Genomic DNA, 56,929 nt, shown 5'->3' with positions numbered 1-56,929 from the left:
GTGCGGCGGTCGGCCATCGTCACGCTGTACTCGCCGGTGCTGGTGTCAAAGCCGGGATTGCAGTTGTATTCCACGTGGCACTGGGCGCACATCAGGTTGGAGTCGGACTTGCTCAGGATGCCGATGGAGCGGAAGCCGTCGCGGAAGCTCACTTTTTTCATGGTGATTTTTTCGCTCTTGGCCTTGTTGTTGGGGTAGGTCCCCATGCCGCGGTCAACCACCGCCTCGATCAGTGCGTCACGCACCACGCGGGGTGCCGTGGAGTGCGGGTCATGGCAGCTGTAGCAGTTCATCGGGTGCTTCAGGTCACGCACAAAGTCAACCACCTTGGAGGTGCGTGACCATTGTGCTTTGGGGTCGGGGTCGCCCATGTATTTCCATTTCAGGATGTGGTCCTGCGTTTTGCAGTTCAGGCAGACCGGGTTGGAGGCCGCGGCGGTTTGCGGCAGGAAGATCTTCTGGTCGCTGGTGCCGGGCTCGGCGTCTTTCAGCAGCACACTCCACAATTGTGTTTCAGCGCCTTTGCCGTCGCTCAGGAAGGTCCAGTCCTTGAGCTGGAAGCGGCCGCCATAACCCCGGTCGACGATCAACTGGTCCATCAGCATGAAAATGTGGCTGCGTGGCTCGGCATGCTCCTTGGTGAAGCCATGGGGCGCCATGAGCTTGTCAAACAGCGGGGAGCGGCCCTTAAAGGTGCCTTTTTCGACGCGGGCCTTGGACTCGTAATTGATCGCCAGGAACGAGTCGTATTGCGCCTGGTGACAACTGCCACAGGCCGCGTGGTCGGTGCGTGTGCCAATGGCGGCTTTGCCGTCCTTGGCCAGATGCTCTTCGGGTTTGGTGTGGCACTGGGCGCAGTTGACGCTGGCGTGTTTGCTGTTGGCGTGAAACTCCTTGATGTCCTTGTGGCAGGCATAACAGGTGGCCGCATCGGTCGGGGGTGACTTGCCCGCCGTCGGGGTCGGTATGGCCGCCTTGATTTGGTCAATCGTGGCTTGCGCGCGCTGCTCCTGCTGCTTGACCACGGCGGGGTCGGGCTGTTTGGCAAACACGGCAGACGCCATCAGCAGCGAGGTGGCTGCCAGGGTCACCCAGGCCCGGATGCCCATTTTTGTCAATTCTTTTTTCATGGATCACCTGTATGTCAGTTGTGTTGTCTGCAGACTTTGTGCGAATGCGTTCGCGCTTGAGGTCAAGACAGACGCTGCATTTTTTAAAGAAAGGACCTTTTAAGCAAATATAGTCTTGCAACTTTTTGCGTTAAGTCAATGAAAACGCAACCTGACGTTGGAAATTGTCCGAAGTTATTCCAAGACGTCGACGCAGTCACAATATTGTTGTATGAACCATCCCGCGTCCAACCCTTCCCCTCTGGCCGAGCGCCTGCGCCCCAAAACCCTCAGCGAAGTTGTGGGCCAGCAACATTTGCTGGGCGAGGGCATGGCCTTGCGCCTGGCGTTCGAGTCCGGCCAGCCGCACAGCTGCATTTTCTGGGGGCCACCGGGCACCGGCAAAACCACCATCGCGCGTCTCATGGCGAGTGCGTTTGACGCACAGTTCATCACCATCAGCGCGGTGCTCGGCGGCGTCAAGGACATTCGGGAAGCGGTCGAAAAAGCGCAACTGGCACAGCAACAGGGACGGCGCACGCTGGTGTTTGTTGACGAGGTGCACCGCTTCAACAAGGGGCAACAGGATGCTTTTTTGCCGCATGTGGAAAGCGGCCTGTTCACCTTCATCGGGGCTACCACCGAGAACCCGTCGTTTGAGGTGAACTCGGCCCTGTTGTCACGTGCGGCGGTCTACGTGTTGCAGCCTTTGACGGCTGAGGACCTGAAGCAAATTGTGGCTTCGGCCCAGGCGCTGCAGGTGGTGCCGGAAATCGAACCCAAGGCGATCGACCGCCTGGTGGCCTATGCCGATGGGGATGCGCGCCGGCTGCTCAACACGCTCGAAACGCTGGCGGTGTCAGCCACGCAGGAAAAGCGTGCCGAGATCACCGACGTGTGGCTGCTCAAGGTGCTGGGTGAGCGTATGCGTCGTTATGACAAGGGTGGCGAGCAGTTTTACGACACCATCTCGGCCTTGCACAAAAGCGTGCGCGGCTCCGACCCCGATGCCGCACTGTATTGGCTGGTGCGCATGCTCGACGGCGGCGCCGACCCGCGCTACCTGGCGCGCCGCCTGATCCGCATGGCCAGCGAGGACATTGGTCTGGCCGACCCGCGTGCGTTGCGTCTGGCGCTCGATGCGGCCGAGGTCTACGAGCGCCTGGGCACGCCCGAGGGCGAACTGGCTCTCGCAGAGTGCGTGATCTACCTGGCGGTGGCCCCCAAATCCAATGCTGTCTACAAGGCGTTCAATGAAGCCAAGGCTTTTGTCAAGCAGGATGGCACGCGTCCAGTGCCCATGCACCTGCGCAATGCACCCACCAAGTTGATGAAAGAACTGGACTATGGCAAAGGCTACCGCTACGCGCACGATGAAGCCGATGCCTTTGCGGCGGGCGAGCGTTATTTGCCTGAGGGCATGGCCGCGCCTGGTTTTTACAAGCCGGTACAGCGCGGGCTTGAGATCAAGATTGCCGACAAACTGCGTGCCCTTGAAGAGCGCAATCGGCAAGCGCGCTAAGCTGGCATTGGTCTTGCATGCAAGCCGATAGTGCAAGGGTTTACCCGGATTGAATTGCACCTTTATGGGGAGGTCTCATGGCTACAATCCTGCCACTCAAACACGTCGTTGGAAGCTTGCTGCCAACACACCGGCAAGGCTCATAAGGCTGCATAACGCGTCAGCAACCCTGTTGACACCTCAACCGGCCAAAAATCGGAGAAAAAACAAGTATGGAAACCTTGATCCAGCAGATCATCAATGGTCTGGTGTTGGGCAGCATGTATGCGTTGGTGGCCTTGGGCTACACCATGGTGTACGGCATCATTGGCCTGATCAACTTCGCCCACGGCGAGGTCCTCATGGTGGGAGCGCTGACCAGCTGGACCATCATCGGTTTGATGCAGGAGGCCATGCCCGGCGCACCGGGCTGGATCATCCTGCTGATTGCGATGGTCATTGCCTGCATCGTGGCGGCCACGCTCAACTTCACGATCGAAAAAGTGGCTTACCGACCACTGCGCAACAGCCCGCGCCTGGCGCCGCTGATCACTGCCATCGGCATGTCGATCTTTCTGCAAACGATGGCCATGATCATCTGGAAGCCCAATTACAAACCGTATCCGAACTTGATCGGCGGCACGCCCTATGAGATTGGTGGCGCGGTGATTTCGGTCACGCAGGTACTGATTCTGGGGGTCACTGCCTGTGCCCTTGCCACCCTGATGTGGCTCGTCAATTACACCAAATTGGGGCGCGCCATGCGGGCTACCGCTGAAAACCCCCGCGTGGCGGCGCTCATGGGGGTCAAGCCCGACCTGGTGATTTCGGCCACTTTTGTGATCGGTGCCGTGCTGGCGGCCATTGCCGGCATCATGTGGGCGGCCAATTACGGCACGGTGCAGCACACCATGGGTTTCCTGCCAGGACTCAAGGCTTTTACCGCAGCCGTTTTTGGTGGCATTGGCAACCTGGCCGGCGCCGTGGTGGGCGGCATTTTGCTGGGCCTGATCGAATCGCTGGGGGCAGGCTACATCGGCATGCTCACAGGGGGTGTGCTGGGCAGCCACTACTCGGATATTTTTGCGTTTGTGGTACTGATCATCGTGCTCACACTAAGACCCTCAGGCTTGCTGGGTGAGCGGGTGGCTGACAGGGCGTAAGGAGACAGAGCATGAAACAACAAAAACAGATCATCGTATTTTTGCTGGCGGCCCTTGGTTTGCTGGTGCTGCCGCTGTTGCTGCAAGGGTTTGGCAATGCCTGGGTGCGCATTGCCGACATGGCCCTGCTGTATGTGCTGCTGGCACTGGGGCTGAACATTGTGGTGGGTTACGCCGGCTTGCTCGACCTGGGTTACGTGGCCTTTTTTGCCATTGGCGCTTATATGTATGCGTTGCTGGCCTCGCCGCACCTGATTGATACCTTTCCTGCCATTGCCGCCATGTTCCCCGATGGCCTGCATTTGCCGATCTGGCTGGTGATCCCCGCGGCGGCCGGCCTGGCTGGCCTGCTGGGTGTGTTGCTGGGCGCACCCACCTTGCGCTTACGCGGTGATTACCTGGCCATTGTGACGCTGGGCTTTGGTGAAATCATTCGCGTCTTCATGAACAACCTGGACCATCCTGTCAACATCACCAACGGCCCCAAGGGCCTGGGCCAGATTGACGCCTTGAGCTTTTTTGGTCTCAGCATGGGCAAAAAGGTGGAGGTGTTTGGGTTTCAGCTGGCATCTGTCTCGCTCTACTACTACCTGTTTTTGGCGTTGGTGGTGGTGAGTGTCATCATTTCGCACCGCCTGCAACTTTCGCGCGTGGGACGTGCCTGGATGGCCATTCGCGAGGACGAGATTGCGGCCAAGGCCATGGGCATCAACACGCGCAACCTGAAATTGCTGGCGTTTGGCATGGGTGCCACGTTTGGCGGTGTCTCCGGCGCCATGTTTGCCTCGTTCCAGGGCTTTATTTCGCCTGAGTCATTTGCCTTGATGGAGTCCATCATGATTGTGGCGATGGTGGTGCTGGGTGGCATTGGTCACCTGCCTGGTGTGATTCTGGGGGCGGTGGCGCTGTCCGCCTTGCCCGAGGTGCTGCGCTATGTGGCCGGGCCGTTGCAAAACATGACCGGCGGCCGTCTTGACGCGTCCATCCTGCGTCAGTTGCTGATTGCGCTGGCCATGATCATTGTGATGTTGTTGCGTCCGCGTGGTTTGTGGCCGTCACCCGAGCACGGCAAATCCCTGCAAACCACCAAGTCCTGACGCGACCCTACCCAAGAAGAAATGACATGACAGACACCGTACTCAACGTTGCCGGCGTATCCAAACGCTTCGGCGGCCTGCAGGCCTTGAGCGATGTGGGCATCCAGATCAGGCGTGGCCAGGTCTATGGCCTGATTGGTCCCAATGGCGCTGGCAAAACCACGTTTTTCAATGTGCTCACCGGTTTGTACACCCCGGACACTGGCACTTTCGAGCTGGCCGGCAAGCCCTACCAGCCCACCGCCGTGCACGAAGTGGCCAAGGCCGGTATTGCCCGCACCTTCCAGAATATTCGCCTGTTTGCCGAAATGACGGCGCTTGAGAATGTCATGGTGGGACGCCATGTGCGCACCCGTTCCGGTTTGCTCGGCGCGGTGTTTCGCACACCCGGTTTCAAGTCTGAAGAAGCGGCCATAGCCAAGCGCGCCCAGGAGTTGCTGGACTACGTGGGCATTGGCAGCCTGGCCGACTACAAGGCCCGAACCCTGAGTTATGGCGACCAGCGGCGTCTGGAAATTGCCCGTGCCCTGGCCACTGACCCGCAACTGATTGCCCTGGACGAACCCGCCGCCGGCATGAACAGCACCGAAAAAGTGATGCTGCGCGAGCTGATCGACAAAATCCGCAACGACAACCGCACCATTTTGCTGATCGAGCACGACGTCAAACTGGTCATGGGCCTGTGTGATCGCGTCACGGTGCTCGACTACGGCAAGCAGATAGCCGAGGGCACGCCGGCCGATGTGCAGCGCAACGAAAAAGTGATTGAAGCTTATCTGGGCACCGGAGGACACTGACATGGCCGAAGTATTATTAAAAGTCAAAGGCCTCAAAGTGGCTTACGGCGGCATTCAGGCCGTCAAGGGTGTTGATTTTGAGGTCTGCGAAGGCGAACTGGTGTCGCTCATCGGCTCCAACGGGGCGGGCAAAACCACCTCCATGAAAGCCATCACCGGTTCACTGCCCATCAACGATGGCGACATCGAGTACCTGGGCAAAAGCATTCGCGGTCAGGGCCCCTGGGATCTGGTCAAGCAGGGGCTGGCCATGGTGCCCGAAGGTCGCGGCGTCTTTACCCGCATGACGATCATCGAAAACCTGCAGATGGGGGCTTACATTCGCAACGACCAGGCCGAAATTCTGCAGGACATTGACAGGGTGTTCACCACCTTCCCGCGCCTCAAGGAGCGCCGTGACCAGTTGGCCGGCACCATGAGCGGCGGTGAGCAGCAAATGCTGGCCATGGGCCGGGCGCTGATGAGCCGCCCCAAGGTGTTGCTGCTCGACGAACCCTCCATGGGCCTGTCACCGATCATGGTCGACAAGATCTTTGACGTGGTGCGCGAGGTCTATGCACAGGGCGTCACGATCCTGCTGGTGGAGCAAAACGCAAGCCGTGCCCTGGCCATTGCCGACCGTGGTTATGTCATGGATTCGGGCCTGATCACCATGACCGGTGACGCCAAAACCATGTTGCATGATCCCAAGGTGCGGGCGGCTTATCTGGGTGAATAAGTTTTTTCATATTCATTGATATTGCTCAAGATTTAGACCGGGCAGGCGCTGCAAAGTAGCGCTTATGTTTACCGTCAACACCATCGATCCCAGTGCCCAGACCCAAAATGTTGCCCGCGGACAGCTTCTGCTGCAACGCGGTGTCAAGCCAGTCTGGGTCAGTTACATCGAATCCGGACGTGTCGCACTGGGCGTGTTGGCGGATGGTTTGATGGAGCATCAGATCGGCGTGCTGGAAGGTCCCTGCTGGCTCGATGCCAGCTCGGCCGTGCTCAATATGTCGCACCTGGTGGATGCGTTGGCCGATACCCCGGTCGAATTGCGCCAGGTCAGCATGGACGATTTCAGCAAAGGCATTGCCGACCTGCCCGAAGCCGCCCAGGCCGTGCTGACCGACGTGGCCATGGCACACCGTCACCAAACCGAGTTTGCCGTGAGTCGCCTGGCCAAGGATGCCGAGGCGCGCTGTGCCGAGTGGCTGCTCAGTCATGCCCAGTCCGGCGCCCAGGGCCAGATGGCGGTTGAACTGCATCAGCGCAAGCGCAGCATTGCCGTGCAACTGGGCATTGCCCCCGAAACTTTCTCGCGCGTGCTGCGCCACCTGCGCGAGCAAAGCCTGATCAGCGGCTCCGGCCGTGTGCTCAAACTGGTCAACCCCAACGCCCTGCGCTCGCTGGCCGGCGTCTGAGACTTTGCGGGTCAGACCACTCGCACAGCGACGTGCTCTGACCCCAACTAACCTGAGCTTTTGCGGGTCAGACCACTCGCGAAGCGATGTGCTCTGACCCCAACTAATTAGATTGCAGCGCCCACAACACCCGTTCTGCCGTCGCCGGTGCATTCAATTGCACCGCCTGCCCGTCGCCGCGCGCCTGGGCCACCGCCTCGCGCAGCGCCTCAAACACGCTGATGGCCAGCATCAACGGCGGTTCGCCCACGGCTTTGGAGCCAAACACGTTGTCCTCGGGGTTGGGCTCGGGCCATAAATCGATTCTGAAATGGCTGGGCACATCGCCGGCGGTGGGGATTTTGTAAGTGCTGGGCGCGTGCGTGCTCAGCAGGCCCTGCTCGTTCCACACCAGTTCCTCGGAGGTGAGCCAGCCCATGCCTTGCACAAAGCCGCCTTCAATCTGCCCGATGTCGATGGCCGGGTTGATGGATCGGCCCACGTCGTGCAGGATGTCCACTTGCAACACGCGGCTCTCGCCGGTGAGGGTGTCGATGGCCACCTCGGTGCACGCCGCGCCATAGGCAAAGTAGTAAAACGGCCGCCCGGTCAGGGTGGTTTTGTCATAGTGGATTTTGGGGGTGCGGTAAAAACCGTCGCTCCAGAGCTGGATGCGGTTGGCGTAAGCCTGCGCCACCACGTCGGTAAAGCTGCGCGTGGCTTGGGGCGTGATCACCTGGCCGGCGGCAAACTGTACCGCACCGGCGCCGACACCGTCGAGGCCGCAGACAAAGGCTGCCAGGTTGTCGCGAATATGGCGCGCGGCAAATTGGGCGGCGCGGCCATTGAGGTCGGTGCCGGCCGAGGCGGCAGTAGCCGAGGCGTTGGGGATTTTGCCGGTGTCGCTGGCGCTCACCCGCACGCGAGTCAGCGGCACACCCAACTCGTCGGCCACGATCTGTGCCACCTTGGTGTGCAGGCCTTGCCCCATTTCGGTGCCGCCGTGGTTGACCGAGACGCTGCCGTCCAGATAGACATGCACCAAAGCGCCCGCCTGGTTGAACAGCGTGGCGGTAAAGCTGATGCCAAATTTGACCGGCGTCAGGGCGATGCCGCGCTTGATGACCGTATGACCGACATTCCATGAGGCGATGGCAGCCCGGCGCTGCTGGTAGTTGGCAGAACGTTCCAGCGTTGACAACAAGGGCTGCAGGATGTTGCCCTCGACCTGCATGCCGTAATGCGTGGTGTTGCGTTCTGCCTCATCGCTGTACAGGTTGCGCCGTCGCACAGCGAGCGGGTCCAGCCCCAGATGGCGCGCGATGTTGCCCAGGATGGCCTCGGTGACGATCATGCCTTGCGGCCCGCCAAAGCCACGAAACGCGGTGTGGCTCTGGGTGTTGATCTTGCAGCGGTACGAGATGATCTCGACGTCTTGCAAAAAGTAGGCGTTGTCGACATGAAAAATGGCCCGGTCCGCAACCGGGCCCGACAAATCAGCGCTGAAGCCGCAATGCGCCAGCATTTGCAACTGCAGGCCGCAGAGCCTGCCACTGTCGTCAAAACCCACACGGTAGTCGTAGCTGAAGGGATGACGCTTGCCGGTGATCATGAAGTCATCATCGCGATCCAGCCGCAGCTTCACCGGTCGCCGCAACTTGTGTGCCGCCAGTGCCGCCCACACCGCGACATGGCCTGCCTGCGTTTCCTTGCCGCCAAAACCGCCACCCATGCGCCGGCACTGCACCGTGACCGCATGGTTGTCCAGGCCAAGCGCATGAGCCACCCAGTGCTGCACCTCGCCGGGATGCTGCGTGCTGCTGTGGATGAGCCACTGGTTTTGTTCTTGTGGCAGCGCGTAAGCCACCTGGCCTTCCAGATAAAAGTGCTCCTGGCCGCCGACTTCGAGCGTGCCTTGCAGGGTGTGCGGTGCGCGCGCCAGGGCCTGGGCCGCTTCGCCCCGGCGCACCGTGACGGGCGGCAGCACAAAACTTTGCGCTGCCAGGGCCGCGCGCACGTCCAGGATGGCGGGCAGGGGCTCAATTTGGGGCATCACCAGGCGCGTTGCGCGGCGCGCCAGCATCACGCTGTCGGCCACCACCAGGCCAATGACCTGGCCCACATGCTGAACAGTGTCTAGCGCCAACACGGGCTCATCGCCGGCAAAGGCGGCCAGCACCTTGCTGCCCGGCACATCGGCGGCTAGCAGCACGGCGTGCACACCGGGCAGCGCCAGCGCGGCCTGCGTGTCCACGCCCAGCAGCTTGCCGTGCGCTACCCTGGACAGCACCGGGGCGGCGTACAACGTGCCGCGCAGCTCCGGGATGTCGTCGATGTAGGTCGCGGCTCCGGCAATATGTGCGGCGGCGCTTTCGTGTGGATGGGGCTGGCCGCTGGCCAAAAAGGGTTCAGCGCCTGCGGGAAAGGGAGCGTTCATGCCTGTTCTCCTTCCAGGCTCAAGCTTGCCAGGCTGATGTCAGGCACGCCTTGGCTTTCGAGCCAGAAACGTTCCATCAGCCCATCGAGCAACTGCACGCGGTAGGCGGCACTGGCGCGCATGTCCGAGATCGGTTGAAACTCGCTGCGCAAACTGGCTTTGGCCAGCGTGATTGTGTCTTGTGTCCAGGCCTGCCCGGTAAGCACCGCCTCGGTTTGCACGGCGCGCACCGGCGTGGCCGCGACGCCGCCGACGCCGATCGAGGCCTGTGTGACGCGTCCGTCGTTCAGCTGTACGCTGATCGCCAGACACACCGCAGAAATGTCGTCCTCCATGCGTTTGGAGACCTTGAAAACGTGCAGCAATTCACCAGGCTGGGGTCTTGGCACGCGGATCCAGGCCAGCACTTCGTCTGCCGCCATGACATTCTTGCGATAGCCGATGTACAGCGCTTCCAGCGGCAGTTCGCGCTGGCCGCGCACGCGCATCAGCACCACGCTGGCGTTCAGGGCGATCAGCAGCGGCATGCTGTCGCCAATCGGCGAGCCGTTGGCGATATTGCCGCCCAGGGTGCCGGCATGGCGCACCGGCAAGCCGGCAAAGCGGTTGAAAAAATTGTGCAGTTGCGGCCGATCCAACTCCAGCGCGGCAAAGGCGTCGTTCAGGTTGACCGCCGCACCGATGACGGTGTGGCCGTCCTGAACTTCGATGGTCTTGAGCTCGGCCACGCGCGTGAGATCGAGCACCTGCGCAAAATTCATGTGCAGCTTGTTGATCCACAAGCCGACATCGGTGCAACCGGCCACCAACTGGGCCTGCGGCCGGGCGGCACGGGCGGCCAGCAGCGCGCCCAGGCGGGTCGGCGCGTCGTAGGAAAGCCCTGCGGCCTGCTCCCTATTGGCGGGCGCGATGGCGGCTAATTGCTGGCGCAGGCGCGCCTCGTCCATAGGCACCCGGGGCAGGGTGGTCATCGCTTGTGCTGCGTCCAGAATGGGCCGGTAGCCGGTGCAGCGGCACAGGTTGCCCGACAGCGCCTCCTGCGCTTGGGCGCGGCTGACCGGCTGGTCTTTCAGCACCGTGTTCTGGTACAGGCCAAACAGGCTCATTGCAAAGCCGGGCGTGCAAAAACCGCACTGGCTGGCGTGGCACTGGTGCAGTGCTTGCTGCACGGGGTGCGCTGTGCCATCGGCCGCGGCCAGGTCGGCGGCGGTCCATAGCGCCATGCCATGGATGGCATGCGCCAGTTTGATGCAACTGTTGACGGCGTTGTAATGCAACTGCCCGCCTTGTAACTCAGCCTGCACCACGGTGCAGGCGCCACAGTCGCCTTCGTTACAGCCTTCCTTGGTGGCGCTGTGGCCGAGGTCTTCGCGCAGCAGTTGCAGCAGTGTGCGGGTGGGCGGGACATGCTGCAGCGTGACAATCTCGCCGCGCCAGACAAATTGCAGGAGGGGTGGGTTCATGAAGGCGCTCACAATGAAGAGTTTTGATGGTGATCCGTGGCACCACGGTCATAAGCATAGAGCAAATGTCGTACCCGATCATCACGAATCCAGATTTCAGGGCATTTTGCTGGTAAAAACAGTACCTAACTCAATTGACAAGTTTGCTCATGATCACGCCCCGTCTTCAACTGTCCGGCATCACCAAACGCTACCCCGGCGTGGTCGCCAACAGTGACGTGAGCCTGACGGTGATGCCCGGCGAGACCCACGCGGTGCTGGGCGAAAACGGCGCCGGCAAGTCGACCCTGATGAAAATCATTTACGGCGCCGTCAAGCCCGATGCCGGTGAGGTCCGGATCAACGGCCAGGTCATGCAGATTCGCAACCCCAAGGACGCGCGGGCCAACGGCATCAGCATGGTGTTTCAGCATTTCAATTTGTTCGACACCCTGACCGTGGCAGAAAACGTCTGGCTCGGCCTGGCGCGCAGTTCCCTGGATCAGGTCACCGCCAGCATCGTGGCCAAGGCGAATGAGTACGGACTCGACGTTGACCCGGCGCGCCCGGTGCATACCCTGAGCGTGGGCGAGATGCAGCGGGTGGAAATCATCCGTGCCCTGCTGACGCGCCCGGAGTTGCTGATTCTGGATGAGCCGACCTCGGTGCTGACCCCGCAGGCGGTAGACAAGCTTTTTGTGGTGTTGAAAAAACTGGCCAGCGAGGGCTGCAGCATCTTGTACATCAGCCACAAACTGCATGAAATACGCGAGCTGTGCAATGCCTGCACCGTGCTGCGCGGTGGCAAGGTCACCGGTGTCTGCAACCCGGCCGAGGAGTCCAATGCTTCCCTGTCGCGCATGATGATCGGCGCCGAGCCGCCGCAGCTGCAGCACCGTGCACAGCAGTCAGGTGCCGTGGTGCTTGACGTGAACGGGCTCACGCTGGCGCGTGAGGACCAGTTTGGCATGGACCTTGAGAATATTGGCCTGCAGGTGCGAGCCGGTGAGGTGGTGGGCATTGCCGGGGTTTCCGGCAACGGCCAAAAAGAGCTCATGTATGCCTTGTCGGGCGAAGACTGCCGTGCGCCCAAAGCCAGCATTCGCATGGGTGACACCGATGTCTCGGCCATGCATCCCGGGGGACGGCGCAAGTTGGGCCTGCACTTTGTACCTGAAGAGCGGCTCGGGCGCGGTGCTGTGCCGAACCTGAGCCTGGCGCACAACCTGCTGCTGACACGCACCGAATCCATTTCCATGCCCAAATTTGCTGGCGGCTGGATCAAGCCGCGGGCGCTGGAGCAACACGCGGCAAAGCTCATCCAGGCGTTCAATGTCAAGGCCGCTGGTCCGCGCGCGCTGGCGCGTTCGCTCTCGGGCGGCAATCTGCAAAAATTCATTGTCGGCCGGGAGATTGACGCCCAGCCCAGGCTGTTCATCGTTTCGCAACCGACCTGGGGTGTCGACGTGGGCGCGGCGGCCCAAATCCGGAGCGAAATCCTGGCGCTGCGCGACGCCGGTTGCGCGGTGCTGATGGTCAGTGAGGAACTCGAGGAGCTGTTCGAGGTGAGTGACCGTCTGCATGTGATTGCCAAAGGTCGGTTGTCGCCCTCGGTGCCCATCGCAGAGGCCAGTATTGAGCGCATCGGGATCTGGATGAGCGGGCTTTGGGACGAAGAGCCGACGGTGCCTGCTTTCGCCGGCCAGTCAGGAGGATCCCATGCTCAAGCTTGAAGCGCGCCCCGAGCCTTCCCGGGCCTGGACCTATGGCTCGCCCCTGCTGGCGTTGCTGGTCACCGTGTTGATTGGCGCGCTGATGTTCTCGGCGCTGGGCAAAGACCCGCTCAAAGGGCTGGAGATGTTTTTCTGGCTGCCCGTTCACAACGCCTATGCCCTGGGCGAACTGCTGGTCAAGGCCACGCCGCTGTTGATCATTGCGCTGGGCCTGGCGGTGTGTTTCAGGTCGAATGTGTGGAACATTGGCGCCGAAGGCCAGTACATCATCGGGGCGATTTTTGCCGGCGGTATCGCACTGCTGGCCGATGCCGGCACCGGGCGCTGGATTGTGCTGCCCATTTTGCTGGCCGGGGTGCTTGGTGGCATGGTGTGGGCGAGCCTCACCGCGTTGTTGCGCGACCGCTTTCATGCCAACGAGATCCTTGTGAGCCTGATGCTGGTCTATGTGGCGGTGCAGTTGCTGAGTTATCTGGTGGGCGGGCCGTGGAAAGACCCGATGGGCTTCAACTTTCCGCAAAGCAAGACGTTTGAGGCGGTAACCCGTATCCCGCGTTTGTTCGAGGGTTCGCGCGTCAGCATTGGCGCGCTGCTGGCACTGCTCAGCGTGGCCGGGCTGTGGGTGTTCTTGTTTCGCACCCGTGCCGGGCTTGCCTTGCAGGTGGGTGGGCTGGCGCCGGCGGCGGCGCGCTACGCCGGCTTTTCTTCGCGCAAGGCGCTCTGGACGGCGCTGCTGATGTCGGGTGGCGCGGCGGGCTTGGCCGGTGCGCTGGAAGTGGCCGGGCCGATCGGCCAGCTCACGCCCTATGTGCCGGCGGGTTACGGTTTCGCCGCCATCATTGTGGCCTTTGTCGGCCGTCTGCACCCGGTCGGCATGGTGTTTTCTGCCATTTTGATGAGCATGTTCTATATCGGCGGTGAGCTGGCGCAGTCGCGCCTGGGGCTTACCAAGTCGCTCACCGGCGTGTTTCAAGGGCTGCTGTTGTTCAGCCTGCTGGCCTGTGACACCTTGGTCAATTACCGTCTGAAGTGGAGCAAGTGATGGAATCCTACGCCTTGCTGCTGGCCGCCACGCTCAATGCGGGCACGGTGCTGGCCATTGCCTCGCTGGGTCTGTTGATCAATGAAAAAGTGGGCATCGTCAATCTGGGCGCCGAAGGCATGATGCTGTGCGCGGCCATCGCCGGCTTTGCCACCGTGGTCACTACCGGAAGCGACGTTCTTGGCTTTGCGGCGGGCATGACGGTGGGCGCTGTGCTGGCGGCAATTTTTGGCGTGCTGGTGATCTGGCTCAACACCAACCAGTACGCCACCGGGCTGGCGCTCACCCTGTTTGGCACCGGCTTCTCGGCCTTTGTCGGAACGGGTTTTGTGCAGGCCCGAATTCCGGAGCGCGCCAGCTTCGCCATTCCTGGTCTGGCAGACATTCCCTGGATTGGACCGGCCCTGTTTCGCCACCACCCGCTGGTCTACCTGACGGTGCTGCTGGCCCTGCTGCTGATCTGGTTCATGTACCGCACCCGCAATGGCCTGGTAATGCGCAGCGTTGGCGAAAGCCCAGAGTCGGCCCATGCGCTGGGTTACCCGGTGCGCCTGATCCGGCTGCTGGCCGTGGTGGTGGGCGGTGCGCTGTGCGGCCTGGCCGGGGCTTATCTGGCCATCATTTACACGCCGCTGTGGGTGGAAGGCATGGTGGCCGGCAAGGGCTGGATTGCCCTGGCCTTGACGACCTTTGCCACCTGGCGCCCGGCCCGCGTGCTGCTGGGGGCCTATCTGTTTGGCGGTGTCACCATGCTGCAGTTTCACCTGCAGGGCGTTGGTGTCGATGTGCCGCCGCAGTTTTTGAGCATGCTGCCCTATCTGGCCACCATTCTTGTGCTGGCGCTGATCTCGCGCAAGCCGCAGTGGATTCGCATCAACATGCCCACCAGCCTGGGCAAGCCGTTTTACCCCGGGGCCTGAACTTTCAGGTTCATAATCCCATTTTTTCTCGCTGTCCAACCCGTCACTTGATAAGGAAAACACATGACTGATCTGCAAAAACGCTCGCTGCTCAAAGCGGCCGCACTCACCGCCGTGGCCGCTGCCGCGCTGGTGGGCTGCGGCAAGAAGGAAGAGCCCGCGCCTGCGCCCGCACCCGCGCCGGTGGCTGCGGAACCGGCCAAACCCGAGCCACTGAAAATTGCTTTTGCCTATGTCGGCCCGGTGGGTGACGGCGGCTGGACCTTTGCCCACGACAACGGTCGCAAGGCACTAGAAGCTGAGTTTGGCGACAAGATCAGCACGTCATTTGTCGAAAACGTGCCCGAATCGGCTGATGCCGAGCGCGTGTTGCGTGACATGGCGGGCCAGGGCAACAAGCTGATTTTTGGCACCACCTTCGGCTACATGGAACCCATGCTCAAGGTGGCCACTGACAACGCTGGCGTCAAGTTCGAGCATGCCACCGGCTACAAGCAGGCCGATAACATGCGCACCTACGACAGCCGCACCTATGAAGGCGCGTACATGGCGGGTGTGATCGCCGGCAAGATGACCAAATCCAACACGCTGGGCGTGGTCGGCTCCATCCCGATCCCCGAAGTCATCCGCAACATCAACGCCTTCACGCTCGGTGCACAGTCGAGCAACCCCAAGGTCAAAACCAAGGTGGTGTGGGTCAACGGCTGGTTCGACCCGCCAAAAGAAACCGAAGCCGCCACCAGCCTGATCAATGGCGGTGCTGACGTGCTGTTCCAGAACACCGACTCGCCCGCCGTGCTCAAGACCGCCGAAGCCAAGGGCAAACGTGCCTTCGGCTGGGACTCCGACATGACCGCCTACGGTCCCAAGGCCCATCTGGCCTCGGCCGTCATCAACTGGGGTCCGTACTACATCAAGGCCACCAAGGAAGCCCTGGACGGCAGCTGGAAAGCTGGCGCAGGCGCGCACTCCTGGTGGGGCGTGAAGGAAGGTGCGATCGACATCGTCTCGATGGCTGAAGACGTGCCCGCCGAGACCAAGGCCAAAGTCGAAGAGGTCAAGAAAGGCCTGGCAGACGGCAGCTTCGCCATCTGGAAAGGCCCGATTGTGGACAACACCGGCAAGGTGCAAATCGCCAAAGACACGGTGGCCGACGACAAGTTCCTCGGTGGCCTGAACTTCTACGTCAAGGGTGTTGAAGGCAAGGTGCCAGGCGCCAAGTAAGCCGGGTTTAAACCTCGATGCAAGCCGCCTTCGGGCGGCTTTTTTTCGGACTGCGTTCGGGGTGGATCGGCGGGGATGGGGTTGCTCACTAATCTGGGGGCACTGGAACAGTGGTGCCAACTACTGTTTCAGACCCGAGCGGCTGTAGCGATTTCTGATTCACCCCCCTCTAAACTAGCCATTGGCAGTTCGATCCGGCAAAGGTGGCAATCAAGCCTACTGCCGCTGAATTGGTCAACAAACTATCAAAAGTGACTGCACTATCATCCGGCTGAACCAACATCGACAGTTAACAGGAAATCTGAAATTGAAAATATCAAGCCCGCCCCGATTGTTCGCAGCCATCAGTTTCTTGATGATCATTGCGATGGTGGTCGGGACCGGACTCATTCAGGCGCCCTTTTTTCGGCAATCGATCATCGACCGCGAAGCGGCCATCGTGCAGGACCTGGTCTATGCACTGACGGTCGATCAGGATGTATCGGCATCGGACATGCACAACTACACGGACGGGCAAGCCCGACTGCGCTTCGAGCGAGCCTTCAAGACCCTGGTAAATTTGCCGGATACCGCCCGCATCAAGGTGTTCAACCGGGACGGCACCATCATCTGGTCAGATGACCCCAGTCTGGTGGGTACACGGCTCACGGGTCATCCGGAACGTCTGGCGCGCGCAATGCAGGGGAAGGTGCAAGCCGTCTTCAATGCGGCGATGAACAAGTTTGACACCAGCGAGCAAAGCCAGAATTCCGACGGGACCATTGAATGCTATGTGCCTATTTTTTCTCACACCACCACACAATCGGAGACCCAAGTCATTGGCGTCCTGTCCTTGTATCTCAACCCCCATGAATTGAACCAGACCATCAAGAACGGCCTGTATTTGCTGTGGACAGTGATTGGAGGCGGCGGGCTGATCCTGTTTCTGGCTCTGTACAAGGTGTTCAGCGTGGTGTACAGGCGCCAGCAAGTCGCCGAATCCGAGTTGAGCAAGCTGACGAGCGAGCACGAGCGCGTCGTGCAAATCGAGAAGATGTCGGCCATGGGTGAACTGGTGGGCGAAATTGCACACCAACTGAACAATCCGCTGGTTGGCGTGATCAACCTGAGCCAGCTGGCCGAACGTGAGATCAATGACCCGCAACGCGTGGCAGAACTGTTGGCCGAGGTGCGCAAAGCGGGCACCGAGTGCCGCGATATTGTTCAGCGAATCCTGCGCATCAACCAGATTTCGCGTTCCACCATGCTGCCCACCAACATCAAGGATCTGGTTCAGGACACCATCACCTTCTGCCACCAAAGTATTGATTTGCAACATGCGGTGGACTTCATAGCACCTGAACAGCCCGTCATGCTCAATGTTGACGCGGTACTCATGCGCCAGGCACTTTTCAACCTCATCCACAATGCCATCCTGTCCGCACCCGCTTTCCCCGTGCAAGTGGCGCTGACGCTGACCGAACGCGCGCACGTCGCTGGCGTTCTACTCAGCGTCACCGACAAAGGGCCAGGTTTCAGCCTTGAGACAGCCGCCAAGCTTTTCAAGCCTTTTTTTACCACTCGCTCGAACGGTACCGGACTGGGACTGTCCGTGGCGCAACACATCGCCATGAAACATGGTGGCGTGGTTCTTGCTGAGAATCTGCCAGAAGGTGGCGCCCGGTTCAGTATCTGGCTGCCCTTGGAGCCCACACCATGAAGTCCAAAATACTCCTTGTCGATGACGATCCGTTTACTCGCAAGCTCTTTGAAAACCTGTTCCGGCCTGGGGGTCCGATCGAGCTGGTGACCGCCGCCAGCGTGGCGCAAGCGCGCCAGGCGTTTGATCTGGGCGACTTTAATCTGGCGATCCTGGACCAGCGTCTGCCCGACGGTAACGGACTGGACTTGTTTGCCGAAATGCGCAAATTGCGGCCCCGCCAGACGGCCTTGATGATCACCGGCCATGCTGAAGTGCGCGATGCGATGCGGGCGGTTCGCGAAGGTCTGTTTGACTACCTGACCAAGCCGTTTGAAAATCTCGAAGAGCTTGAAGCCATCGTCGCCAAGGCACTGGAGATGGACCGGGCCTACCGCGAGATTGCCGACCTGAAGGAGATCCTCACCGCGCAATCGGGCGACCCCATCATCATCAGCCACTCCGTGGCGATGGAAAGATTGTTGGTGCAGATGCGCCAGGCCGCACCATTAGACACCACGGTTCTGGTGGAGGGTGAAAGCGGAACGGGCAAGGAGGTGATTGCCAAATTGCTGCACTCACTGAGTCCGCGCGCGCGTGGCCCCATGAAAGCCCTGAACTGCGGCGCGTTGTCGGAGTCGCTGATTGAAGCCGCCTTGTTTGGTTACGAAAAGGGCGCATTTACCGGTGCCGTGAAGACCACAGCGGGCTATTTTGAAGAAGCCGACAACGGCACGATTTTGCTGGACGAAATTGCTGACATGAGCCCCAAGCTGCAGGTCAGTTTGCTGCGCGTGTTGCAGGAGGGCACGTTTGTGCGCCTGGGCAGCACCGTGCAGCGGCCGTCCAATTTTCGTTTGATTTGTGCGACCAATAAACCCCTGGAGCAAGAAGTCGCTGCAGGACGGTTCCGCTCCGATCTGTACTACCGCATTAACGTGGTGCCTCTGCGGGTGCCGCCTTTGCGCGAACGCCGTGATGACATCTTGCCGCTGTGCCTGTTTTTTCTGAACCATTTCAACCGCAAGTTCAACAAGAACGCCGGTCCCTTGCAGGGCGATGCCATTGCCACGCTGGAAAACGCACACTGGGCCGGCAATGTGCGCGAACTCAAGCACACGATAGAGCGCGCGGTGGTGGTCAATGCGGGAGCGCCCATCGTGAGCGCCGACCTGGGTGTTTCCAGCCCTGCCGGGAGTGCCGTTGCCGCAACCATTCAAACCCAACTGCTGCCCTACCGCGAGGCGCGCCTGCTGTTTGAACGCGCCTATTTTGCCAATTTGATGCAGGCCGCCGATGGCAACGTGTCCGAGGCGTCGCGCATTTCTGGCGTTGCACGGCAAAACATTTACGGCCATCTGGAACGTACCGAGCTTGTCACAAAATCATGACACGTGTCATGATTTTGTGATGACAGGGGGACTTCTTCTTGCACCAGCCATGGGTGAAAACCGACAGTTTTAGCCATCAAATCCCTATTTTTTCTCTGTATTTCACCTGTTTTCGCTATGGCACGCAGTTTGCAAAGAGTTGATGAGCACCAAGGAATCCTGTGATTGCTTGGTTCTGATTTTTAACTCAACAAGGAAACCATCATGAAGAAGACTTCGCTGTTCACCGTTAGCGCCGTGACCCTTGCGGCGCTGGCCCTGTATGGCTGCCAATCGGTGCAGGACAAGGTATCGCCCGATTCCCTGGTCGCCACATTTACCAGCACAGCCCCCAATATGGCGGCCGGCGCAGCCGATCCGGTGTGGGCCAAGGCCAGACCGTTGTCGGCAACGCTGTCCGGCGGTGTCAACTTTGGCGCCAAGCCAGGTGCAAAAGGTGAAAGCAGCGTCACCCTGAAAGCCGCCTATACCAATGACATGCTGTACATGTTGGTCCAGTACAAGGACCCGACCAATTCGGTCCGCCGCGGCCCCTTCCAGAAGCAGGCGGACGGATCATGGCGCAAGCTCAGCGATCCGGCCAACAAGGGTGGCGACGACAACATGTACTACGAGGACAAGTGGGCCATGCTCTGGCCAACCAACGCGGCGACCGCCAATCAATTTGACAAGGAAGGCTGCGCCATGGCTTGCCACGAGGGGCAGACCAAGCCCTACGGCAACAAGTACACCAACCAGCCAGGCCAGTTGCTGGACATGTGGCACATGAAAGGCCAGCGCACAGGACCTTTGGGGTTTGTGGATGACCAGTACACCGACGACACACGTTATGACGCCAAAACCGCACCCAACGCCGGTCGCAAGGGCGACCCGGGGCCAGTTGGCGGCGAATACACCAATGTCGCGCTGGTGAACGGCAAGCCGGCATTCATGGGCCGCGAGGCCAAGGCCGCCAATGCTGGGGGTACTTACTTCATCAAGCGCGGTGACGAAGTGGCGTTTGACGACAGCAAATTCAAGGCTGGCGATGAAGTGGCTTCGATCATCATCAACCCGCTGACGGGTACCGACCGCGGTGACGTGCGCACGGTGAACACGTATGCCAATGGCATGCACACCTCGGTAGTCAGCCGCAAACTGGTGACCGGAAGCAAGTTTGACGTGCAGTTCGCCAACCTAGGTGCACGCTACGGATTTGGTTTTGCCGCGTTCGACAACGCACAGGTTCGCCACGCGACGTCGGATGATCCGATGTACCTGATGTTCGGCAAGAAATAAGTCTGCAGGTCAGCCCGGGGCACGCGTCCCGGGCTCTTGAACACAGGGCTGCCCCGGTTCGGGCGGCCCGCATGGGTTTCAGTATGGACATTCTGATCATCAGCGTCAGTGCGCTCGTCGCTTCCTGCTTGACCTTTTTTTCAGGTTTCGGGTTGGGTACCATCCTGACCCCTGTTTTTGCCTTGTTCTTCCCGGTGTCGGTTGCCATCGCCATGACGGCCGTGGTGCACCTCGCCAACAACCTTTTCAAGATCGGGTTGGTGGGGCGTGATGCACATTGGCCTACCGTTATTCGTTTTGCCTTGCCAGCAGGGTTAGCTGCCATCATTGGGGCGAGTCTGTTGGCCAGGATATCGGCACTTTTGCCGTGGGCAAGTTATGAATGGCTGGGCCGGACCCACGACATCACGCCAGTCAAAGTGTTGATAGGTGGCGTCATCACGATTTTTGCGCTGCTTGAACTCTCCCCCTCTTTTGCCCGGCTGGCCTTCCCCGCACGCTGGCTTGTGGCAGGCGGCTTGTTGTCTGGTTTTTTTGGCGGACTATCGGGTAACCAGGGTGCCCTGCGCTCCGCATTTCTCATCAAGCTGGGGCTTTCCAAAGAATCCTATGTTGGAACCGGCGCAGTTTGCACTGTTGTCGTGGACGTGGTTCGCATTGCCGTCTACGGCCTCACGCTACCAGCTGCTTTGGAGAGCGTGCGAAGCAGTCAATCGGGCGAACTGATGCTGGTGGCTATAGTGTCGGCCTTCCTGGGTTCCTATTTTGGCAAACGATTACTCAAACAAGTTACCTTGCGCACCGTCGAATTGATGGTCGCGGCCATGATGATTGCCATTGGTATCGGATTGGGATTTGGGTTGTTGTGAATTAAGCTGGTGAGCGTCACGGTATCAACGTCGCGTGTTTTACGCACAGAAACTCCGCGTGGTTATCTCAATGTCATTCACGTGTGTTTACAGATGCGCAAGGATTCGCAATGCCAAAGGCTGCCAATTTAACTTCAGCCGGGCTGCCTATAAGCGGGTACTCGTCGCTGACTCCTTACGCTGCAGCCCCGTCCTTCTCCCGAATTAAACTTGCTGTGTGAATCGATGCTGTCGGTAGCAGAGCTTGGGGTATGGGTTTCCGCCGATTTCTGGGCCTTTGACAGTATGAGGCGGGGGCCCATACCCCAAGCCCTGCCATCACGATCGTCACCCTGAAATCAAAGACCAGAAATACAAGTTCTGGCCAATAGCGCAGTCAAACCCAGTGATGAAATCACCATGAGACAAATCAAACCCGTTGTTTCGGAGCGCTTGCCCGAGCTGCTCCGGCGCATGCCCAAGGCCGAGCTGCACATGCACATCGAAGGCTCACTCGAGCCCGAACTGATGTTTGCGCTGGCGGCGCGCAATGGCTTGACCGTGCCCTATCCGGACGTGGCAGCGCTGCGCCGGGCCTATGTGTTCAACAACCTGCAGGAGTTTCTGGATGTCTACCACGCGGGCACGCTGGTGTTGCGCACCGAGCAGGACTTTTATGACATGTGCTGGGCCTACCTGGTGCGCGCGGCGGCAGACCATGTGCTGCACACCGAGATTTTTTTCGACACGCAAACCCACACCAGCCACGGCCTGAGTGCCGATGTCGTGATCAACGGCCTGCACCGGGCTTGTGCCGATGCCCAGGAACAACTGGGGATCAGTGCTTCGTTGATCCTGTGTTTCTTGCGCCATTTGTCCGAGCATGAGGCCTTCGAGGCACTGGAGCAGGCGCTGCCTTACCGCGACAAACTGGTCGGCATCGGTCTGGCATCCAGCGAGTTGGGCCATCCCCCGGAAAAATTCGCCAAAGTATTTGCCAGGGCGCGTGCCCTGGACTTCCGGCTGGTGGCGCACGCGGGCGAAGAAGGCCCGCCGGCCTACATCTGGAGCGCCCTGGACGTGCTCAAGGTGGAGCGCATCGACCACGGCGTGCAGGCCCTGCGCGACCCGGCGTTGGTGACGCGGCTGGCGTTTGAGCGCATTCCGCTCACGGTGTGCCCGCTGTCCAATCTGAAATTAAAGGTGTTCCCGACGCTGGCCCAACACAACCTGGGCCGCATGCTGCAAGCCGGGCTGGTGGCCACCGTCAACTCGGACGATCCAGCCTATTTTGGCGGCTACATCAATGAGAATTACACGCAGACTTTTGCCGCGCTGGGGTTGACGGCGCAACACGCCTACCAGTTGGCGCACAACAGTTTTGCCGCCAGTTTCATCGACGCATCAGCCAAGCAGGCGTTTCAGGACCGATTGGTGGAGGTGTTTGAGACCTTCGAGTGAATCCATGCTGTTCTGGCATTTCAAAGTTGGGTAAGCTCTACTGCCTATGAAAGCCTACCGCGCAGCCATTCTCCGCTTTGTCACTGACCTTGAACCACGCCATGCCGCTCTCTATGAAGAAGACGGCTTGCTGGTGGTGGGGCCCAATGCGCAGGGCCGGCAGGTGGTGCAGGCGGTCGGGCACTACCACGATCTGCGCACGCGTTTTCCTGACCTGGTGGTAACCCATTGGCCGGGTCGCATCATTGCACCTGGCTTTGTCGATTTGCACAGCCACTATCCGCAAACCAACGTCATCGGCTCGCCTGCCGAAGGCTTGCTGCCCTGGCTGGAAAAGTACACATTTCCCGAAGAAATGCGCTTCTCGTCGTCTAGCTACAGTACCCAGGCCGTGCAATTTTTCATTGAAGAGTTGCTGCGCCAGGGCGTGACCACCGCGCTCACCTTCGCCACCTCGCATCCGGTATCGGTGCAGGCGTTTTTTACCGAGGCGCAAAAACATCACATGCGCCTGATCACCGGTCTATGTTTGATGGATCGCCACGCGCCGCCTGATGTGCTGAACCAGCCGGCCGCGCAAGGCAGGCTTGACGCCACCGAGCAGAGTCTGCTGGACTCCGAGGCGCTGATCCGGCAATGGCATGGCGTTGACCGGCTCGGCTACGCCATCACGCCGCGCTTTGCGCCGAGCTGCACCGAGGCCCAGTTGCGCGGCGCGGGAGAGTTGGCCGCCAAATACCCTGACGTTTGGATCCAGTCGCATGTGGCCGAGAACAAGGCCGAGATTGCCTGGGCGCGGGCCTTGTTTCCGGCCTCGCGCAGCTACCTGGCCACCTATGCCGACTTCGGCCTGATGCGAGACCGCGCTATCTACGCCCACTGCATCCATTTTGACGACGATGACCGTGCCCTGATGCGGGACACTGGTGCGGCTGCCGCGGTTTGCCCGACCAGCAACCTGTTTCTGGGCAGTGGTTTTTTTGACTATGCTGGCGCTGACCGGGTCGGCTTGGAGTACGGGCTGGCCAGCGATGTCGGCGGCGGCACCAGTTTCAGCCCGTTTCACACCATGCTGGCCGCTTATTACGTGGGGCGGGAAGGGCAGACCAAACCGGGCTTGAGTTTGAGCCCGCAGCATGTGTGGTGGCAGTACACGGCTGGTGCCGCGCAGGCGCTCGGCCTGGATGGCGTGGTGGGCAATTTGCAGCCGGGTTGTGAGGCAGATTTTGTGGTGTTGAACCCGCAGGCCACCCCGCTGCTGGCGCGCAAAACGGCGCTGGCCAGCAATCTGGATGAATTGCTGTTTTCGATGATCGTGCTGGGCGATGACCGTCTGGTGGAACGAACGGTGATTTCGCAAGCCATTTAGGCGCGGCCGGCTCACATTGAGCCCATGCGCTTCATTTTTGTCGCCCAGGTGAAAACTTACTTTCCCAAAAGCCGACATAACGCAATCCCGGGCCGCTGTGTTTTGGTGAAAATTCAAGGTGTGCTGCATGGCGTAAGCGAATTTACACCCGGCGCAAAACATGATGGACATCTCAACTGCTGACCCTCAACTGGTTTTCATGGCCCGTGGTTTGACCAAGATTTATGGTGAGGGCGACACCGCCGTGCACGCCCTGCGCGGCGTGGACCTGGACATCGTGCGCGGCGAATTTGTGGTGCTGCTCGGCGCCTCGGGCAGCGGCAAGTCGACGCTGCTCAACATTCTGGGCGGCCTGGATTCGGCCACCAGCGGCTCGGCGCGCTGGACCCATGCCGGCGACACGCATGAACTCATTGGCGCCGACGATGCCGAGCTGACCAGTTACCGGCGCGAGCATGTGGGTTTTGTGTTTCAGTTCTACAACCTGATCCCCAGCCTGACCGCACGCGAAAACGTGGCGCTGGTGACCGATCTGGCCGACAACCCGATGCAACCCGAAGACGCGCTGGCTCTGGTGGGCCTGGGCGAGCGCAAGAACCACTTTGTGTCGCAGCTCTCGGGCGGCGAGCAGCAGCGTGTGGCCATTGCGCGTGCCATTGCCAAGCAGCCCGAGGTCTTGCTGTGCGACGAACCCACTGGGGCGCTCGATTGCGCCACCGGCGTCATGGTGTTGCAGGCCATCGAGCAGGTGAACCGCGAGCTCGGCACCACCACCATCGTCATTACCCACAACGCCCCCATTGCCGACATGGCCGACCGCGTGCTGCGGCTGGCCGACGGCCGCATTGTCGAGACCCGCGTCAATAGCCACAAGGTGGCGGCGTCCAGTCTGAACTGGTGAGCCTGCCATGAAAGCCATCCACATCAAGCTCTGGCGCGACCTGACGCGCCTGCGCGCGCAGGCGGCGACGATTGCGGTGGTGGTGGCGATTGGCGTGGCCGGTTTTGTCGGCATGTTCTCGGTGCATGAGTCGCTCAAGGGTTCGCGTGACGCGTTTTACCGTGACAACCGGCTGGCCGACGTGTTTGCCAATGTCAAGCGCGCGCCGGTGCAGCTGCACGAGCGGCTGGCCGCGCTCGACGGCGTGGCCGAGGTCAAGCTTGACGTGGTCTTTGACGCGCAGGTCGACTTGCCCGGCGTGGTGGTGCCGGTCACTGGGCGCTTCATCGGGCTTGATCTGGCGCGTGTGCATGCCAACCGGCAGGGCCTCAATGCACTCACGCTCAAGCGCGGACGATGGCCCGAGCACGACGGGACGCTGGAGGCGCTGGTCAGCGACCGCTTTGCCGCAGCGCGCAGCCTGAACCCCGGTGACACCGTGCACGCCATCCTCAACGGCAAACGTGAACGTGTGTTGCTGGTCGGCACGGTGGCCTCGCCCGAGTATGTGTTTGCTTCGCAAGGCGGTGCGCCGGATGACCAGCAGTTTGGCATCTGGTGGATCGACGCTGCTCGCATGACCGAAGCCTTTGACATGCAGGGCGCCTTCAATCAGGCGTCGCTGCGGCTGGATGCCGGTGTGGCGGTGGCGCCGGTGCTGGAACGCGTGGACCGGCTGCTCGAACCCTATGGCGCGATTGGCGCGGTGGGGCGCGACAGGCAGTTGTCATCCAAGATCGTGACCGACGAGCTGGCATCGCTCAAGGTGATGGGCACCGTGCTGCCGTCGATCTTTCTGGCGGTGGCGATGTTCATCCTCAACGTGGTGCTGAGCCGCCAGGTGGCCACGCAGCGCAGCCAGATTGCCGCCCTCAAGGCGCTGGGCTACAGCGACGGCGCCATCGCCTGGCACTACATCCAGCTGGCGTTTGCCATCGCCGGCCTGGGTGTGGCCGCCGGTCTGGCCTTGAGTGCGCTGATCGGGCAGGGCATGCTGGGCTTGTACGACGAGGTGTTCCGCTTTAACCAACTGGCCTATGTGACCAGTCCCTGGCTGATCGTGGCGTCGGCGCTGATCGCTGCCGTGGCCGCCGCCCTCGGCACCTGGACGGCGATCCGCGCCGTGGTGCGCCTGAGCCCGGCGCAGGCCATGCAACCCCCGTCGCCCCCAGCCTTCAAGCCGACGCTGATCGAGCGTCTGGGCTTCGCCCGCTACGTGAGCACCGGCGCGATGATGGTGATCCGCAATTTCGAGCGCCGCCCCTTGCGCGCCGCTTTCACCGTCACCGGCATTGCGCTGGCGGTGGCGCTGCAGATTTCGGGCGCCTTCTGGCTCGACGCCATTGCCCATATCGTCGATGTGCAATTCCGCCAGGTGCAGCAGGGCGATGTGCTGGTCAACTTTCACCGGCCGGTGCCGCTGGACGTGGTGCAAGACCTGCGGCGCCTGCCCGGCGTGATCGGCGCCGAGCCCTACCGAACCGAGCCGGTGCGCGTGCGTTTTGGCGGCCGCAGTGAAGACACTGCGCTCATGGGTTTTCGCGCCGGTGCGCGACTGATGCGCGTGGTCGACGAGCAACGCGGTGCGGTGGACATGCCGGCGCACGGCGTGGTGCTCTCGGCCATGCTGGCACGCGAACTCGGCGTGCGCGTGGGCGACCGCATCGCGCTTGAGTTCCGCCTGTGGAACCAGAGGCACACCGAGGTCGAGGTGGTCGATGTCGTGCAGACCATGTTTGGCAAGCTGCTCTACATGAACCTGGACGCGATGAACCGGCTGGCGCGCGATGGCGACGGCGTGGTCGATGCCGCGCTGCAGGTGGACTCGCAGGCCATGGGTGCTTTCTGGGCGGCGGTCAAGGGCGCACCGACCATCAGCGCGGTGTTCGACAAGGCCGGCTCGCTGGCCAATTTCAACAAGACCACCTCGCGCAACATGGGCGTGTTCAGCGGCATTCTGACGCTGTTTGCGGTGGCGATGGCGGTGGGCATTATCTACAACGCGGCGCGCATTTCGCTCTCGGAGCGCGCCTGGGAACTGGCAAGCCTGCGCGTGCTCGGCATGACGCGTGCCGAGGTCTCGGTGCTGCTGCTGGCCGAGCTTGGTGCCGAATTGCTGCTGGCTCTGCCTATCGGTTTGCTGGCGGGCTGGGGGCTGGCTTCGCTGATGATGCAGCTGATGTCATCCGACAGCATCGACTTCCCGGTCATCATCGAGCCGTCCACCTATGCCTCGGCGGCGCTGATTGTGCTGGCCGCAGGCATTGCCAGCGCGCTGCTGGTGCGCCGCAAGATTGACCAACTGGACCTGGTTGCTGTTTTAAAGGTACGAGAATGAACAATCAAACTCCCTGGAAAAAATACCAACGCTGGATTGGCGGGGCGCTGCTGCTGATGGCGGCGGCCGCGCTGGTCTATGCCGTTTACCGGCCGCGTCCGCTGCTGGTCGAAGTGGCTACCGTGACCACCGGCAGCTTTGAGCAGAGCATTGAAGAGGACGGCCGCTTGCGCCTGAAAAACCGCTATGTGATCACAGCCCCCACGCACGCCGAACTGATGCGCCCGACATTGAAAGTGGGCGACCGCGTGCGCGCCGGTGACGTGGTGGCGGCCCTGGTGCCGGTCGCGCCGCAAATGATCGATGCGCGCACGCGTACCGTATTGCAGCAGCGCGTGGGCAGCGCCGACGCTGCGCGCCGTGCCGCCGCAGCGCAGGTGCAGCAGGCGCAGACCGCACTGGCGCAGGCCATGCTGGAAGCCGAGCGGGCGGCCAAGCTGGCGCAGGACAACTTCATTTCCGCGTCGGCGCGCGACCAGGCGGTACTGGCCCGCCAGGCCGCGCAGCAGGCGCTCACGGCCGCGCGCGCCGAGCAGGGCATGGCCGACTTTGCTGTGGCCGAAGCGCGCGCCGCCCTGAGTCGCGCCGAGCCCGCAGCCGGCGGCAGCACCACGGGCCGTTGGGAACTCAAAAGCCCGGTCGACGGGCAGGTGCTCAAGCTGCACCTGGACAGCGCCGCCCCGGTCACCGCCGGCCAGCCGCTGCTCGACATCGGCAACACCGCCGCCATGGAGGCGGTCATCGACGTGCTGTCCGGCGAGGTGCGTCAAATCCAGCCGGGCGCGCCGGTGCAACTCTCGCTGGGCAGCGGCGCAGCGCCCATTCCCGGCCAGGTCACACGCATCGAACCCGTGGCCTTCACCAAGGTGTCGGCCCTGGGCATCGAGGAGCAGCGCGTCAATGTCATTGTGAGCCTGGAGGCCGCTGCCCCCGAGGCGCAGCGCCTCGGCGATGGTTTTCGCATCGATGCCCGCATCACGTTGTTCAAGCAGGCCAAGGCCTTGCTGGTGCCCACCGCGGCGCTGGTGCGTGACGGCGAGCAATGGCGGGTCTTTGTGGTGGAAGCCGGGCGCGCCCGCGCCAGGGCGGTGCAGATCAAGGACCGAAATTCTGACGTGGCCTGGCTCAATGAGGGCCTGCGCGAGGGCGACACCGTGCTGCTTTACCCGGGCAGCATGATTGCCGATGGCCAAGCGGTGCGGGTGCGCCAACCTTGATTCATTTTGAACGTTCGCAGCGCCAGCCACGTCGGGCCATGCCGGGGACCTCATACTGTCACACGCCCAGAAATCGGTCCCCGGCATGGCCCGACATGGCCGGTGAGGGTGGTGATGCACCAGCACTTACTGGCATGGCAGCCAAGCCACTGCGAGAAAAAGAAACGCGCCGTCATTGCGAGGAGCATAGCGACGTGGCAGTCCATGCATCCGGAAGTCATGGATTGCCTCGCTGCGCTCAATGACGGCGTTCTTTCGCATTAAATCAGCAGAAGTCGGAAACCTTTGGGTATTCACTTGCCAGCAAATCACTTCTCTGTGTCTCAGCAGGTCATGGCTTGGGGTGGTAGCCGATTGCTGGGCGTGTGACAGTATGAGGCTGCCGCCCCAAGCCATGACCTGCCGCACGCCGCCGCCGTTCGAAAATCAAGAGCCTGTCTTTCCGGGTTTTCGCACGCCCCTGAATCAGCGAACGCGTTGCTTACAATCAGATCAACCCCAGGAGTTGACCCCAATGACGATCAAAAGCGATAAATGGATCCGCCGCATGGCCGAGCAACACGGCATGATCGAGCCCTTCGAACCCGGCCAGATCCGCCAGGATGCGGCTGGCAACAAGATTGTCAGCTACGGCACCAGCAGTTATGGCTACGACATCCGCTGCGCGCCTGAATTCAAGGTCTTCACCAACATCCACAGCACGGTGGTCGACCCCAAGAACTTTGACGAAAAAAGCTTTGTCGACTTCAACAGCGACGTCTGCATCATCCCGCCCAACAGCTTTGCCCTGGCCCGCACGGTCGAGTATTTCCGCATTCCGCGCAACGTGCTCACCATCTGTCTGGGCAAGAGCACCTACGCGCGCTGCGGCATCATCGTCAACGTGACCCCATTCGAACCCGAATGGGAAGGCTACGTCACGCTCGAATTCTCCAACACCACGCCGCTGCCCGCCAAAATCTATGCTGGCGAAGGCTGCGCCCAGGTGCTGTTTTTCGAGAGCGACGAAGAGTGCGAGACCAGCTACAAGGACCGCGGCGGCAAGTACCAGGGCCAGCGCGGCGTGACCCTGCCCAAGGCCTGATCCCCATGGGAGCAGCACCATGAAATGGGGCGGCAACCGTCAATCTGACAATGTCGAAGATCGCCGGGGCAGTGGCGGCTCGTCAGGTGGCGGTGGCTTTGGCGGACGCCGACTTGGACTGGGTTCGGTGGTCATCGCGCTCGTGGTGTCCTATTTCCTCGGGATCAACCCGATGACGGTTCTGAATCTGCTCAGCGGCGGCAGCCCGGCACCGCAGAGCTCATCGGCACCAGCGCAGAAACCCCCGGCAGATGACCAGATGGCAGCCTTTGTTTCCACGGTGCTGGCCGATACGGAGGACGTTTGGAAAGCCGTGTTCACCCAGGGTGGGGCAACTTACAAGGAGCCCAAACTGGTGCTGTTTCGCGGCGCGACGTCCACCGCCTGCGGGCAGGGTCAGGCGGCGATGGGGCCGTTTTACTGCCCGGCTGACCAGAACGTTTACATCGACCTTGACTTTTACGAGACCCTGAAAAACCAGTTGGGCGCGCCCGGCGATTTTGCCCAGGCCTATGTGATCGCCCATGAGGTGGGCCACCATGTGCAAAACCTGATGGGAATTACCAGCAAAATGGAGCAGATGCGTGGCCGTGTCAGCCAGACCGACTACAACGCCCTGAGCGTGCGTCTGGAATTGCAGGCCGATTGTTTTTCGGGGGTCTGGGCCAACCACGCGCAGGCGGCACGCCAGTTGCTGGAGCAGGGCGATGTGGAAGAAGCCATGAACGCCGCCGCCCGCATTGGCGACGACGCGCTGCAGCGCTCCCGTGACGGCCAGGTGGTGCCCGACAGCTTCACCCATGGCACCAGTGCGCAGCGCCAGCGCTGGTTCGACCAGGGCCTTAAAAACGGCAGCGTCAAGGGTTGCGATACCTTCGCTGCGCGCGAACTGTGAGCGTTGTAGGATAATACGGTTTCTTCTTAAGAAAATTGCCCCGATTCCCGGGCATCACCAGCTATCGGATTGATAGCAATTGAACCTGAGCTTCAATGACCGAACTGACTCCTGCGAACGCAAACGAATTAACTTCCGACACCCCCATCATGGCCTTTGCCCAGCTGCAACTGGCCGACCCTTTGGCCCGCGCTGTGGCCGAAATGGGTTACGAGACCATGACCCCGATCCAGGCCCAGGCCATCCCCGTGGTGCTACAGGGCCGTGACGTGATGGGTGCGGCCCAGACCGGCACCGGTAAAACAGCCGCCTTTGCCCTGCCACTGATGCAGCGCATGCTCAAGCACGAAAACGCTTCCACGTCGCCTGCGCGCCACCCGGTGCGCGCCCTGGTGCTGCTGCCCACGCGTGAGCTGGCCGTGCAGGTGGCCGAGCAGGTTGAGCTCTATGGAAAATACACCAATTTGCGCAGTGCTGTGGTGTTTGGCGGCATGGACATGAAGCCGCAAACCATCGAACTCAAAAAAGGGGTCGAAGTGCTGGTGGCCACGCCGGGTCGCCTGCTGGACCACATTGAAGCCAAGAACTGCGTGCTCAACCAGGTCGAATACGTGGTGCTCGACGAGGCCGACCGGATGCTCGACATCGGCTTTCTGCCCGACCTGCAACGCATCCTTAGCTACCTGCCCAAACAGCGCACCACACTGCTGTTTTCGGCCACCTTCTCGCCGGAAATCAAGCGTCTGGCCAGCAGCTACCTGCAAGACCCGGTCACCATCGAGGTGGCGCGCTCCAACGCCGCCGCTTCTACCGTCGAGCAACATTTTTACAGCGTCGAGGGTGAGGACAAGCGCCACGCCCTGCACCAGATCCTGCGCCAGCGCGGCATCAAGCAGGCCTTCGTTTTTGTCAACAGCAAGCTCGGTTGTGCGCGACTGGCGCGCTCCCTGGAGCACGAAGGCCTCAAAACCACCGCGTTGCATGGCGACAAGAGCCAGGAAGAACGCCTGAAGGCACTTGAGTCCTTCAAGAGCGGTGGCGTCGACCTGCTGGTCTGTACCGACGTGGCCGCGCGCGGGCTCGACATCAAGGACGTGCCCGCCGTGTTCAACTTCGACATCCCGTTCCACGCCGAAGACTACGTGCACCGCATTGGCCGCACTGGCCGCGCGGGAGCAGAAGGGCTGGCCGTCACGTTTGTTTCCAAGAGCGACCAGCGCCTGGTGACCGACATCGAGAAGCTGCTCAAGACCAAGATCGAGCTCGAAGGCATCGAGTTCGAAGAAAACCTGCCCGACATCCGCAAGCAGGGCCATATCAATGATGGCCGCCGGCTCTATCGCGAAGACGGCAGCGACCAGCGCCGCCCCGAAGACTTTGCCCGGGGTTCGCGCGCTGAGCCCCGGCGCAGCCGCCCCGTGCCACAAGACCCGTTCTTTGAAAAACCGTACGAACCCTCGTTGCCGCCAGAAGCCGCACCCGCTTGGGAAGCCGCTGCTGCGCGCCCGGGTGTGCGCACCATTTCCAGCAACATCAAGCCCAAGCGCAAGGTCGCCGCGCTATTCCAGCCCGCCTGATTTTTGCCAATCGGTTATATTCTGACCATTATGGTCAGAATATTGGAGGACGGCATGCAAAGTTGGCAACTGCAAACGGCAAAAGCGCGCTTTTCTGATGTGCTTAAAAGCGCAAAGCAAGACGGTCCGCAAGACATCACGGTGCATGGAAAATCGGTGGCGGTGGTGGTCTCACGCGAATTGTTTGATCGGCTCAGCGGCAACTCGCAGTCCTTGGTCGAATTCATGCAGCGTTCACCCTTGTATGGCCTGGATGACCTGACTTTCGAGCGCGTCCAAAGTCTGACGCGTGAGATCAACCTATGAGCTATCTGCTCGACACCAACGCCATTTCTGAACTACGTCGCAAGCAGCCGGACGCCAAGGTGGTGACCTGGTTTTCAGCACGTACTGCGCAATCGCTTTTTCTGAGTGTGCTCACTTTGGGTGAAATTCGCAAAGGCATAGAAACGCTAAGCACTGGCAGCGTCGATGCCAGAAGGCGACAGGCTTTGAATGACTGGCTTGAGGTCGACCTGCCCACCTTTTTTCTTGGTCGGATACTGAGCGTCGATTTGCCAGTGGTTGACCGATGGGGCTATTTGCAAGCCCAAGCCCGTCGCCCGCTGCCGGCCATCGACAGTTTGCTGGCGGCCACGGCCTTGCATCACAATCTGACGCTGGTCACCCGCAATGTGCGTGACTTTGAAGGCTTTGGCTTGAATGTCATCAATCCGTGGCAAGCCTGAAAAAATAAGCGATCAATCCCCCGGTTTTTGCGCCTGCTCGCACTTCACCTGGATCAACTCATGCGCTGGCGTGCCGGTGTCCAGTTTCAGGGCGCTCAGGTGCCCGCCCCAGACACAACCGGAATCCAGCGCGAACAGATCGTCGCGGCCCAGCCAGCCCAGGGTTGACCAGTGGCCAAACACCACCGTGACATCGCGGGTCTTGCGCCCCGGTACCTCGTACCAGGGCAGGTAACCGGCAGGGGCCGCGTGGGCGCCGTCACTGGTCTCGAATTCCATCACCCCCTCGGCGGTGCAAAAGCGCAGCCGCGTCAAGGCATTCACAATCATTCGCAAGCGGTCGATACCCTGCAATGCATCGTCCCACTGGTTCGGGCTGTCGCCATACATCTGATGCAAAAAGTCGCCCAAGTCGGGGCCACGCAACACCGCTTCAAACTCCCCCGCCAGCGCCAGGGCCTGGCTGGCGGTCCAGCCTGGCAGCACGCCGGCGTGCACCATCAGGACCGACTGGTGTTGCTGCTCCAGCAAAAAAGCCATGTGCTGCTGGCGCAGCCAGGCCAGCATGGCCTCGCGGTCGGGTGCGTCCAGCACGTTGCCCAGCGTGTCCTTGCGGCTCGGTCGGCGCGCGCCCACGCTGGCCGCCAGCAAATGCAGGTCGTGGTTGCCGAGCAGGCATTGCGCCGAGGCGCCAAAACCCATCAGTCTGCGTAGCACACCCGCCGAATCGGGGCCACGGTTGACCAGATCACCCAAAAAGTAGAGTGTGTCGCGGCTGGGCGAGAAAGAAATTTTGTTTAATAGACGTTGTAAGGCGCTGTTGCAGCCCTGCACGTCGCCAATCATGTAAAGTGCCATGGTGTTCATTGTCGTTTGTGATGCATGGAAATTTTGCTGATTATTTTTTTGACGCTGCTCAATGGTGTCTTTGCCATGTCCGAGCTGGCGCTGGCCGCCAGTCGCAAGTCGCGGCTCAACGCCATGACCGAAGCAGGCGACAAGGGCGCTCAGGCGGCGCTGACGCTGCTGGACAACCCCAACCAGTTTTTATCGACCGTGCAGGTGGGCATTACCTCGATTGGTGTGCTCAACGGCATCGTTGGCGAGGCTGCCTTCAGTGCCGGGCTAGCCGCCTGGCTGCAAGGCTGGGGCATGGCCGACAAGGCTGCGGCCATTGCCGCCACGGCACTGGTGGTGACCATCATCACCTATATCACCATCATTTTTGGCGAACTGGTGCCCAAACGCATCGGTCAGTTGCACCCCGAGGCGGTGTCGCGCTGGGTGTCGCGGCCCATGTTGTGGCTGGCGCGCGCCGCCGGGCCGTTTGTCAAATTGCTCTCGGGCTCGACCGCCGCCATGTTGAAGCTGCTGCGTATCGACACCAACGCGGTGCGTGCCATGACCGAGGAAGAAATTTCTGCCAGTCTGGAGGAAGGTGTGGACGCCGGTGTGATTGAAGAACACGAGCACCAGATGGTGCAAAACGTGTTTGGCCTCGATGACCGGCAATTGACCTCGCTGATGGTGCCGCGCGCCGAAGTCGACTGGCTTGATGCCGGTATCAGTGTGGCGCAAGGTCTGCAAAAAGTGGGGACCGATGGTGCCCAACGCGCCCATTCCTGGTACCCGGTGTGCCGCGGCTCGATGGACGATGTGGTGGGCAAGATCAGCGTGGCCCACATGCTGGCGCTGGGGGGTGATGCGCCGGGCACGCTCGAAGACTACGTGACCACGGCCGTGTTTGTGCCCGAAACCCTCAGCGGCATGGCCTTGCTGGAGCAGTTCCGTGCCAAGGTCGGCCGCCTGGTGCTGGTGGTGGACGAATACGGCGTGGTGCAGGGCCTGCTCACCCCCCATGACCTGCTGGAAGCCATCACCGGCGAGCTGCAGCCGAGCGCCAAAACCGAGGCCTGGGCGGTGCAGCGCGATGACGGCAGCTGGCTGCTCGACGGCATGATGCCGGTCAGCGAACTCAAGGCCAGGCTCGACATGGATGAGCTGCCGCTGGAAGAACGTGGCCGCTACAACACGCTGGCCGGATTGTTGATGGCGGTGAGCGGCCACATGCCGGTGACCGGCGAGAAAATTAGCTGCGAAGACTGGTTGTTCGAGGTGGTGGACCTGGACGGCAAGCGGGTCGACAAGGTGCTGGCCACCCGTGTGCCCGACTCCGGCCAGGAGGTGTGACCAGTTTGGCTCAGGCTTTGCCGCTCATGCGGCAGGCCAGCAGTTTGGCGGCAATGAACATGGCTGGACCGTCTTATAAAAGAAACGGAATAAAGCGGCGGGTACGCGCCATGTAGTGCACATAGGACGGATGCAACGCCGTCATCCAGCGTTCTTCCAGCCGCGCCTTGAACAGCAGCACCAGCGACAAAACGCCCCAGAGCAGCCAGGCCAGCACGGAACCCAGCGCCAGGGCACAGGCCAGGCCCAGCAAACTCACGGCCGTGTACATGGGGTGTCGGATCCAGCGGTAGGGGCCATGCGCGACCAGCTTGCCGTCGGTGCGCGGGGCCGGGTGGATGTTGAAGTTGCCGGGCCGGTTGGCCAGCAACGCCGACAAGCCGACCACCCCGCTCAAGCCAATGGTCAGCCATGTCCAAGGCTGAAAGGGTTGCTGCATGAGCTTTGGGGCTGCCAACAGGACGAGTGCCCCCAGCGCGCCAAACTGAAGCGCCACAAGCAGGCTGCCAAGGGTGTGAGGTTTCATGTGTGTGCGCCAGGTTGAGTGGATGCTTCGGTTGAAATGCGAATGCTGCTACTGTAATGTCCCTGCATGATCAGAATTGAACCATGAACACCGGCAAACCCCCTGTCGTCCGAACCCAGCGACTTTTTTTGCGCTCTGGCCTGATGATGCCACCCGCGGGCAACTGGCCGCGCATGCCAACCAATGGATCTGGCCGTCGGGCTGTGCCCGATACGCAGCGGCGGACTGGCATGCCACCCTGCATTTCATCGGCGATGTGGCCACTGACAAAGCAGAAGCGATTGCCGCCTGCGCTGTGGTGCCGTTCCGGCCCTTCGAACTGGTATTGGACCAGCCAAGGCTCTGGCCCCACGGCCTGGCGGTGCTGTGCGCGGCGGAAGTGCCCGTGGCCCTGCGCGCTTTGCATGAGCGGCTGGGGCAGGCGCTGCGCGGGCTTGATCTGGCGCTCGATCCCCGGCCCTATGTGCCCCATGTCACGCTGGCGCGCCATGCCGCTGCGGCGATTGCGCCCGCAGTATTGGCACCCGTGCGGTGGTCGGTGCGGGACTTTACGCTGGTGCTCTCGACCGGGCTCAAGGCGCCGCGCTACCGGGTGATTCGGCAGTACCAATGACGACTTGATGCCTCAGGTGTACATGTAGGCGCGTGACCAGGGCGTCGGGTTCAGCTCTGCGCAGGTGCCGGCCTTGCACGCCAGCACCTGGTAGAGCGACACCCAGTTTTGTGAAAACGCATGGGCGCAGCCCGCCAGGTAAATGCGCCAGACCCGGTAGGTGGTCTCGCTCACCAGCGCGTGAATGGCTTCCTGCTGGCGCTCATAGTTGTCCGACCAGCACGCCAGCGTGCGCGCGTAATGGCGGCGCAGGCACTCCACGTCGAGCGCCTCCAGTCCAGCGCTCTGCATGTCCTTGAGCGCCAGGCTGATGTGTGGCAGCTCGCCGTTCGGAAAGACATATTTCTCGATGAAATTAGCGGCCCCCAGCGGGGCGGCACCGCTGCCCGGGTCGGTGGAGGTGATGCCGTGGTTCAGCACCAGGCCGCCGTCTTTCAGCAGGGCGTTGATCTTGCCGAAATAGGCCTCCAGGTGGTTCAGGCCCACATGCTCGAACATGCCGATCGAGGTGATCTTGTCAAATTGGCCGTCGCCCGGCTCGATGTCACGGTAGTCCTGCAGCCGGATCTCGACCTGGTCTGCCAGACCCGCCTGCGCGACACGCACACACGCCAGGGTGTACTGGTTTTTCGACAGGGTGACACCGAGCACCCGGGCGCCGTATTTTTGCGCGGCACGTATCGCCAGCGCGCCCCAGCCGCAGCCGATGTCGAGCAGGCGCTCGCCCGGCTTGAGCATGAGCTTGCGCAGGATGTGGTCGAGCTTGGCGGTTTGTGCCGCTTCCAGCGACTCGGTCCGGGTCGGAAAGTAGGCGCAGGAATAAACCATGTCATCGCCCAGCCACAAGCGGTAGAAGTCGTTGGAGATATCGTAATGGTGCTCGATGGCGTGCGTGTCCGTGCCCCGGTCATGGTGCAGGGCGCTGAACAGGCGGCCAAACCGGCCGCGCATGGGCACCCCATGTTGTGCCAGGCTGGTGGCGGCTTCCACAATGTCGGCGGCCTGCCCCAGCACGTCGAAGTGGCCGTTGACGTAGCCCTCGGCCAGGTTGTCCAGGCTGGGCGGCACAAAATACCGCAGCGCGCCCGGACTCAGCACCTTGACCGTCACCGTGGGCTGCGGCCCCAGATCATGTTGCATGCCGTTCCAGAGCGTCAGGCGCAAGGGAATCTCTGACACAGGCGTCAGCCTTCCCAGGTCATGAGTGAGCCGGTGGTGCTCGGTGCCCAAGGGATCGGCGTGGGCGTCCATCAAACCCGCTTCAAGGTCGCAGCGATCAGCGCCAGAATAAGTTCATGCTGTTTCATGGTGGCTCCTGCTCGGCGGCATGGTGTTGTACCAATGCCTTGGCCCTGGATGCTAGAGCGCTCAGATTCACCCTGCTTGAGAATTGTCATTCGAGTCTCAACCTTGCTGCCGGCGGGTTCGCAGGCAGTTGCCAGTGCGGGGCGGTTTCGGGGCCGGTCTCGTTCATGGGCGTCTGGGAAACCGCCAATACCGTGCCCGAATCCAACAATGTGCGCCTGGGAGGAAGGCGCGTCCACACCAAGCCGACCAGTACGCTGATATCAGGCGGCCCAGTGATCCATCCAAGGACACAAAAACCATGCTGCCGTATGGGCTGTTGCTACTGCGTTTGACTGAGCCAGAAATTGGGCGTAGCGTCCTCCCACCGTGTCGCCTAACGGACCAGGCGACCCCACAGCGGGCCGGCTCGAATCGCAATCATCGATGCTCCACCCCAAAAGCTTGCAGCGTACGCGATGCTGCGTATAGCGCTACGTGTCCAAGCAGCTTAGATTGAGCACGTTATCCGTAGAGAGGCAAACGAGGCACCCAAGCGGGAGCCTTTTTGATCAACGAATTGGAGGCTACATCATGAACAGCGTAAAAGCAATCGGACTGACGGGAGACCACATCACATTGGATGGCGCCTCCCTGGAAAAGTTGAAATCATCTTTACGGGGTGCGCTACTCTTTCCCGGCGACGAGGGCTACGACAAGTCGCGCACGGTCTGGAACGCCATGATTGACCGCAAACCAGCATTGGTGGTGCGGTGTGCCGGCGTGGCCGACATCCGTCAGGCGGTCACGTTTGCGCATACCCATCGCCTTCTGACGGCTGTCAAGGGTGGCGGACACAATATTGCCGGCAATGCCGTGTGCGAGGGCGGCTTGCTCATTGATCTATCGAATATGCGCACGGTAGCGATCGACCCGATTGCGGCGGTGGCCCATGTAGAGCCGGGCGCGACACTCGGCGATTTTGACCATGAATGCCAGGCGTTTGGATTGGCCACTCCCGTTGGCATCAACTCGACCACGGGCATTGCAGGACTCACGCTTGGCGGTGGATTCGGATGGCTTTCCCGAAAGTACGGGATGACCGTAGACAATCTGCTTGCCGCCGATGTGATCACCGCCGATGGGCTCCTGATACGGGCCAACGAGAAAGAGCACGCCGATCTCTTTTGGGCGATTCGCGGCGGTAGCGGCAACTTTGGTGTCGTCAGCAGATTTGAGTTCAAGCTTCACCCGGTTGGACCCGAAGTTCTGTGCGGGATGATCGTCTATCCGCTCAAGGATGCAGCGCAGGCGTTGAAACAATTCCGCGACTATGTGAAGAAACTTGGAGAGGACACCAACGTCTGGACCGTGCTACGCAAGGCACCGCCCTTGCCGTTCCTGCCACCAGAGGTGCACGGGACCGAGATCATCGCCTTTTGTTTGTTCCATGCCGGCGATCCAGACGAAGGACGAAAAGCGATAGAACCTTTGCGCAAACTTGGCACGGTGCTCGGCGAATTTACCGCCATGATGCCCTACACGGCCTGGCAACAAACGTTTGACCCACTGCTGACACCTGGTGCCCGCAATTATTGGAAATCGCACAATTTCGTCGAGCTGAGCGACGGTGCCATCGACGTGGCTGTGAAATATGTCCAAAGCCTGCCTTCACCTCACTGTGAGATTTTCTTCGGCCTGATCGGTGGTGCCACGACCCGCCCAAGACCCGATGCGACTGCCTATTCGCATCGCGATGCAATCTATGTATGCAACGTTCATGGCCGCTGGGAGACAGCGGCCGAAGACCAGAAATGTACTGACTGGGCACGCGGATTCTTCAAGGAGGCTGCGCCCCATGCAACAGGTGGCGTGTACGTCAATTTTCTGACCGACGACGAACCCGAGCGCGTCAAGAGCGCCTACGGCCCAGGATATGACCGTCTGGTCGCAGTGAAGAATAGATATGACCCGGGCAATCTGTTCCGCGTGAATCAGAACATCCGTCCAAGCCAATAACACTAAAAACGGCAGTTAGCCGGCCAATCAGCGACTCCACAACCCGTGCAGAAGCCGCCGCCATGACAACGTTGAACGAAACGCAAGGAGTGAAATCATGAGCATGAAAAGTCAATCAACCCAACACAAGCTCTATCGGCTGGTTGCGTTACTGGCAGCTGCGCTGGCCACCGGATCAGCCCTCGGCCAGGCACACAGTTACGAGGGCAAGCCCGTCTCCATGGGTAACGGGTCAGCACATGTGCTGGTTCGCACCGACGCCAACGAGAAGCTGACGGCCATAGGCATCGTCTTGACTCCTGGCGCTCTGAACGATCTGCCAAAGTCGGCCCGGGGCGCCAGAACGGATACTGCTTATCATTTGCAGATGCCTGGCAAAGGTCCAAAAACGGCGATTGATCACGTCATGATCAACTGGGAGCCAGTCGGTCACCCACCACCCCATGTGTACGACGTGCCACATTTCGACTTCCACTTTTATCTGGTCAGCCGCGCCGCCCAGGAAAAAGTCCGCTTCCGCAATGACGCTGAATCTGGCCAACCGCAACAACAGGCACCCGCTGAATTGCTGCCGCAAGGCTACGTTATCCCACCCGGAACCGCAGTACCCAGGATGGGTGTCCACGCCATCAACGTGTCGTCCGGCGAACATCACGGACAGCCATTCACGGCAACCTTCATCTATGGTTACTACAACCGGCAACAAACTTTTCTTGAGCCTATGGTGACGCTTGACTACCTGTTGTCAAAGCCTTCATTCTCGACGGCCATTGCCCGACCGGGCCGCTACTCCAAGCCTGGTGTCTATCCGGGTGCTTACAGCGTGAAATATGTTGCCAGCAGCGACGTTTACGAAGTGTTGCTGGAGGACTTTAAGTGAGTCAAGGCTGAAAGTGGTTTATCGCTATGCGCAACGGTCCTCACATTATTGGACGGCCTATTCTTAAAAAGCAACCAAGATATGATCGGTCAGCTCGTGCCAATAAAGCTATTGACTACCCAAAAAATAGGGAGCAGAATTTCACCGTGACCGAGTCTTTATCCTCGGTGAAGGAGCCTCATACATGACCATGGACCACACTTACGCTCACATCTGAATGACGGTTTACCGTCAAGACGCTTCCCATACTTGAGGAAGCACCTGGAAGGGGTGGGGTTCGTTATGAGCCCCACCCCTTCTTATTGTGGCTATCTTCCCGCTAGCCTGACCTGCCGTTGCGCGGCCCAAGGAAGTACCACAACAGCAGACCCAGAACGGGCAGCAACACGACGGCGATGATCCAGATCAATTTTTTTTCGTTGGATACCGAGCTTTGGAAAATGTTGAGAATGGCCCAAATGTCCCCAGCGAGCACCAGCACGCCAATGAGTCCGTTGTATCCAAAGTTCATCATTTCAGGTTCCTTTTGCTTGCGGTCGAAGTCGTCAATGCGTGAGCATCATGCAATATAGCTTGAATAACTGACCCGGGCAACAGTGCGTGCATTGAGCAGATAGGGCCCCGCCATATTCACAGATGCGTCATGAGGCGGATTTATGGAAATGTACCTTGACGTTGTGAGGTAAAAAGTGGTTGATCAGCTCTGGTTACTGGCGTATTTTTAGCCCATCTTCATCGATGCCGACTCGGAAACCACTTCGCCACCTCGATACTTTAATCTCCTTGGGGAAAGATCAAATCCCAAGTGAAGGTTGAGCAAATGTGGCCGCGCTATAGTGCACCAAGCAACGACAGGTAACGAAAGACCACCATGGCATACCCACCAGAATTCCTCAAGCTTGTAGACAAGTTCATCGATCTCGCCAACCAGTTGGCCGAGGGTGGTCAGGATGGTGAAGTCAGCGCCGCCATACTGTTTGCCGCTGGCCGTTACAACGCCTTCAATTTTCTGTCCAACAATGGTGCTGAGGACGATCAGGAAAGGGCCGTTGACTTTTACGTTTCGGAGTACCGCAAGGCAGTTATTTCAAACCTGCAGGGGGTTGTCGGTCCTGTGGTGAAGCCGCAGGGGTAAGCGCCATGAATCCGGCCAAAGTTGAACGTGACCAAGTGCATCGGCTGTCTTGACTGTTAAACAGCGTGCAAAACTTTCCAGATTTCCGGAGTAAACAGCGTCCAAAAGTTTCCACCCTGGGTTGTGTAACCATCCGGCGCTTTTGCCGGAGAATCTGGAGTGTTATCAATGCAAGTCATAGCCGAGATCCGGCGCCGTCACCTAGTCAGCCGCACAAATTTGGCGCATCAACCGCGGCTGGCGCCGCCGCAAGGACAAGGAACAACTCGACTTTTACATCAACCCTATTACTGGTCAGTGGAGCAAGAAAGACTAGCCTGGTGCCACCGACGATGGCAGCAGCGATGATGGCTTGCTGGACAAGGTGCCCAACCAGCAAATCGTGCCTTTTGTGGAAGACCACCGCAACATCCTCATCCTGGCCCCCGCGGCACCGCTCGATCTGGAAGCCATGGCAACGCTTCAAGCCGCCCTCAAGCGTGGCATTGAAATGACTTTCCAAATCGAAGAATCGGAGCTCGTGGCTGAGCCCTTGCCCAAGCAAGATGAGCGCCAAGCCCTGATGTTTTACGAGGCAGCCGAAGGCGGCGCCGGAGTGCTGACCCGCTTGGCCACCGAACCACAGGCCATGGCCCAAGTCGCGGCTGCTGCACTGCGCGTGATGCATTACAAAGGCCCCGTTGGCCCATGGTCGGTGGCTGGTTTGCCCGCGCTGGAGCAAAAACCCCCTGACGGGCACAGCATTTGTGAAGCCGGTTGTTACCAGTGCCTGTTGTCGTATTTCAATCAACCAGACCACGACCACATCAACCGCCGCAACACGCAAGCCATCGAAATGCTGGTCTCTTTAGCCAACGCGCAGGTTACTGCGCCCGGTGTTGTGACCGAGCAAGCCAGCTCTTCGACCCTCGCAACTGCTGCTACAGGCCAGGGTGACGAACTGTTTGCAAGGTGGCAGCAAGCCCTGCTGACCGGAGGCTTTCATCTGCCAGACCAGTACCAAGCGCCAGCACTGGGCGGGGCACTCATCGTGGCAGGTTGGTACAAGTCCACGCGTGCTGCGGTGGTTCTCGCCACACCAAGCCCGGCTCAGGCGGCTGCACTGCTGGACAAAGGCTACACCGTGGTTGACATGTCCGACCCAGCACATTGGGTTGCCCAGTTCGGCCAATACCCGCTTATATTCGGTGGCGTGACAGGAAACTCGCCTTCGAGTAATACAATAAACGTTAACAAATACGTTAAGGAGTGAAGCATGACTTTGCGCGCCAGTGACATCATTCCCATCAGCGAGGCACGAGCTCGTCTCACCGAATTGGCCGAAGACGTGGTGGGCAGCGGGGCCGAGAAGGTGCTCACCAAAAACGGCTCCAGCTATGTTGCCTTGGTGGATGCGAAAAAGCTCGATTACTACCACGCACTGGAGCGCGAACATGCGGGCCTGGTTCTGCTGACCGAGGCCGAAACCGCCTTGGGCCAGGTGATCGCCGGCAAACGCATGTCATCGGCTGAGCTCGATCTGTTGTTCGCAGACTGATGCCACAGTCCATTAAAAGGCGAGTCAGCGCGCAGGTCGGCGCCGCCCCTCACTTTGCCGCCAGTCTGCAAGCTGTGTATGCCTTTATGGTGGAGCAAGACGCTGCCAGTGCGCCAGCACGGCTTGCCCAACTCAAGCGTGATTTGCGCGAGATGAAAACGCTGCTGGCCTGGTCCCCCGCAAGTGGTCGCCCCGCGCGTTTTCTGCGTCCCAATACGGCGCAGGGCAACCTGCGCTTGGCAGCGGTGCAGCAGTTGGCGCAATCGGCGGGCTTGCCCCACTTGCGCGAATACGTGATTGGATCGTACGTCGTCCTCTACGCCCATTCAGACACTGAAGTCGTTCTGCTCTCGCTCAAGCATCACCGACAACTCACCTATATCACGCTTCAATGAACACCGCCACCCATGATTTCAATCCCGGCAACCTGGTGCGTGCTCGCAACCGCGAGTGGGTGGTGCAAGCCTCAGACAATTGGCAAAACGACGGCAGCAGGCTGCTGCGATTACGCCCCCTGGGTGGCGCGGAAGAAGACATCATCACGCTGATTCCTGAGCTGGAGTTTGCCCCTGTCGAACCTGCCACATTTGCCTGGCCCAACCCAGATCAAGCCGGCAACCATGCCGCCGCATTACTCCTGCGGGATGCTTTGCGGCTAAAGTTGCGAGCGGGTGGCGGGGCCCCTTCCGTTCGTTTGGCAACATCGCCGTGGAGCCGCGCGCCTACCAGTTGGTGCCCTTGCTGATGGCCTTGCGCCTGAGTACCGTGCGCTTGTTGATCGCTGACGACGTTGGCATCGGCAAAACCGTAGAGGCCGGCCTGATCGTGCGCGAGTTGATGGACCGTGGGGAAGTTAGCCGGCTGGCCGTGCTGTGCCCGCCCCATCTGGTGGAACAGTGGCAGGGGGAGTTGCTCAACCGCTTCAACATGCAGGCCATTGCACTCACCTCAGCAAGTGCCAGCCGTGTGGAGCGCGATTTACCCCATGGCGTGGGCCTGTTTGATCACTACCCCATCGTGGTGGTCAGCCTGGACTACATCAAAAGCGAGCGCCACCGTGAGCATTTTTAAGCATCGCCCCCGAATGCATCATCGTTGACGAAGCCCACACTTGTGCCAGCAGCGGCGCGGGCAAGCAGCTGCGCTTTGAGTTGCTGCAACGCCTGGCCAAAGACCCAGAGCGCCATCTGCTGCTGCTCACCGCCACGCCCCATTCTGGCGACGAGGACACTGAATCTCTGCTGGAATGCCAGCCCACCGGTAACCTGCCCCGTGAGGCCATCCACCGCGAAGTGGCGCAGGCTTTGGACTTTCTGCAAGCCCACCCCCAGCGCCTGGAAGCCTTGGCGCAGAGCCGAGCCCAGGCGCTGCTGGCCGACCACCGCCGTGTGCGCGAAGCCGCTCGCGATGTGGGCCAGTACAGCGTGGCCCCTTGTCTTCCGGTCGATGTGATTGGCGTGTATGTCCTCCTGCCGGACACTCTGTAATTGCTCGCCATGAAAACCGTCCGCAAACACACTGCCACGCTCAACCTGCCCACTTTGAGGCTGGAAGGCGGCTTGTTCCTGCCCGATATGCTGGAAAAAGCCGCCCTGGGCCAAGCCCGCCTGCAAGCCGAGGCCGATTACGGCATTCCCAAGGGTCTCAAGCTCAAAGACGAATACAGCCGCGCCTTCCAGATCGCCTGCGCCCAATGGCGCAGCTTTGCCCCGCTGCTGGAGCGCACCGACTTCGACGCCCAACGCGCCACCGCCACTTTCGTCACCGAACTGCTGCGCGATGCCTTTGGTTACGTCTCCGTGGGTGCCGCTACTGGCATTGATTTGGGAGAGCGCAGCTAACGGACTTCACCGCTTGCTGCAGCTTCATGCCGGGGTTGTAAACGACAGTGTCGCTATCTGCCAAGAACTTGAGGCATTCCGGGGCGCGAATCGAGACGGTGTTTCGGGACGGTAACGTGCTGAATGAATGGGAAGCAGTTCCAACTCGGTGTCGCTCGCGGGATAGCCAACGACGTCAGAATTGGTACGTGAGAGAAATTCGCGGCTCTGAGCCGGTACCCTTCCAAGGGGCAAAAGCGTAGCTGCAACTTGCGTTGCGGTGGTCCGCCTATTGACGATGCGCAAGATGAACTCCTGGTAATGATCAGGCAGGGCGTGCCTTGGATCTTGCCCACTCGAGGGTGAGCAGGTAGCCCTCCAAGTTCGCAGCAATGCGTTGACGAGTTTCGTGTGATGAGTCCTCCTCGGCGGCGGCCAACTCAATGCACACGACTTGGCCCCGGCCGGGTTCCTCGCGCACTGCCAGCGCTGCGATGGGTTCACCCCGGAGTACCTCCGAAAAGTGCCGTTGTGCGCAATCCTGCCGCAACGCAGGCTTGTAAACTTTCCCCACGGCGGTCATGGGCAGTTGCTCCAGGATGAAGAGCCGCCGCGGAAGCGCGGGTGGTTCATGGATGGTTGCCTTGGCGAAAGCCAGCAGTTCGTCCTCCGTCACGCAAAAGCCTTGCCGCAGCGTGACATAGGCGACCGGCAATTCACCCGCGTAGGCGTCTGGCATGCCCACGGCGCCTGCATCGGCCACGGCAGGGTGCCGCATCAGGCATTTCTCGATAACGGCCGGGTCGATGTTGTGGCCGCTGCGGATGATCAGGTCCTTGACCCGCCCGGTGATGAACACACGACCTGTCGCGTCGAGGACACCCACGTCTCCGGTGATGAGCCAGCCGTCCGCGGTGAAGAGAGTGGCGGATTGGGCGGCGTCCTTATAGCCGGGCGTCACGTTGGGCCCGCGCGCCACCAGCACGCCCGGCTCACCCGGCATGCAGGCTCGGGCCGGGACGCCCGTTCCATCCAGCGCGCGCACCTCGACTTCGCAGAACGGTATGGGGCAACCCGCGGACCCGATGACCCGCGGCCGCGACACCGGGTCGACGCAGATCACGCCACCGCACTCGGTCATGCCATAGACCTCGCGCACCGGCTTGCCCGTCAGTTGCTCCATCTGCTCGGCGACGCTGCGAGGAAACAGGGACGCACCGCAGAAGTTGACCCGCACGCGACTCAGGTCCGCGCCTTTCGGATCGACTTTCGCGACGGCCGACAACGCCGTGGGGACGCCGCCAACGATGGTTGTGCCGGTGCGCTCTACGATGCGCCAGAAGTCGCGCACGATTCGCGGGTTGCGAAACCCGTCCGGCGACAGGATTACGACTTCCGCGCCGGCAACGAACATGGCCAGACTGCAGAAGATCGCGGAGGCGACGTGGAACATCGGCAAGCCGTTGACGATCACGTCATCGGCGCTGGCACCTGATGCCCACGCGCCGCCATAGGCAGCCGCCAGTTGGTTGCGATGGGTGTGGATGACGAGCTTCGGCGCGCCCGTCGTTCCGCCTGTGTGGAAATAGGCGGCCACATCGTTCGGCCCGGGCAAATCCGAAAAGGCCAGCGCCGCCGGACTGGACCGCAGGAGGTCCGCGAGCAATTGAACGTCGGGACGGCGATCATCTTGCTCGCCGCCCACCTGAATCAGCACGCCGATCGCCGGCACCAGCGCTTTCACCCGCTTGGCCTTGTCCCATATCTCGGTGCCCGGCAAAGGTCCCAGCGCCACCAGCGCTTTGGCGCCGGCGGCCCGACACAGGCTGGCGATCTCCTCCGCATTGAGCAGCGGGTTGAGCGGTAGTGCCGAAGCGGCAGTGGCCGCACCCCACAGCACGAACTGGGTCTCGACTAGCGACGGCAGCATGTAGGCCACCACGTCGCCGCGCCGCAGTCCAAGCGACCGAAGGGCATTCGCCGTTCGCGCGATCCCGTCCAGCAGTTCGGCATAGCTGAACCTGCGCGGCGGGGCTTCGGGGTCAGTGTCGATGAAGGTGATGGCGGTCTTGCCGGCGCAGCGATTCTGCGTGCGCTCGATGGCATCGAACACGTTCGTTGCGACCATCCACTCTTCGAAGCGCATTCTGGGGCCCGGTGTGTCGATGGTGCTCATGGCTTTGCGCTCAATACCCGCGCAGCGCGTCGGCGATGGCGGCCAACGCCCGCCTGTCGAGGTTGTGCGTGACGCTCGTATCCCTAGCGGGGGAGCCAGCCCATGACCTCGGTTCGACGGTCTTGTACTTGAATCCGGCGCCGTGCTCGCCTTCCGTCTCGATGGCGTCGGCTGAATTGCCCCCCAACGATGCATCGGAGCAAGCAGCGATACTGAGCATGTCCACGCTGACCACTCAGTTCCCGCGCGCTGCGTCAACAGGCAATTTGCGACCGGGTGCAATCGAGCACCAAACGACCCACGCCAGGATGGCGATTTGCACCGGGGCACGGATCCAGAGATACACCGGACCCCATGCGTGACCACCAAACGGCACACGCTCGAGCGCTGCGTAGATGTTGGCCGGGAAGAACGCCACCAGCACCACGGCTGCCGCCCAGCCGGCGTACTTCCGGTAGGCAGGAAGCCAGAAGGCCACGGCAATTGCGATCTCGAGCAAACCCGTCGCATAGACCAGCGAGACGCGTCCCGGAACCCAGGTCGGAAGCATCAGCGCCATCGACTCTGTCTGGATGAAGTGCCCGCTCGCAGTGAAAGCGAACAGCAACCCAAGACCGATCGACCCGGCCGCTCGGGTGTCTCGCAGATTTCCGGTCGTGGCTGAAAAAATCCGCGCCAACATCGCGGGGGTCATCATCAAGGCCAGCATGAATATGGGGGTGATCATGGTTCATCTCCAAGTGTCAAAGGACCGGGGCCGCGTGGCGGGGCTTGCGGATCGGTGCCGAGGAAGGTGATGACGGTCTTGCCGCCACAGCGCTTTTGCGCGCGCTCGATGGCATCGAACACGTTCGCTGCGTCCATCCAGTCTTCGAAGCGCATTCCGGGGCCGGGTGAGTCGATGGTGCTCATAGCTTTACGCTCAATGCCCGCGCAGCGCGCCGGCGATGGCAGCGAATGCCCGCCGGTCGAGGTTGTGCGTCACGCTCGTATCCCCCGCGGGGTGGGAAGAGAGTTTGATGATGACCAGCTCGGCCGCCGGATTGATGTGCATGTGCTGCCCGTTCAATCCCTTCATCTCGAAGCTGCCGTCACGGTCATGCGGAACCCACCACTGGTTGTGATACGAGTAGCCCGAGCGCATGGCCTGGCCGTTGGCCTTGAACTTCTCGATGTCGGCGCCTCTGCGGATTTCAGCGATGACGCTTTCGGCAATGATCTGCCGTCCACTCGAACGACCCGAGGTGCGAAGCGTCTCGCCCACGCGACCCAGGTCTCGCAGCGTGGCGCTGAAGCCCACGCTGGTGATTTGCGTGCCGATCGGGTCGACCCAGATATAGGCGTCATCCTGCGCGCCTATGCGCGACCAGAGGCGTTCAGACAAGAGCGCGGAGTAGCTCTTGCCCGTGACGCGTTGCATCAGCCAACCCATGACCTCGGTGTCTACGGTCTTGTATTTGAAACCCGCGCCGTGTTCACCCTCTTTCTTGAGCGTCACCAGTAGGTCGGGGACAGTCCTGGGACCGGTGTAAGTGGGCGGCGCGGGCAACAGTCCTGAGGCATGCAGGTACTGGAAGATGCCAGAGTTGGGGTCACGGAAGTTTTCCTTGTACGCAACACCGGTGGTCATGTCGAGCGTTTGTTGCACGGTGGCATCTGCCCACGCGCTGTCTTTGAGCTCGGGGAGGTACTTCACGACCAAGGCGTTGGGATCGATCACTCCTTCCTTGATCAGCATCGTCGCGAGCAAGCCGGTGAACGATTTGCTCATAGACCAGAGCGCGTGCGGCTGGTGGGCAGCCATGCCGGAGTAATGCTTTTGGAAGACGACCGCGCCCTTGTGCAGTACGAGCAGGCCGTCAGTGAACGTCGTGCGCTGCCAGTCGGCCAGGGTGGTCTTGCCGCCCTTGTCGTCCTCAAAACTGAGCGCGTCCATCTCTTGCGGCATTTCGCGCAAAGCGGACGGCTTGTCGTCACCGCGCCAAACCTGCACCGTCGGCCCGAGCTCGCGCATGTGATGGAACGCCCACCGGCCGTTGGGGAATTTCAGAACAGTGGACAGCCTGACGATTTTTTCGGGCGCTGGTGGAAATCCTTTCATAAGTTCCAGCTTCACGGGATCGGTGGCCTCCGGCTGTAGAGTCTGTGCCAAGGAGGCCGAGGCACTGAGAAAGAGAGCAACCGCGACGGCAACGGCGCGATGGGGCTTCGATGGATTCTTCATGATGTTCCTTGTTGGCTGGGGTTCAGGGGGTTTTTCTTCCCGCTTTGCGGGCGGGGGCGGGGCTGATGAGCTCAAGGGCGCTTGTGCCGCGGCTGCCAGCCATCACCTGGTGGGCGCCGCGCACCAAGGCCGACATGGTTCTTTCGTGGAGTTGCCTCAGTTCGGTGTCGTCGGCAACAATGCCCGAGAGCCGCAGCATCACGAGGCCATGCGCGGCGGCCCACAGCATCTGCCCCAGGGCATGCGTTTCGCCGCGCAGTATGCCCTTGTCGATCATTGGCGCAACGTACGCCACCATGCTGCGGCGAGCCCGTACCAAAGCTTCTGCCAGCTCCGCATTGCCGGTCACTGCGGCCTGGCTGACATCGAACATCATCCGGTAGGCGTCCGGGTTTTCCAGGGCAAAGTCCAGGTAGGCCTGGCCGACGTTGCGCGCGCTAGTGCGCGGCTCCGGGCTCGAGCCCGTCGCTTCTTCGATGACTTCGCAGAATCGGTTAAACGCGGCGGCTCGCACAGCCGCCAGAATTTCTTCCTTGTTCTTGAAATAGCGGTAGGCGGTGGTCGGACTGCAGTCAAGTTCCACGGCAATCTGCCGCATCGTGACGCCCTCAACGCCATGACGTGCGAATAACACACCGGCAACGCGGCAGACGTCGGCACGGAACTCCGCCACCTCTTCATTGGTCAGTACAGGTCTCATTGAATTCACATTGTTAAATAAACAATGTGAATAATACTGCAATTTCAATCGGTGTCAACGTTTTTAAAAGAATGCCCCTAGATGGCTGCTCCGCCACCTTAGACACCCAACGATTGATTTGCACCAGCTGATGGCGATGAGCGTCGACTGAGAAGCATCCATCGAGGCGACCCCTTGCGTCCGCGGGCTGACCGCTTGGACGACGACAAAAACAGACATCGTGCCGACCTTTTAAGACACAATGACCATCTATGCGCAGAATCGTACTCACCGGTGTCCCGCCCTTTGAGGTGCAGGACCTTGCAGGTCCGCTGGAGGTGTTCGCCCAGTGCGACTACGAGATTGAGTTGGTATCGCCGGAGCGTGATGGCTCAACCGCTATCAATCGGGGGCTGCGTGTCACCGGCGGCACCGACTTCCGCAAGTTTGATCGTCCCATCGACACGCTCTGGGTGGTGGGCGGACCCGAGGCCCCCTCGGGCCGCTACGACCCGGCCTATCTGCGCTGGCTGAAAGAGATGTCGTCGCAGGCGCGTCGCGTCGGCTCGAGCTGCCTCGGCACGTTCGTCCTCGCCGCGTCGGGCGCGCTGGAGGGCCGGCGCGCGGTCACGCACTGGCAGTGGTGCGACCACCTGGCCGAGCGCTACCCGCGCGTCGAGCTCGTGCGCAACTCGATCTTCGTGAAGGACGGCCACATTTACACATCCGCCGGCATCACCACCGGCATCGACCTGGAGAACTGGATCTTCGAGCATCTCGCCGAGGACATTAGCGTCGAGCGCATGGCCGACAACGTGCACATGAGCGCGCGCCAGTTCACGCGCGTCTTTCGCAGCGAGAAGGGCACGACGCCGGCGCGCTTCGTCGAGCGTGTGCGCGTCGAGGTGGCACGCAGCCTGCTCGAGGCGTCGGGGGTGGGCGTGAAGTCGGTTGCCGCCAAATGCGGTTTCGGCAGCGCCGACTCAATGCGGCGTTCGTTTCTGCGTGTGGTGGACACCACGCCCAGTGGGATCGCAGGAACGCACCGCACACCAGGCTCTTTGCGCAGACCGTAAGGACAACGTCCCGGCAGGCGGTTTGGCGTAAAGCATCGGGCAATCGTCGTTCCCGACACGCCGAAATTGGGGAAGATGGGCGGGACGGTTGGGGCATTGGCCCGGCCGCAGTCTATGTGAGGCCCACGCCATGAGATTCACCGCCCAGACCGAGCACCGAGCGTTGCATTCCCCCCAGCAACAGCTCGGTTGGCATGCCGCGACTCCGCCGGGGAACTGGAGCGATTGGCGTTCTGGGCCGTCCTGTCCGATTGGCAGCGCACGACCTTCGCCGACTGCCTTCTGGTACTGCACAAAGGCTTGGTCGCCCAACATCGCACTAGGTGTGATCGATGCGCTATAGAGCAGATCATAGGACTAGCTGTGCGGCGTTGAACGAAAAGGCTGCTAGGTTAGCCGCTGCGTTCAAGCCTAAGTGGCGCGAATCACGAAGAATTGTGTGTATCGAAACCAACCCGGAACATACCATGACCAACTTCGCCATTCGCATCAAACCCAACGTACAAGCAGAGCTCGACGCAGCAGCGTCTGCGGAAGCGCAGGGGCAGTCATACACCGCCTTCCAGCATCTGGAGCGTGCGCACGTCCTGGGCCAGCCCGCCACGGGAGAACACGTCCGCATCCATTGGCGGATGTTCCGGTTTGCGGTCCGCAATGGCCTGGCTGGCGAAGTCTTCGGTCAATCTTGGCGTCTGGTGGCTGCCAGTCTCTTCACGCCTCTCGGTCTTGTGCCGAGAGGAAATACTGGGGGGTCTGATGTCAGCGGCTACAGGCGGATGCCGGTGCCCAAGGACCTGCAGGAGGTCATCCAGTCTGCACGAGCCGCGCAGAGCCAAGTGAACGTCTTCGGGCGAGTCTTTGCCACGTTCGCCTTCGCCGGACTCGCTGCCCTGGCCACGTTGGGTATGGGTGGCTGCAGCAGCCCACCCAAGGACCTGGACGTCGCGCTTGAGAAGCAGTCTGCCGCCGGCGTCTACCGGGTAGCCCTCGTGCCACCGGCGCAACCACCTGCCATCAACCAGATGCATAGCTGGAAGGTCAAGCTCGCGAAGCCGGACGGCACGCCCGTTCACGGTGCGAAGTTCGGCGTGGATGGCGGCATGCCCCAGCACGGACATGGCCTGCCGACGCAGCCGCGGGTTACCCGTGAGCTCGCAGATGGCACGTACCAGCTGGATGGCATGAAGTTCAGCATGACCGGCTGGTGGGAGGTAAAGCTGGACATCCAAGGCCCACAGGGTCCGGACAAAGTTACATTTAACACAGTCGTAGAGACGCCGAAGGGTCAACAGTGAGCCACGTCACAATCAGACTTAGGACGCTTTGGCAGCTCAAAGTCGTGACGGCGCTGGCGACGATGCTCTTGACCGCGCTTGCTGCACAGGCGATGGACAAAGCGCCGTTACGCGACAAGTGGACAGTCCAGGACGTCGCCACCCTTGCCTCCATGCGGCTGAAAGAAGCAGGCCGGCGCCCCTTCGACCCCTCAAACGCCTACGAGCAGCGAACGGAAGCTGCGACGCTAGGTCGGGCTCTCTTCAACGACACCCGACTGAGTAAGAACGGCCAGGTCGCGTGCGCCAGTTGTCATTCCGCTGACACGCAGTTTCAGGACGGGAAGCAGTTTGGGCAGGGAATCGGAACGGGTAAGCGCCGCACTATGCCTGTCATGGGCGCCGTGCACTCACCCTTCCTGTTCTGGGATGGGCGCAAGGACAGTCTCTGGTCGCAGGCGCTCGGGCCTATGGAGGATGCCGCGGAGCACGGTGGCAACCGCGTGCGCTTCGTGAAGTTGGTCCATACCTACTACAAGGAGCAGTATCAGGCCGTGTTCGGACCAATGCCTGCGTTGGGCAAGCTGCCGGAGAACGCGTCCCCTAGCGGTTCTGAAGCCGAGCGCGCTGCCTGGTCCGCCATGCATGAAAGCAGCCGAGAGGCGGTGAACCGCGTGTTTGCGAACATGGGCAAGGCCATCGCGGCCTTCGAGCGGAACATCTCGTATGGTGAGTCGCGCCTCGACCAGTACGCGCAGGCAACGGTCGCCGGCGAAGGCCGCGGACAGGAAGTCCTCACGCAGCAGGAAGTCCGCGGCTTGCGTCTGTTCCTCACGAAGGGCCAGTGCATCACTTGCCACAACGGGCCGCTTCTGACAGACCACGCATTCCACAACACCGGCGTGCCGCCAATCGACCAGGCCAAACCGGACCGCGGGCGTGCGGAGGGCCTGAAGAAGCTGCTCCACGACGAGTTCAACTGCCTCGGACGCTACAGCGATGCGAAGCCCGAGCAGTGCGGCGAGCTTCAGTTCTTGGCCACCAACGACCCCAGTCAGCTTGCAGCCTTCCGCACGCCCAGCCTGCGCAACGTGGCGGAAAGAGCGCCTTACATGCACGCTGGCCAGCTCTCGACGCTGGAGCAGGTGCTGCAGCACTATGCAGACTCCCCCAAAGCGGTGCTTGGTCACAGCGAGCTGGCGCGGCCAGGTGAAAAGCACGCCGAGCGACAGACGATCCGTTTGTCGGCCTCTGAAATCCAAGATGTCGCTGTATTCCTAGGAACCCTCACAGGGCCAGTAGTTCAGACTAAGTGATGCTGCTGTGCTTTTGCGCGGACGCTGAGCGGGCCGTTCATCTGCAAAACAGACGGCGGCAGGCCGAACATCGTCCGGGCGGTTCTCGTCAGGTGCGCGGAGTCTGCGAAGCCCGCTGCATGCGCCGCCCCCGAAAGCGTCTCGCCGTTCATGAGGAGTGTCCACACGTGCAAAAGCCGACGCCACAGAACGTAGGTCCGCAGGGGCATCCCGGTCTCCTCAACAAAGAGGTGGCGGAATCTCTCGGGCGACAGGCTCGCTACCTTGGCAACCTCCGGGAGAGATACCGGCAGGTCGACTCTCTGGCGGAGGTACTCGATGGCCGCGAGCACCCGTGGGTCGGAGGGCTCCCGAGTCGCCGTTTGGGAAATCTGCTGCAGGAACTGCATGCACACCGCTTTCACTGCGTCGTAGCTCCTCTCAACCCGCCAAGCTCGGTCCAGATTCGTGACTGCAAATGCGACGGTATCTGCGTCGAGCAACTCGAGCTGGCCCTGGAGCCGGGCAGACAGTGCCTTGCCCGTAGGTGTTTCTGGTTCGATGAAGAGAACGACGCTCATAGCACAGCCGGTCACGTCAATGGTGTGAGTCGCTCTGGAGGGGAACATCGCTGCGTTACACGACTTCCATTCACCGTGGTGGCCAAACTGAACGCGCAGCCCGGCGGGAGCGCCGATGGTTAGCTGTATCGCGTAGTGCGAATGCGGAAAAATAGGGGCGCCGCTGCTCCCCTCGCCGATAAAGCCGCACACGCCCGCCCAAGCGACGAAGTCACCTCGATAGCGGCTAGCGGCGGGCTTATCCATGAGCAAGGCTTGTAAATCCAGCTTTCAGTTTAAGCCCGGTAGTAGCAAGCTGACAACAGTCGTACCAATAGTTGCGACTGACGTGAGGTTGTTGTCGTCGATCAATGGGATGGACGCCCCCACATGGGCGGCATCGCAATGTGCCAAAGTGGAGGTGTTTACCATCTTGCGTCATCAGTATGGAGGCATGTGGCAGTGCACATCACTGGGCGCGCAAATTGCAGGCAATGGGCCACACTGTGCGCTGAATGGCTCCGCAGTTTGTCAAACCTTGGCGCAAAGCGTCGGGCAATCGTCGTTTTCGACCGGCCGAAATTGGGGAAGATGGGCGGGACGGTTGGCACATTGGTCCGGCCGAAGTCTATGTGAGGCCCACGCTATGAGATCTACCGCCCAGACCAAGCACCGAGCGTTGCATTCCCCCCATTACAAGGCGCTCGCAGCGCGCCGTCAGGCCGACATCGTAACTGCACGAACCCTGTGTGGCGTGCTTCGCAAGCGGGACGCGCTAAAGGGTTGCCGAGTCCGTCATCGTTCAGCCCAACACAACCCTGCACAGGAACGAACGAGTTCAAAAAAACGCTTGACATTCCAATCATGGCAACCTCGATAAACGCACCATGAGCTGATTAGGCTCTGCAAAACCAACTGTCGACTGCAGTCGAGAAAGGCAAAAATGATGAAGGTCAAACGCGCAACCCTGACCACTGCGGCGCTAAGCGTCGCGCTCGCTATCGCCGGATGCAAGGAGGCGGTGCCCTCTGCCGCTACCGCAAAGCCACCGAGTGTTCCGGTGGCCGAGGTGATCGTTCGCCCGGTGACGCCATATGTCGAGTTCACCGGCTCGCTGGCTGCGGTCAAGCGGGTTGAACTGCGCCCGCGGGTCGCCGGCTACATTCAGGACGTGAGCGTACCCGAGGGACGTTTCGTCGAGAAGGGCCGCGCGCTCTTTCTCATCGATCCTCGGGTGTTCCAAGCCGCGTTGAACGCCGCAACGGCACGCCTGCGCCAAGCTGAAGCGGCATCGGCGCTTGCCCAGGCGGAACATGCGCGAGCCGAACAGCTGTTCGCCCAAAAGATCGTCGCACGTGATCGCCTCGACACCGCCACCGCCGCGCTGAATGCTGGCAAAGCACAGGTCGACGCCGCAAAGGCAGCGTTGGATGCTGCGCAGTTGGATCTGAGTTTCGCGCGCGTCACGGCGCCGATCAGTGGCCGTGTCGGCCAAGCCCTCGTCACAGAAGGCAACTACGTTGCCAGCGGCGTGACGCCACTCACGACGATTGTCTCCGTCGATCCGCTCCATGTCTATTTCGATGTCGACGAACGCACCTATTTGCGATCGCTCGCCGCAGGCCGCGCCAACGCGACCTCGCACGGGTCACAGGCGGCGAAGGTCATGGTGGCACTGCTCACCGACAAGACGTATTCGAGGTCCGGCCGTGTCGACTTCCTCTCTAACACCAGCGATCGTGGGACAGGAACGGTGCGCATTCGCGCTGTTGTCGACAACCCCGACGGGCAGTTGACGCCCGGTCTTTTTGCCAAGGTCAAACTTGAGACCGGCGCGCCGCAAGCACGGGTTCTGGTCTCCGATCAATCGATTGGCACCGATCAGGGCACCCGTTACGTGCTCGTTGTCGGCAAGGACGACAAGGCGGAATACCGGCCCGTCGAGTTGGGTCAGGTGGTTGACGGTTTGCGCGTGATTGAACAAGGCCTGAAGCCTGGCGAGCGCATCGTCGTCAAGGGGTTGGTGCGCCCGGGCATGCATGTCACGCCGCAGTCAGCCGCGATTGACGGTACGCCCACAGTGCCGCAAACCTCGGGAGCTGCGCAATGACGTTCCCACGCTTTTTCATCGATCGCCCGATCTTTGCCATCGTCCTCTCGGTTCTGATGGTGATCGCCGGCATCGTTGCTTTCTTCCAATTGCCGCTCAGCGAGTATCCAGCGGTGACGCCGCCGACCGTGCAGGTGACCGCCTCCTACCCGGGCGCCAATCCCAAGGTGATTGCTGAAACGGTGGCAGCGCCACTTGAGCAGGCGATCACCGGGGTCGAGGGCATGCTGTACATGTCGTCGCAATCGGCCACCGATGGCCGAATGGTTTTGACCGTCACTTTTGCGCAGGGAACGAATGCCGATATGGCACAGATCCAGGTGCAAAACCGGGTCTCGCGCGCCTTGCCGCGTTTGCCTGAAGAGGTGCAGCGCCAAGGCGTCGTCACGCAGAAGACCTCACCGGATATCCTGATGGTGGTTCACCTGTTGTCGCCCGATAAACGCTACGACCCTCTCTATATTTCGAACTACGCCTACCTCCAGGTGCGCGACGAGCTGTCCCGTATTCCCGGGGTCAGCGATGTCCTGGTCTGGGGCGCTGGCGAATACAGTATGCGGCTCTGGCTCGATCCGAGCCTGATCGCCGCACGCGGGCTGACGGCTGGCGACGTGATTGCCGCCGTGCGCGAGCAGAACGTGCAGGTGGCGGCGGGTTCCGTTGGCCAGGCGCCCAATTCCAGCGCCGCATTCCAGGTGGCTGTGAACACGCTCGGACGCTTGACCGACGAAAAGCAGTTCGGCGAGATCATCGTTCGCACGGGCGGCGACGGCCAGGTGACGCGCTTGCGCGATGTCGCCCGCATCGAGATGGGGGCCGATGCCTACGCACTGCGCAGCCTGCTTGACGGCGAGCCCGCCGTCGCGCTGCAGATCGT

At 61.0% G+C, this 56,929-nt stretch carries 54 protein-coding genes (1 of these 54 cut by a window edge); 41 read left to right on the top strand and 13 right to left on the bottom strand.

Annotation, left to right across the window (positions count from 1 at the left end):
* On the bottom strand, positions 1–1,130 hold the 5' portion of the coding sequence (locus NDI87_RS00270) for an ammonia-forming cytochrome c nitrite reductase subunit c552 (RefSeq protein WP_296272701.1). The gene continues 604 nt to the left of window position 1, outside the view; 1,130 of the gene's 1,734 nt are visible here — the first part of the coding sequence; its start codon is at positions 1,128–1,130; the stop codon falls past the left edge of the window.
* Positions 1,131–1,341: 211 nt separating this feature from the next.
* Here NDI87_RS00270 and NDI87_RS00265 point away from each other — a divergent pair, with 211 nt between their 5' ends.
* The 6 genes from NDI87_RS00265 to NDI87_RS00240 all read left to right on the top strand — a co-directional run bounded on the left by NDI87_RS00265 (position 1,342) and on the right by NDI87_RS00240 (position 7,073).
* Positions 1,342–2,631: a replication-associated recombination protein A gene (locus NDI87_RS00265; RefSeq protein ID WP_296272700.1), complete on the top strand. Its 1,290-nt coding sequence runs from the start codon at positions 1,342–1,344 to the stop codon at positions 2,629–2,631.
* A 212-nt stretch (positions 2,632–2,843) separates the two neighbouring features.
* A complete protein-coding gene (locus NDI87_RS00260) occupies positions 2,844–3,773 on the top strand; it encodes a branched-chain amino acid ABC transporter permease (protein ID WP_296272699.1) in 930 nt (309 codons plus the stop codon).
* Positions 3,774–3,784: 11 nt separating this feature from the next.
* Positions 3,785–4,870 (top strand): ABC transporter ATP-binding protein, encoded by a 1,086-nt coding sequence (locus NDI87_RS00255; protein ID WP_296272698.1) that lies wholly within the window; start codon positions 3,785–3,787, stop codon positions 4,868–4,870.
* A gap of 26 nt (positions 4,871–4,896) precedes the next feature.
* Complete coding sequence (locus NDI87_RS00250; RefSeq protein WP_296272697.1) at positions 4,897–5,667, top strand: ABC transporter ATP-binding protein; 771 nt, start codon at positions 4,897–4,899, stop codon at positions 5,665–5,667.
* A 1-nt stretch (position 5,668) separates the two neighbouring features.
* Positions 5,669–6,385 carry an ABC transporter ATP-binding protein gene (locus tag NDI87_RS00245; RefSeq protein ID WP_296272696.1) on the top strand — a complete coding sequence of 239 codons (717 nt, stop codon included), beginning with the start codon at positions 5,669–5,671 and terminating at the stop codon, positions 6,383–6,385.
* Positions 6,386–6,449: 64 nt separating this feature from the next.
* Positions 6,450–7,073, top strand: a complete 624-nt coding sequence (locus tag NDI87_RS00240) for a Crp/Fnr family transcriptional regulator (RefSeq protein WP_296272695.1) — start codon at positions 6,450–6,452, stop codon at positions 7,071–7,073.
* Positions 7,074–7,176: 103 nt separating this feature from the next.
* Here NDI87_RS00240 and xdhB read toward each other — a convergent pair whose 3' ends face one another.
* Together xdhB and xdhA are read right to left on the bottom strand one after the other, a co-directional pair.
* Positions 7,177–9,489, bottom strand: a complete 2,313-nt coding sequence (gene xdhB, locus NDI87_RS00235; protein WP_296272694.1) for a xanthine dehydrogenase molybdopterin binding subunit — start codon at positions 9,487–9,489, stop codon at positions 7,177–7,179.
* Positions 9,486–10,952 carry a xanthine dehydrogenase small subunit gene (gene xdhA / locus NDI87_RS00230; protein ID WP_296272693.1) on the bottom strand — a complete coding sequence of 489 codons (1,467 nt, stop codon included), beginning with the start codon at positions 10,950–10,952 and terminating at the stop codon, positions 9,486–9,488. The genes xdhB and xdhA overlap by 4 nt, the downstream gene beginning before the upstream one ends.
* A gap of 149 nt (positions 10,953–11,101) precedes the next feature.
* Between xdhA and NDI87_RS00225 the strand changes: the two genes are divergently transcribed.
* From NDI87_RS00225 to NDI87_RS00140, 18 genes are all read left to right on the top strand, one after another.
* A complete protein-coding gene (locus NDI87_RS00225; protein WP_296272692.1) occupies positions 11,102–12,664 on the top strand; it encodes an ABC transporter ATP-binding protein in 1,563 nt (520 codons plus the stop codon).
* Entirely contained in the window at positions 12,651–13,706 is a 1,056-nt protein-coding gene (locus tag NDI87_RS00220; protein ID WP_296272691.1) for an ABC transporter permease, read from the top strand. The genes NDI87_RS00225 and NDI87_RS00220 overlap by 14 nt, the downstream gene beginning before the upstream one ends.
* Complete coding sequence (locus NDI87_RS00215) at positions 13,706–14,626, top strand: ABC transporter permease (protein WP_296272690.1); 921 nt, start codon at positions 13,706–13,708, stop codon at positions 14,624–14,626. The genes NDI87_RS00220 and NDI87_RS00215 overlap by 1 nt, the downstream gene beginning before the upstream one ends.
* 63 nt (positions 14,627–14,689) lie before the next feature.
* Complete coding sequence (locus tag NDI87_RS00210) at positions 14,690–15,850, top strand: BMP family ABC transporter substrate-binding protein (protein WP_296272689.1); 1,161 nt, start codon at positions 14,690–14,692, stop codon at positions 15,848–15,850.
* 307 nt (positions 15,851–16,157) lie between these two features.
* Positions 16,158–17,549, top strand: coding sequence for a HAMP domain-containing sensor histidine kinase (locus tag NDI87_RS00205; RefSeq protein WP_296272688.1), 1,392 nt, complete (start codon positions 16,158–16,160; stop codon positions 17,547–17,549).
* On the top strand, positions 17,546–18,919 hold the full coding sequence (locus NDI87_RS00200; protein ID WP_296272687.1) for a sigma-54 dependent transcriptional regulator: 1,374 nt from the start codon (positions 17,546–17,548) through the stop codon (positions 18,917–18,919). Before NDI87_RS00205 ends, NDI87_RS00200 begins: the two co-directional genes overlap by 4 nt.
* Positions 18,920–19,123: 204 nt before the next feature.
* Positions 19,124–20,197: an ethylbenzene dehydrogenase-related protein gene (locus NDI87_RS00195; RefSeq protein WP_296272686.1), complete on the top strand. Its 1,074-nt coding sequence runs from the start codon at positions 19,124–19,126 to the stop codon at positions 20,195–20,197.
* Positions 20,198–20,280: 83 nt separating this feature from the next.
* Complete coding sequence (locus NDI87_RS00190; RefSeq protein WP_296272685.1) at positions 20,281–21,066, top strand: TSUP family transporter; 786 nt, start codon at positions 20,281–20,283, stop codon at positions 21,064–21,066.
* Positions 21,067–21,465: 399 nt separating this feature from the next.
* Positions 21,466–22,506, top strand: a complete 1,041-nt coding sequence (locus NDI87_RS00185) for an adenosine deaminase (RefSeq protein ID WP_296272684.1) — start codon at positions 21,466–21,468, stop codon at positions 22,504–22,506.
* Positions 22,507–22,552: 46 nt separating this feature from the next.
* A complete protein-coding gene (gene guaD, locus NDI87_RS00180) occupies positions 22,553–23,875 on the top strand; it encodes a guanine deaminase (protein ID WP_296272683.1) in 1,323 nt (440 codons plus the stop codon).
* Positions 23,876–24,035: 160 nt separating this feature from the next.
* Positions 24,036–24,776: an ABC transporter ATP-binding protein gene (locus NDI87_RS00175; RefSeq protein WP_366028043.1), complete on the top strand. Its 741-nt coding sequence runs from the start codon at positions 24,036–24,038 to the stop codon at positions 24,774–24,776.
* A gap of 7 nt (positions 24,777–24,783) precedes the next feature.
* Positions 24,784–27,153, top strand: a complete 2,370-nt coding sequence (locus tag NDI87_RS00170) for an FtsX-like permease family protein (RefSeq protein WP_296272682.1) — start codon at positions 24,784–24,786, stop codon at positions 27,151–27,153.
* Positions 27,150–28,370 (top strand): HlyD family efflux transporter periplasmic adaptor subunit, encoded by a 1,221-nt coding sequence (locus NDI87_RS00165; RefSeq protein ID WP_296272681.1) that lies wholly within the window; start codon positions 27,150–27,152, stop codon positions 28,368–28,370. The genes NDI87_RS00170 and NDI87_RS00165 overlap by 4 nt, the downstream gene beginning before the upstream one ends.
* 514 nt (positions 28,371–28,884) lie before the next feature.
* Complete coding sequence (dcd, locus tag NDI87_RS00160; RefSeq protein ID WP_296272680.1) at positions 28,885–29,454, top strand: dCTP deaminase; 570 nt, start codon at positions 28,885–28,887, stop codon at positions 29,452–29,454.
* A 19-nt stretch (positions 29,455–29,473) separates the two neighbouring features.
* A complete protein-coding gene (locus NDI87_RS00155; protein ID WP_296272679.1) occupies positions 29,474–30,349 on the top strand; it encodes a neutral zinc metallopeptidase in 876 nt (291 codons plus the stop codon).
* Positions 30,350–30,498: 149 nt separating this feature from the next.
* Complete coding sequence (locus NDI87_RS00150) at positions 30,499–31,926, top strand: DEAD/DEAH box helicase (RefSeq protein WP_296272678.1); 1,428 nt, start codon at positions 30,499–30,501, stop codon at positions 31,924–31,926.
* Between the two features lie 54 nt (positions 31,927–31,980).
* Positions 31,981–32,232 carry a type II toxin-antitoxin system Phd/YefM family antitoxin gene (locus NDI87_RS00145; RefSeq protein ID WP_296272677.1) on the top strand — a complete coding sequence of 84 codons (252 nt, stop codon included), beginning with the start codon at positions 31,981–31,983 and terminating at the stop codon, positions 32,230–32,232.
* Positions 32,229–32,654, top strand: coding sequence for a type II toxin-antitoxin system VapC family toxin (locus NDI87_RS00140; protein WP_296272676.1), 426 nt, complete (start codon positions 32,229–32,231; stop codon positions 32,652–32,654). Before NDI87_RS00145 ends, NDI87_RS00140 begins: the two co-directional genes overlap by 4 nt.
* Before the next feature lie 12 nt (positions 32,655–32,666).
* Here the strand turns inward: NDI87_RS00140 and NDI87_RS00135 are convergent, their stop codons facing one another.
* Positions 32,667–33,512: a symmetrical bis(5'-nucleosyl)-tetraphosphatase gene (locus tag NDI87_RS00135; RefSeq protein ID WP_296272675.1), complete on the bottom strand. Its 846-nt coding sequence runs from the start codon at positions 33,510–33,512 to the stop codon at positions 32,667–32,669.
* A 24-nt stretch (positions 33,513–33,536) separates the two neighbouring features.
* Between NDI87_RS00135 and NDI87_RS00130 the strand changes: the two genes are divergently transcribed.
* Positions 33,537–34,844: a hemolysin family protein gene (locus NDI87_RS00130; protein WP_296272674.1), complete on the top strand. Its 1,308-nt coding sequence runs from the start codon at positions 33,537–33,539 to the stop codon at positions 34,842–34,844.
* Positions 34,845–34,917: 73 nt separating this feature from the next.
* On the opposite strand, the gene NDI87_RS00125 is transcribed toward NDI87_RS00130, so the two are convergent.
* A complete protein-coding gene (locus NDI87_RS00125) occupies positions 34,918–35,370 on the bottom strand; it encodes an isoprenylcysteine carboxylmethyltransferase family protein (protein WP_296272673.1) in 453 nt (150 codons plus the stop codon).
* A 76-nt stretch (positions 35,371–35,446) separates the two neighbouring features.
* Between NDI87_RS00125 and thpR the strand changes: the two genes are divergently transcribed.
* Entirely contained in the window at positions 35,447–35,983 is a 537-nt protein-coding gene (gene thpR, locus NDI87_RS00120) for an RNA 2',3'-cyclic phosphodiesterase (protein ID WP_296272672.1), read from the top strand.
* A gap of 12 nt (positions 35,984–35,995) precedes the next feature.
* On the opposite strand, the gene NDI87_RS00115 is transcribed toward thpR, so the two are convergent.
* Positions 35,996–37,234 (bottom strand): cyclopropane-fatty-acyl-phospholipid synthase family protein, encoded by a 1,239-nt coding sequence (locus NDI87_RS00115; protein WP_296272670.1) that lies wholly within the window; start codon positions 37,232–37,234, stop codon positions 35,996–35,998.
* A gap of 627 nt (positions 37,235–37,861) precedes the next feature.
* Here NDI87_RS00115 and NDI87_RS00110 point away from each other — a divergent pair.
* Together NDI87_RS00110 and NDI87_RS00105 are read left to right on the top strand one after the other, a co-directional pair.
* Positions 37,862–39,286, top strand: a complete 1,425-nt coding sequence (locus NDI87_RS00110; RefSeq protein ID WP_296272668.1) for an FAD-binding oxidoreductase — start codon at positions 37,862–37,864, stop codon at positions 39,284–39,286.
* A 97-nt stretch (positions 39,287–39,383) separates the two neighbouring features.
* Complete coding sequence (locus NDI87_RS00105; protein ID WP_296272666.1) at positions 39,384–40,166, top strand: DUF5602 domain-containing protein; 783 nt, start codon at positions 39,384–39,386, stop codon at positions 40,164–40,166.
* A gap of 319 nt (positions 40,167–40,485) precedes the next feature.
* Here the strand turns inward: NDI87_RS00105 and NDI87_RS00100 are convergent, their stop codons facing one another.
* Positions 40,486–40,680, bottom strand: coding sequence for a PLDc N-terminal domain-containing protein (locus NDI87_RS00100; RefSeq protein WP_296272664.1), 195 nt, complete (start codon positions 40,678–40,680; stop codon positions 40,486–40,488).
* A gap of 357 nt (positions 40,681–41,037) precedes the next feature.
* Between NDI87_RS00100 and NDI87_RS00095 the strand changes: the two genes are divergently transcribed.
* The 8 genes from NDI87_RS00095 to NDI87_RS00060 all read left to right on the top strand — a co-directional run bounded on the left by NDI87_RS00095 (position 41,038) and on the right by NDI87_RS00060 (position 44,679).
* On the top strand, positions 41,038–41,301 hold the full coding sequence (locus NDI87_RS00095) for a DUF3144 domain-containing protein (protein ID WP_296272662.1): 264 nt from the start codon (positions 41,038–41,040) through the stop codon (positions 41,299–41,301).
* A 352-nt stretch (positions 41,302–41,653) separates the two neighbouring features.
* Complete coding sequence (locus tag NDI87_RS00090) at positions 41,654–42,553, top strand: DUF1998 domain-containing protein (protein ID WP_296272660.1); 900 nt, start codon at positions 41,654–41,656, stop codon at positions 42,551–42,553.
* Between the two features lie 3 nt (positions 42,554–42,556).
* The gene (locus NDI87_RS00085) at positions 42,557–42,838 is read left to right on the top strand and encodes a type II toxin-antitoxin system Phd/YefM family antitoxin (protein ID WP_296272658.1); all 282 of its coding nucleotides are present in this window, start codon (positions 42,557–42,559) and stop codon (positions 42,836–42,838) included.
* On the top strand, positions 42,838–43,233 hold the full coding sequence (locus NDI87_RS00080; protein ID WP_296272656.1) for a type II toxin-antitoxin system RelE/ParE family toxin: 396 nt from the start codon (positions 42,838–42,840) through the stop codon (positions 43,231–43,233). Before NDI87_RS00085 ends, NDI87_RS00080 begins: the two co-directional genes overlap by 1 nt.
* On the top strand, positions 43,230–43,583 hold the full coding sequence (locus tag NDI87_RS00075) for a hypothetical protein (protein ID WP_296272654.1): 354 nt from the start codon (positions 43,230–43,232) through the stop codon (positions 43,581–43,583). Before NDI87_RS00080 ends, NDI87_RS00075 begins: the two co-directional genes overlap by 4 nt.
* Positions 43,547–43,909 (top strand): SNF2-related protein, encoded by a 363-nt coding sequence (locus tag NDI87_RS00070; RefSeq protein WP_296272652.1) that lies wholly within the window; start codon positions 43,547–43,549, stop codon positions 43,907–43,909. The genes NDI87_RS00075 and NDI87_RS00070 overlap by 37 nt, the downstream gene beginning before the upstream one ends.
* An 80-nt stretch (positions 43,910–43,989) precedes the next feature.
* Entirely contained in the window at positions 43,990–44,325 is a 336-nt protein-coding gene (locus NDI87_RS00065; protein WP_296272650.1) for a hypothetical protein, read from the top strand.
* Between the two features lie 9 nt (positions 44,326–44,334).
* The gene (locus NDI87_RS00060) at positions 44,335–44,679 is read left to right on the top strand and encodes a hypothetical protein (protein ID WP_296272648.1); all 345 of its coding nucleotides are present in this window, start codon (positions 44,335–44,337) and stop codon (positions 44,677–44,679) included.
* Between the two features lie 304 nt (positions 44,680–44,983).
* Here the strand turns inward: NDI87_RS00060 and NDI87_RS00055 are convergent, their stop codons facing one another.
* The 5 genes from NDI87_RS00055 to NDI87_RS00035 all read right to left on the bottom strand — a co-directional run bounded on the left by NDI87_RS00055 (position 44,984) and on the right by NDI87_RS00035 (position 49,758).
* The gene (locus tag NDI87_RS00055) at positions 44,984–46,834 is read right to left on the bottom strand and encodes an AMP-binding protein (RefSeq protein ID WP_296272646.1); all 1,851 of its coding nucleotides are present in this window, start codon (positions 46,832–46,834) and stop codon (positions 44,984–44,986) included.
* Between the two features lie 235 nt (positions 46,835–47,069).
* Complete coding sequence (locus NDI87_RS00050; protein WP_296272645.1) at positions 47,070–47,561, bottom strand: hypothetical protein; 492 nt, start codon at positions 47,559–47,561, stop codon at positions 47,070–47,072.
* Positions 47,558–47,746, bottom strand: coding sequence for a hypothetical protein (locus NDI87_RS00045; protein ID WP_296272644.1), 189 nt, complete (start codon positions 47,744–47,746; stop codon positions 47,558–47,560). Before NDI87_RS00045 ends, NDI87_RS00050 begins: the two co-directional genes overlap by 4 nt.
* A 10-nt stretch (positions 47,747–47,756) precedes the next feature.
* Positions 47,757–49,058 carry a serine hydrolase gene (locus NDI87_RS00040; RefSeq protein ID WP_296272643.1) on the bottom strand — a complete coding sequence of 434 codons (1,302 nt, stop codon included), beginning with the start codon at positions 49,056–49,058 and terminating at the stop codon, positions 47,757–47,759.
* Positions 49,059–49,080: 22 nt separating this feature from the next.
* Entirely contained in the window at positions 49,081–49,758 is a 678-nt protein-coding gene (locus tag NDI87_RS00035) for a TetR/AcrR family transcriptional regulator (protein WP_296272641.1), read from the bottom strand.
* 251 nt (positions 49,759–50,009) lie between these two features.
* On the opposite strand from NDI87_RS00035, the gene NDI87_RS00030 reads away from it, so the two are divergent.
* The 3 genes from NDI87_RS00030 to NDI87_RS00020 all read left to right on the top strand — a co-directional run bounded on the left by NDI87_RS00030 (position 50,010) and on the right by NDI87_RS00020 (position 53,403).
* On the top strand, positions 50,010–50,813 hold the full coding sequence (locus NDI87_RS00030) for a helix-turn-helix domain-containing protein (protein WP_296272639.1): 804 nt from the start codon (positions 50,010–50,012) through the stop codon (positions 50,811–50,813).
* A gap of 467 nt (positions 50,814–51,280) precedes the next feature.
* Complete coding sequence (locus NDI87_RS00025) at positions 51,281–52,108, top strand: DUF3703 domain-containing protein (RefSeq protein ID WP_296272637.1); 828 nt, start codon at positions 51,281–51,283, stop codon at positions 52,106–52,108.
* Positions 52,105–53,403: a cytochrome c peroxidase gene (locus tag NDI87_RS00020; RefSeq protein WP_296272636.1), complete on the top strand. Its 1,299-nt coding sequence runs from the start codon at positions 52,105–52,107 to the stop codon at positions 53,401–53,403. The genes NDI87_RS00025 and NDI87_RS00020 overlap by 4 nt, the downstream gene beginning before the upstream one ends.
* Here NDI87_RS00020 and NDI87_RS00015 read toward each other — a convergent pair.
* Complete coding sequence (locus tag NDI87_RS00015) at positions 53,391–54,209, bottom strand: AraC family transcriptional regulator (protein ID WP_296272634.1); 819 nt, start codon at positions 54,207–54,209, stop codon at positions 53,391–53,393. The genes NDI87_RS00020 and NDI87_RS00015 overlap by 13 nt on opposite strands.
* A gap of 679 nt (positions 54,210–54,888) precedes the next feature.
* Between NDI87_RS00015 and NDI87_RS00010 the strand changes: the two genes are divergently transcribed.
* Positions 54,889–56,052 carry an efflux RND transporter periplasmic adaptor subunit gene (locus tag NDI87_RS00010; protein WP_296272632.1) on the top strand — a complete coding sequence of 388 codons (1,164 nt, stop codon included), beginning with the start codon at positions 54,889–54,891 and terminating at the stop codon, positions 56,050–56,052.
* A partial coding sequence (locus NDI87_RS00005; RefSeq protein WP_296272630.1) for an efflux RND transporter permease subunit occupies positions 56,049–56,929 on the top strand: 881 nt, incomplete at its 3' end. The genes NDI87_RS00010 and NDI87_RS00005, both read left to right, overlap by 4 nt.

Origin of the sequence: Rhodoferax sp. (genome assembly GCF_023701345.1) — a bacterium.
Taxonomy (GTDB): Bacteria; Pseudomonadota; Gammaproteobacteria; order Burkholderiales; family Burkholderiaceae_C; genus Rhodoferax.
This window is presented reverse-complemented; position numbering and strand designations above follow the sequence as displayed.

Bases quoted from the DNA above. Each gene is read 5' to 3' on its own strand.
- NDI87_RS00265 (WP_296272700.1), top strand. From the start codon at position 1,342: ATGAACCATCCCGCGTCCAACCCTTCCCCTCTGGCCGAGCGCCTGCGC.
- NDI87_RS00260 (WP_296272699.1), top strand. From the start codon at position 2,844: ATGGAAACCTTGATCCAGCAGATCATCAATGGTCTGGTGTTGGGCAGC.
- NDI87_RS00255 (WP_296272698.1), top strand. From the start codon at position 3,785: ATGAAACAACAAAAACAGATCATCGTATTTTTGCTGGCGGCCCTTGGT.
- NDI87_RS00250 (WP_296272697.1), top strand. From the start codon at position 4,897: ATGACAGACACCGTACTCAACGTTGCCGGCGTATCCAAACGCTTCGGC.
- NDI87_RS00245 (WP_296272696.1), top strand. From the start codon at position 5,669: ATGGCCGAAGTATTATTAAAAGTCAAAGGCCTCAAAGTGGCTTACGGC.
- NDI87_RS00240 (WP_296272695.1), top strand. From the start codon at position 6,450: ATGTTTACCGTCAACACCATCGATCCCAGTGCCCAGACCCAAAATGTT.
- xdhB (WP_296272694.1), bottom strand. From the start codon at position 9,489: ATGAACGCTCCCTTTCCCGCAGGCGCTGAACCCTTTTTGGCCAGCGGC.
- xdhA (WP_296272693.1), bottom strand. From the start codon at position 10,952: ATGAACCCACCCCTCCTGCAATTTGTCTGGCGCGGCGAGATTGTCACG.
- NDI87_RS00225 (WP_296272692.1), top strand. From the start codon at position 11,102: ATGATCACGCCCCGTCTTCAACTGTCCGGCATCACCAAACGCTACCCC.
- NDI87_RS00220 (WP_296272691.1), top strand. From the start codon at position 12,651: ATGCTCAAGCTTGAAGCGCGCCCCGAGCCTTCCCGGGCCTGGACCTAT.
- NDI87_RS00215 (WP_296272690.1), top strand. From the start codon at position 13,706: ATGGAATCCTACGCCTTGCTGCTGGCCGCCACGCTCAATGCGGGCACG.
- NDI87_RS00210 (WP_296272689.1), top strand. From the start codon at position 14,690: ATGACTGATCTGCAAAAACGCTCGCTGCTCAAAGCGGCCGCACTCACC.
- NDI87_RS00200 (WP_296272687.1), top strand. From the start codon at position 17,546: ATGAAGTCCAAAATACTCCTTGTCGATGACGATCCGTTTACTCGCAAG.
- NDI87_RS00195 (WP_296272686.1), top strand. From the start codon at position 19,124: ATGAAGAAGACTTCGCTGTTCACCGTTAGCGCCGTGACCCTTGCGGCG.
- NDI87_RS00190 (WP_296272685.1), top strand. From the start codon at position 20,281: ATGGACATTCTGATCATCAGCGTCAGTGCGCTCGTCGCTTCCTGCTTG.
- NDI87_RS00185 (WP_296272684.1), top strand. From the start codon at position 21,466: ATGAGACAAATCAAACCCGTTGTTTCGGAGCGCTTGCCCGAGCTGCTC.
- guaD (WP_296272683.1), top strand. From the start codon at position 22,553: ATGAAAGCCTACCGCGCAGCCATTCTCCGCTTTGTCACTGACCTTGAA.
- NDI87_RS00175 (WP_366028043.1), top strand. From the start codon at position 24,036: ATGATGGACATCTCAACTGCTGACCCTCAACTGGTTTTCATGGCCCGT.
- NDI87_RS00170 (WP_296272682.1), top strand. From the start codon at position 24,784: ATGAAAGCCATCCACATCAAGCTCTGGCGCGACCTGACGCGCCTGCGC.
- NDI87_RS00165 (WP_296272681.1), top strand. From the start codon at position 27,150: ATGAACAATCAAACTCCCTGGAAAAAATACCAACGCTGGATTGGCGGG.
- dcd (WP_296272680.1), top strand. From the start codon at position 28,885: ATGACGATCAAAAGCGATAAATGGATCCGCCGCATGGCCGAGCAACAC.
- NDI87_RS00155 (WP_296272679.1), top strand. From the start codon at position 29,474: ATGAAATGGGGCGGCAACCGTCAATCTGACAATGTCGAAGATCGCCGG.
- NDI87_RS00150 (WP_296272678.1), top strand. From the start codon at position 30,499: ATGGCCTTTGCCCAGCTGCAACTGGCCGACCCTTTGGCCCGCGCTGTG.
- NDI87_RS00145 (WP_296272677.1), top strand. From the start codon at position 31,981: ATGCAAAGTTGGCAACTGCAAACGGCAAAAGCGCGCTTTTCTGATGTG.
- NDI87_RS00140 (WP_296272676.1), top strand. From the start codon at position 32,229: ATGAGCTATCTGCTCGACACCAACGCCATTTCTGAACTACGTCGCAAG.
- NDI87_RS00135 (WP_296272675.1), bottom strand. From the start codon at position 33,512: ATGGCACTTTACATGATTGGCGACGTGCAGGGCTGCAACAGCGCCTTA.
- NDI87_RS00130 (WP_296272674.1), top strand. From the start codon at position 33,537: ATGGAAATTTTGCTGATTATTTTTTTGACGCTGCTCAATGGTGTCTTT.
- NDI87_RS00125 (WP_296272673.1), bottom strand. From the start codon at position 35,370: ATGAAACCTCACACCCTTGGCAGCCTGCTTGTGGCGCTTCAGTTTGGC.
- NDI87_RS00115 (WP_296272670.1), bottom strand. From the start codon at position 37,234: ATGGACGCCCACGCCGATCCCTTGGGCACCGAGCACCACCGGCTCACT.
- NDI87_RS00110 (WP_296272668.1), top strand. From the start codon at position 37,862: ATGAACAGCGTAAAAGCAATCGGACTGACGGGAGACCACATCACATTG.
- NDI87_RS00105 (WP_296272666.1), top strand. From the start codon at position 39,384: ATGAGCATGAAAAGTCAATCAACCCAACACAAGCTCTATCGGCTGGTT.
- NDI87_RS00100 (WP_296272664.1), bottom strand. From the start codon at position 40,680: ATGATGAACTTTGGATACAACGGACTCATTGGCGTGCTGGTGCTCGCT.
- NDI87_RS00095 (WP_296272662.1), top strand. From the start codon at position 41,038: ATGGCATACCCACCAGAATTCCTCAAGCTTGTAGACAAGTTCATCGAT.
- NDI87_RS00085 (WP_296272658.1), top strand. From the start codon at position 42,557: ATGACTTTGCGCGCCAGTGACATCATTCCCATCAGCGAGGCACGAGCT.
- NDI87_RS00080 (WP_296272656.1), top strand. From the start codon at position 42,838: ATGCCACAGTCCATTAAAAGGCGAGTCAGCGCGCAGGTCGGCGCCGCC.
- NDI87_RS00075 (WP_296272654.1), top strand. From the start codon at position 43,230: ATGAACACCGCCACCCATGATTTCAATCCCGGCAACCTGGTGCGTGCT.
- NDI87_RS00060 (WP_296272648.1), top strand. From the start codon at position 44,335: ATGAAAACCGTCCGCAAACACACTGCCACGCTCAACCTGCCCACTTTG.
- NDI87_RS00055 (WP_296272646.1), bottom strand. From the start codon at position 46,834: ATGAGCACCATCGACACACCGGGCCCCAGAATGCGCTTCGAAGAGTGG.
- NDI87_RS00050 (WP_296272645.1), bottom strand. From the start codon at position 47,561: ATGATCACCCCCATATTCATGCTGGCCTTGATGATGACCCCCGCGATG.
- NDI87_RS00045 (WP_296272644.1), bottom strand. From the start codon at position 47,746: ATGAGCACCATCGACTCACCCGGCCCCGGAATGCGCTTCGAAGACTGG.
- NDI87_RS00040 (WP_296272643.1), bottom strand. From the start codon at position 49,058: ATGAAGAATCCATCGAAGCCCCATCGCGCCGTTGCCGTCGCGGTTGCT.
- NDI87_RS00035 (WP_296272641.1), bottom strand. From the start codon at position 49,758: ATGAGACCTGTACTGACCAATGAAGAGGTGGCGGAGTTCCGTGCCGAC.
- NDI87_RS00030 (WP_296272639.1), top strand. From the start codon at position 50,010: ATGCGCAGAATCGTACTCACCGGTGTCCCGCCCTTTGAGGTGCAGGAC.
- NDI87_RS00025 (WP_296272637.1), top strand. From the start codon at position 51,281: ATGACCAACTTCGCCATTCGCATCAAACCCAACGTACAAGCAGAGCTC.
- NDI87_RS00015 (WP_296272634.1), bottom strand. From the start codon at position 54,209: ATGGATAAGCCCGCCGCTAGCCGCTATCGAGGTGACTTCGTCGCTTGG.
- NDI87_RS00010 (WP_296272632.1), top strand. From the start codon at position 54,889: ATGAAGGTCAAACGCGCAACCCTGACCACTGCGGCGCTAAGCGTCGCG.